The sequence below is a fragment of the Variovorax sp. PDC80 genome, assembly GCF_900115375.1.
GTDB lineage: Bacteria > Pseudomonadota > Gammaproteobacteria > Burkholderiales > Burkholderiaceae_C > Variovorax.
Window position 1 is genome coordinate 731158 of sequence record NZ_FOWG01000001.1, and the last position, 56679, is coordinate 787836.

The 56679-nt window shown below is 70.2% G+C and carries 51 protein-coding genes (2 of these 51 cut by a window edge); 26 read left to right on the plus strand and 25 right to left on the minus strand.

What is annotated here, in order from left to right; translation table 11 throughout:
- The 4 genes from BM109_RS03250 to xdhC form a co-directional block, all read right to left on the minus strand.
- Positions 1-1105, minus strand: the 5' portion of a protein-coding gene (locus BM109_RS03250) for an NAD-dependent succinate-semialdehyde dehydrogenase (protein ID WP_093340488.1). Its footprint begins 341 nt before the window's first position; only the first 1105 of its 1446 coding nucleotides appear in the window; its start codon is at positions 1103-1105; its stop codon lies beyond the left edge, outside the window.
- A gap of 267 nt (positions 1106-1372) precedes the next feature.
- A complete protein-coding gene (locus BM109_RS03255) occupies positions 1373-2728 on the minus strand; it encodes a glycerate kinase type-2 family protein (protein WP_093340490.1) in 1356 nt (451 codons plus the stop codon).
- 64 nt (positions 2729-2792) lie between these two features.
- Positions 2793-4001 (minus strand): urate hydroxylase PuuD, encoded by a 1209-nt coding sequence (locus BM109_RS03260; RefSeq protein ID WP_093340492.1) that lies wholly within the window; start codon positions 3999-4001, stop codon positions 2793-2795.
- Between the two features lie 238 nt (positions 4002-4239).
- Positions 4240-5046: a xanthine dehydrogenase accessory protein XdhC gene (gene xdhC / locus BM109_RS03265; protein WP_093340494.1), complete on the minus strand. Its 807-nt coding sequence runs from the start codon at positions 5044-5046 to the stop codon at positions 4240-4242.
- 53 nt (positions 5047-5099) lie between these two features.
- Here xdhC and BM109_RS03270 point away from each other — a divergent pair, with 53 nt between their 5' ends.
- Positions 5100-5600 (plus strand): hypothetical protein, encoded by a 501-nt coding sequence (locus BM109_RS03270; protein WP_093340496.1) that lies wholly within the window; start codon positions 5100-5102, stop codon positions 5598-5600.
- Positions 5601-5662: 62 nt separating this feature from the next.
- On the opposite strand, the gene uraH is transcribed toward BM109_RS03270, so the two are convergent.
- Entirely contained in the window at positions 5663-6013 is a 351-nt protein-coding gene (uraH, locus tag BM109_RS03275; RefSeq protein ID WP_093340498.1) for a hydroxyisourate hydrolase, read from the minus strand.
- A gap of 84 nt (positions 6014-6097) precedes the next feature.
- Here uraH and BM109_RS03280 point away from each other — a divergent pair, with 84 nt between their 5' ends.
- The 4 genes from BM109_RS03280 to BM109_RS03295 are packed head-to-tail and all read left to right on the plus strand — an operon-like array spanning position 6098 to position 10789.
- Positions 6098-6772, plus strand: a complete 675-nt coding sequence (locus BM109_RS03280; protein ID WP_057596531.1) for a GntR family transcriptional regulator — start codon at positions 6098-6100, stop codon at positions 6770-6772.
- Between the two features lie 11 nt (positions 6773-6783).
- Entirely contained in the window at positions 6784-7743 is a 960-nt protein-coding gene (gene puuE, locus BM109_RS03285; RefSeq protein WP_093340500.1) for an allantoinase PuuE, read from the plus strand.
- A gap of 23 nt (positions 7744-7766) precedes the next feature.
- The gene (uraD, locus tag BM109_RS03290) at positions 7767-9548 is read left to right on the plus strand and encodes a 2-oxo-4-hydroxy-4-carboxy-5-ureidoimidazoline decarboxylase (protein WP_093340501.1); all 1782 of its coding nucleotides are present in this window, start codon (positions 7767-7769) and stop codon (positions 9546-9548) included.
- A gap of 5 nt (positions 9549-9553) precedes the next feature.
- On the plus strand, positions 9554-10789 hold the full coding sequence (locus BM109_RS03295) for a M20 family metallopeptidase (protein WP_093340503.1): 1236 nt from the start codon (positions 9554-9556) through the stop codon (positions 10787-10789).
- A gap of 75 nt (positions 10790-10864) precedes the next feature.
- Here the strand turns inward: BM109_RS03295 and BM109_RS03300 are convergent, their stop codons facing one another.
- The 4 genes from BM109_RS03300 to BM109_RS03315 form a co-directional block, all read right to left on the minus strand.
- Positions 10865-11668: a helix-turn-helix transcriptional regulator gene (locus BM109_RS03300; protein ID WP_177239231.1), complete on the minus strand. Its 804-nt coding sequence runs from the start codon at positions 11666-11668 to the stop codon at positions 10865-10867.
- Positions 11669-11726: 58 nt separating this feature from the next.
- Entirely contained in the window at positions 11727-12503 is a 777-nt protein-coding gene (locus tag BM109_RS03305; protein ID WP_093340507.1) for an acetoacetate decarboxylase family protein, read from the minus strand.
- A gap of 97 nt (positions 12504-12600) precedes the next feature.
- On the minus strand, positions 12601-13851 hold the full coding sequence (locus BM109_RS03310) for an aminotransferase class V-fold PLP-dependent enzyme (RefSeq protein ID WP_093340508.1): 1251 nt from the start codon (positions 13849-13851) through the stop codon (positions 12601-12603).
- Positions 13852-13919: 68 nt separating this feature from the next.
- Positions 13920-14822 carry an amino acid ABC transporter substrate-binding protein gene (locus BM109_RS03315; RefSeq protein WP_093340510.1) on the minus strand — a complete coding sequence of 301 codons (903 nt, stop codon included), beginning with the start codon at positions 14820-14822 and terminating at the stop codon, positions 13920-13922.
- Between the two features lie 156 nt (positions 14823-14978).
- Here BM109_RS03315 and BM109_RS03320 point away from each other — a divergent pair, with 156 nt between their 5' ends.
- From BM109_RS03320 to BM109_RS03355, 8 genes are all read left to right on the plus strand, one after another.
- A complete protein-coding gene (locus BM109_RS03320; protein WP_093341238.1) occupies positions 14979-15899 on the plus strand; it encodes a LysR family transcriptional regulator in 921 nt (306 codons plus the stop codon).
- Positions 15900-16080: 181 nt separating this feature from the next.
- Positions 16081-17766 carry a CehA/McbA family metallohydrolase domain-containing protein gene (locus BM109_RS03325; protein ID WP_093340512.1) on the plus strand — a complete coding sequence of 562 codons (1686 nt, stop codon included), beginning with the start codon at positions 16081-16083 and terminating at the stop codon, positions 17764-17766.
- 252 nt (positions 17767-18018) lie between these two features.
- Positions 18019-19512, plus strand: coding sequence for an NCS1 family nucleobase:cation symporter-1 (locus BM109_RS03330; RefSeq protein ID WP_093340514.1), 1494 nt, complete (start codon positions 18019-18021; stop codon positions 19510-19512).
- A gap of 28 nt (positions 19513-19540) precedes the next feature.
- On the plus strand, positions 19541-20281 hold the full coding sequence (locus BM109_RS03335; protein WP_057591522.1) for an aspartate/glutamate racemase family protein: 741 nt from the start codon (positions 19541-19543) through the stop codon (positions 20279-20281).
- 46 nt (positions 20282-20327) lie between these two features.
- Positions 20328-21095 (plus strand): GntR family transcriptional regulator, encoded by a 768-nt coding sequence (locus BM109_RS03340; protein ID WP_093340516.1) that lies wholly within the window; start codon positions 20328-20330, stop codon positions 21093-21095.
- An 11-nt stretch (positions 21096-21106) separates the two neighbouring features.
- Complete coding sequence (locus BM109_RS03345; protein ID WP_093340518.1) at positions 21107-21649, plus strand: helix-turn-helix domain-containing protein; 543 nt, start codon at positions 21107-21109, stop codon at positions 21647-21649.
- Between the two features lie 101 nt (positions 21650-21750).
- Complete coding sequence (locus BM109_RS03350) at positions 21751-22743, plus strand: NAD-dependent epimerase/dehydratase family protein (RefSeq protein ID WP_093340520.1); 993 nt, start codon at positions 21751-21753, stop codon at positions 22741-22743.
- Between the two features lie 172 nt (positions 22744-22915).
- Positions 22916-24403 (plus strand): nucleobase:cation symporter-2 family protein, encoded by a 1488-nt coding sequence (locus BM109_RS03355; protein ID WP_093340522.1) that lies wholly within the window; start codon positions 22916-22918, stop codon positions 24401-24403.
- A gap of 68 nt (positions 24404-24471) precedes the next feature.
- Here BM109_RS03355 and BM109_RS03360 read toward each other — a convergent pair whose 3' ends face one another.
- From BM109_RS03360 to BM109_RS03380, 5 genes are all read right to left on the minus strand, one after another.
- Positions 24472-25260: an ABC transporter permease gene (locus BM109_RS03360; protein ID WP_093340524.1), complete on the minus strand. Its 789-nt coding sequence runs from the start codon at positions 25258-25260 to the stop codon at positions 24472-24474.
- A gap of 2 nt (positions 25261-25262) precedes the next feature.
- Entirely contained in the window at positions 25263-26030 is a 768-nt protein-coding gene (locus BM109_RS03365) for an ABC transporter ATP-binding protein (protein WP_093340525.1), read from the minus strand.
- A 25-nt stretch (positions 26031-26055) separates the two neighbouring features.
- The gene (locus BM109_RS03370) at positions 26056-27057 is read right to left on the minus strand and encodes an ABC transporter substrate-binding protein (RefSeq protein WP_256222316.1); all 1002 of its coding nucleotides are present in this window, start codon (positions 27055-27057) and stop codon (positions 26056-26058) included.
- Between the two features lie 66 nt (positions 27058-27123).
- A complete protein-coding gene (locus BM109_RS03375; protein WP_093340529.1) occupies positions 27124-28848 on the minus strand; it encodes a hydantoinase B/oxoprolinase family protein in 1725 nt (574 codons plus the stop codon).
- Positions 28845-30965, minus strand: a complete 2121-nt coding sequence (locus BM109_RS03380) for a hydantoinase/oxoprolinase family protein (protein ID WP_093340531.1) — start codon at positions 30963-30965, stop codon at positions 28845-28847. Before BM109_RS03380 ends, BM109_RS03375 begins: the two co-directional genes overlap by 4 nt.
- Before the next feature lie 189 nt (positions 30966-31154).
- Between BM109_RS03380 and BM109_RS03385 the strand changes: the two genes are divergently transcribed.
- Positions 31155-31817: a TetR/AcrR family transcriptional regulator gene (locus BM109_RS03385; protein ID WP_093340533.1), complete on the plus strand. Its 663-nt coding sequence runs from the start codon at positions 31155-31157 to the stop codon at positions 31815-31817.
- Between the two features lie 27 nt (positions 31818-31844).
- Here BM109_RS03385 and BM109_RS03390 read toward each other — a convergent pair whose 3' ends face one another.
- From BM109_RS03390 to BM109_RS03435, 10 genes are all read right to left on the minus strand, one after another.
- Positions 31845-32714 carry an aldo/keto reductase gene (locus BM109_RS03390; RefSeq protein ID WP_093340535.1) on the minus strand — a complete coding sequence of 290 codons (870 nt, stop codon included), beginning with the start codon at positions 32712-32714 and terminating at the stop codon, positions 31845-31847.
- Positions 32715-32752: 38 nt separating this feature from the next.
- Complete coding sequence (locus tag BM109_RS03395) at positions 32753-34123, minus strand: sigma-54-dependent transcriptional regulator (protein ID WP_093340537.1); 1371 nt, start codon at positions 34121-34123, stop codon at positions 32753-32755.
- Complete coding sequence (locus BM109_RS03400) at positions 34120-35895, minus strand: sensor histidine kinase (RefSeq protein ID WP_256222318.1); 1776 nt, start codon at positions 35893-35895, stop codon at positions 34120-34122. Before BM109_RS03400 ends, BM109_RS03395 begins: the two co-directional genes overlap by 4 nt.
- A 138-nt stretch (positions 35896-36033) precedes the next feature.
- Positions 36034-37383 carry a dicarboxylate/amino acid:cation symporter gene (locus tag BM109_RS03405; protein WP_057591534.1) on the minus strand — a complete coding sequence of 450 codons (1350 nt, stop codon included), beginning with the start codon at positions 37381-37383 and terminating at the stop codon, positions 36034-36036.
- Positions 37384-37772: 389 nt separating this feature from the next.
- Positions 37773-38732, minus strand: a complete 960-nt coding sequence (locus tag BM109_RS03410; protein ID WP_093340541.1) for an NAD(P)H-dependent flavin oxidoreductase — start codon at positions 38730-38732, stop codon at positions 37773-37775.
- On the minus strand, positions 38729-39739 hold the full coding sequence (locus BM109_RS03415) for an NAD(P)H-dependent flavin oxidoreductase (RefSeq protein ID WP_093340543.1): 1011 nt from the start codon (positions 39737-39739) through the stop codon (positions 38729-38731). Before BM109_RS03415 ends, BM109_RS03410 begins: the two co-directional genes overlap by 4 nt.
- Positions 39740-39745: 6 nt before the next feature.
- Positions 39746-40852, minus strand: a complete 1107-nt coding sequence (locus BM109_RS03420; protein WP_093340545.1) for a CaiB/BaiF CoA transferase family protein — start codon at positions 40850-40852, stop codon at positions 39746-39748.
- Entirely contained in the window at positions 40849-42984 is a 2136-nt protein-coding gene (locus BM109_RS03425; protein WP_093340547.1) for an acetate--CoA ligase family protein, read from the minus strand. Before BM109_RS03425 ends, BM109_RS03420 begins: the two co-directional genes overlap by 4 nt.
- Before the next feature lie 13 nt (positions 42985-42997).
- The gene (locus BM109_RS03430) at positions 42998-44149 is read right to left on the minus strand and encodes an acyl-CoA dehydrogenase family protein (protein ID WP_093340548.1); all 1152 of its coding nucleotides are present in this window, start codon (positions 44147-44149) and stop codon (positions 42998-43000) included.
- 60 nt (positions 44150-44209) lie between these two features.
- On the minus strand, positions 44210-44974 hold the full coding sequence (locus BM109_RS03435; protein ID WP_093340550.1) for an IclR family transcriptional regulator: 765 nt from the start codon (positions 44972-44974) through the stop codon (positions 44210-44212).
- A 196-nt stretch (positions 44975-45170) separates the two neighbouring features.
- Between BM109_RS03435 and BM109_RS03440 the strand changes: the two genes are divergently transcribed.
- The 9 genes from BM109_RS03440 to BM109_RS03480 all read left to right on the plus strand — a co-directional run bounded on the left by BM109_RS03440 (position 45171) and on the right by BM109_RS03480 (position 52818).
- On the plus strand, positions 45171-46157 hold the full coding sequence (locus BM109_RS03440) for a Bug family tripartite tricarboxylate transporter substrate binding protein (RefSeq protein WP_093340552.1): 987 nt from the start codon (positions 45171-45173) through the stop codon (positions 46155-46157).
- A gap of 38 nt (positions 46158-46195) precedes the next feature.
- Positions 46196-46630: a Zn-ribbon domain-containing OB-fold protein gene (locus BM109_RS03445; protein ID WP_093340553.1), complete on the plus strand. Its 435-nt coding sequence runs from the start codon at positions 46196-46198 to the stop codon at positions 46628-46630.
- On the plus strand, positions 46627-47790 hold the full coding sequence (locus tag BM109_RS03450; protein ID WP_093340555.1) for a thiolase family protein: 1164 nt from the start codon (positions 46627-46629) through the stop codon (positions 47788-47790). The genes BM109_RS03445 and BM109_RS03450 overlap by 4 nt, the downstream gene beginning before the upstream one ends.
- A 29-nt stretch (positions 47791-47819) precedes the next feature.
- Positions 47820-48626, plus strand: coding sequence for an enoyl-CoA hydratase/isomerase family protein (locus BM109_RS03455; protein ID WP_093340556.1), 807 nt, complete (start codon positions 47820-47822; stop codon positions 48624-48626).
- Positions 48627-48676: 50 nt separating this feature from the next.
- Entirely contained in the window at positions 48677-49492 is an 816-nt protein-coding gene (locus BM109_RS03460) for an SDR family NAD(P)-dependent oxidoreductase (RefSeq protein ID WP_093340558.1), read from the plus strand.
- Between the two features lie 91 nt (positions 49493-49583).
- Complete coding sequence (locus BM109_RS03465) at positions 49584-50765, plus strand: GGDEF domain-containing protein (RefSeq protein WP_093340559.1); 1182 nt, start codon at positions 49584-49586, stop codon at positions 50763-50765.
- A gap of 90 nt (positions 50766-50855) precedes the next feature.
- Positions 50856-51164 (plus strand): hypothetical protein, encoded by a 309-nt coding sequence (locus BM109_RS03470; protein ID WP_177239233.1) that lies wholly within the window; start codon positions 50856-50858, stop codon positions 51162-51164.
- 32 nt (positions 51165-51196) lie between these two features.
- Positions 51197-52123, plus strand: a complete 927-nt coding sequence (locus BM109_RS03475) for a non-homologous end joining protein Ku (RefSeq protein WP_093340561.1) — start codon at positions 51197-51199, stop codon at positions 52121-52123.
- A gap of 47 nt (positions 52124-52170) precedes the next feature.
- Positions 52171-52818: a hypothetical protein gene (locus BM109_RS03480; protein ID WP_093340562.1), complete on the plus strand. Its 648-nt coding sequence runs from the start codon at positions 52171-52173 to the stop codon at positions 52816-52818.
- 12 nt (positions 52819-52830) lie between these two features.
- Here BM109_RS03480 and BM109_RS03485 read toward each other — a convergent pair whose 3' ends face one another.
- Positions 52831-53196, minus strand: a complete 366-nt coding sequence (locus BM109_RS03485; protein WP_256222320.1) for a hypothetical protein — start codon at positions 53194-53196, stop codon at positions 52831-52833.
- Between the two features lie 165 nt (positions 53197-53361).
- On the opposite strand from BM109_RS03485, the gene BM109_RS03490 reads away from it, so the two are divergent.
- The 3 genes from BM109_RS03490 to BM109_RS03500 all read left to right on the plus strand — a co-directional run.
- A complete protein-coding gene (locus BM109_RS03490; RefSeq protein ID WP_177239234.1) occupies positions 53362-53988 on the plus strand; it encodes a response regulator in 627 nt (208 codons plus the stop codon).
- 17 nt (positions 53989-54005) lie between these two features.
- Positions 54006-55802, plus strand: coding sequence for an ATP-binding response regulator (locus BM109_RS03495; protein ID WP_093340567.1), 1797 nt, complete (start codon positions 54006-54008; stop codon positions 55800-55802).
- 338 nt (positions 55803-56140) lie between these two features.
- Positions 56141-56679: the 5' end (the start) of a CehA/McbA family metallohydrolase gene (locus BM109_RS03500; RefSeq protein ID WP_093340568.1), read on the plus strand. It continues 1990 nt past the right edge of the window; 539 of the gene's 2529 nt are visible here — the first part of the coding sequence; the start codon lies at positions 56141-56143; its stop codon lies beyond the right edge, outside the window.

The window sequence follows — 56679 nt, forward strand, 5'->3', positions numbered from 1 at the left end:
TCGGGGCGAAGAAGTTGCCGGCATCGCCGACGCGCTCGCCGCCGGTGGCGATGGTCGCGCCCTTCTTGCGGGCGTCGTCGAGCACATGCGCCATGGCCGTGAGGCGGCGCGCATTGGCCAGCGGGCCCAGGGTGGTGCCTTCGGTCAGGCCGTCGCCGAGCTTCAGGCCTTCGGCGTGCTTGACCATGGCCTTGGCGAATTCCTCGCGGATGCTGTTGTGCACCAGGAAGCGGGTCGGCGAGATGCAGACCTGGCCCGCGTTGCGGAACTTGGCTGCACCGGCGGCCTTGGCGGCCAGCGCGACGTCGGCGTCCTCGGCCACGATCACCGGGGCGTGGCCGCCCAGTTCCATGGTCACGCGCTTCATGTGCTGGCCGGCCAGGCCGGCGAGCTGCTTGCCGACCGGGGTCGAGCCGGTGAAGGTGACCTTGCGGATGATCGGGTGCGGGATCAGGTAGGCCGAGATCTCGGCCGGGTTGCCGAACACCAGGCCGACGGTGCCGGGGGGGATGCCGGCGTCGACGAAGGCCTGCAGCAGGGCGGCGGGCGACGCGGGGGTTTCCTCGGGCGCCTTCACGAGGAAGGAGCAGCCGGTGGCCAGCGCGGCGCCGAGCTTGCGCACGACCTGGTTGATCGGGAAGTTCCAGGGCGTGAAGGCGGCCACGGGGCCCACGGGCTCCTTGATGACCAGCTGCTGCGCCGCGAGGTTGCGCGAGGGCACGATGCGGCCGTAGACGCGGCGGCCTTCGTCGGCGAACCATTCGATGATGTCGGCGGCGGCCAGGGTCTCGCCCTTGGCTTCGGCCAGCGGCTTGCCCTGTTCCTGCGTCAGCAGCTTGGCGATGTCGCCGGCGCGTTCGCGGATCAGGCCGGCGGCGCGGCGCATGACGGCGGCGCGCTCATGGGCCGGGGTGTTGCGCCAGGCGTCGAAGCCGCGCTGGGCGGCGGCCAGGGCGCGGTCGAGGTCGGGGATGCCGGCATGCGCGACCTTGCCGATGACCTGGCCCGTGGCCGGGTTCACCACGTCGAGGGTCTTGCGGCTGGCGGCGTCCACCCATTCGTTGTCGATCAGCAGGCGGGTGTCGGTATAGGAGGAGGCGGTCATGGCGAGCTTTTCCTTCGGCAGGGGATGGGAGTGGAAACGGGGAGTTCGGATGGCGGCACGGCGCCCCGAAAGGCGCGTGCGGCTGGGCGGCAGCGGGCTGCCGGGGCGCATAGGTTAACCCGAGTCGGGGATGCGCGCAGGACGGTGCCGCTCCTTCCCCCGCTGGGGGAAGGCCGGGATGGGGGCACGCGGCGCTCGAACGGCCGCGCACGGTGGCGAGGCCCGAAGCCCCCACCCCGCCCTCCCCCAGCGGGGGAGGGAGAAGCTTCAGAGCACCAGCAGCGCCCGGAAGTCGTTGACGTTGGTGTGCGTCGGCCCGGTCACGAACAGGTCGCCGATGGCATCGAAGTAGCCGTAGGCGTCGTTGCGGTCGAGGTGGTCCGAGAGCTTGCGGCCCGCGTTGGTGGCGCGCGCCAGGGTGTCGGGCGTGACGTAGGCGCCGGCGTTGTCCTCCACGCCGTCGATGCCGTCGGTGTCGGCCGCCAGTGCCCACACGTCGGCCTGGCCCAGCAGCGCGCCCGCGAGGCCCATGCAGAACTCGCCCGCGCGTCCGCCCCGGCCCTTGGCCTGGCCGGGCTGGCGCGGCCGGATGGTGACGGTGGTCTCGCCGCCCGAGAGGATCACGCAGGGCTTGGCGAACGGCGCGCCGCGCTGGGCCACGGCGCGCGCGAGCGCGGCATGCACCTTGCCGACCTCGCGCGATTCGCCTTCCATCTCGTCGCTGAGGATGTGGGCCTCGATGCCGGCCGCGCGCGCGGCCGCGGCGGCCGCCTCGAGCGACTGCTGCGGCGCCGCGATCATGTGGGTCTCGTGGCCCTGAAACACGGCGTCGCCGGGCTTGGGGGTTTCGAGCGCGCCGCTCTCGAGCTGCGCGCGCACCGGCGCCGGCACCTCGATGCGGTAGCGGTCGAGGATGGCCAGCGCGTCGGCGCAGGTGGTGGCGTCGGGCACGGTGGGGCCGCTGGCGATCACGGCCGGGTCGTCGCCGGGCACGTCGCTGATGGTGAGCGTGACCACGCGCGCCGGCGCGCAGGCCGCCGCGAGCCGGCCGCCCTTGATGCGCGAGAGGTGCTTGCGCACGCAGTTCATCTCGCCGATGTGGGCGCCGCTGTCGAGCAGCTGCTTGTTGATGCGCTGCTTGTCGGCCAGCGTCAGGCCCTCGGCCGGAAGCACCAGCAGCGAGGAGCCGCCGCCCGAGATCAGGCACAGCACGAGGTCGTCGGCGGTCAGCCCTTCGGTCAGCGCGAGGATGCGCTCGGCCGCCTGCTGGCCGGCCGCGTCGGGCACGGGATGCGCGGCCTCGACGATCTCGATGCGGCTGGGCAGCCCCTCGGGCCGCGGCGGGATGTGGTCGTAGCGCGTGACGACCAGGCCCGACAGCGGCGCGTCGGCCGGCCACAGCGCCTCGAGCGCCTGCACCATCGAACCGCCGGCCTTGCCGGCACCAAGCACCAGCGTGCGGCCCTTGGGCGGCTTGGGCAGGTGCGCGCCCAGGGTCGACAGCGGCAGCGCGCGGTCGACCGCGACGCGGTAGAGGTGTTCGAGGAAGGCGCGTGGCGCCTGGCGGGGATCGGGAGCGGTCGCGTCTTGCAGCGAGGGGGGCGTCGAGGTCTTGGCGGTCATGGGTGGCGTTGTCTCCGGGGCCTGCATTTTGCGGCGAACCCGAGTCCGCCCTCTTGACCGCGGTCTAGTTCGTCTTGGCTCCGCCCTGGAACCAGCGGCCGATCAGGGCGCGCTCCTCGTCGGTGATCGAGGTGGCGTTGTTCATCGGCATGATCTTCGTCACCACCACCTGCTGGTAGATGGCCTGGGCGTGGGCACTCACCTGCTCGGGCGAGTCGACGCGCACGTTCTTCATCTGCACGCTGGCGCCGTGGCACATGTAGCAGCGCTGCTCGAGCACCTTCTGCACGTCCTGGTAGGCCACGGCCGGCGCGCTCGGCGCGGCGGCGGCCACGGGGGCGGCGGGCTCGGGCTTCATCCAGACGATGGTGAGGCCCAGCACGGCCACGCCGACCATCGCATAGGGCAGCGGGTTGCGCGCGTTGCCGAGCTTGAAGCGGTGGCGCACCACGAAGAACTGCCGGATCGCCGCGCCGCCGAGCATGATCAGCAGCAGCACGATCCAGTTGTACTTGTGGGTGTAGGTGAAGCTGTAGTGGTTGCTCAGCATCGCGAACAGCACCGGCAGCGTGAAGTAGGTGTTGTGCACGCTGCGCTGCTTGCCGCGCTGGCCGTGCACCGGGTCGACCGGGCGGCCTTCGCGCAGGGCCTGCACGTTCTTGCGCTGGCCCGGGATGATCCAGAAGAACACGTTGCCGCTCATGGTCGTGGCCATCATGGCGCCGACCAGCAGGAAGGCCGCGCGGCCCGCGAACCACTGGCAGGCCAGCCAGGCCGCGAAGGCCACGAAGATCGCCACCAGCACGCCGACGATGGTGTCGCCGTTCTTGCGCCGGCCGAACAGCTGGCAGATGCTGTCGTAGACCATCCAGAACACGACCAGGAAGGCCAGCGCCACGGCGATCGCCGCGCCCGGCTGCCAGTCCATCTTCGACTTGTCGATCAGGTAGGTGCTGGCGTTCCAGAGGTACGACATGGTGAAGAGCGCGAAGCCCGTGAGCCATGTGGAGTAGCTCTCCCAGTACGACCAGTGCAGGTGGTCGGGCAGCTTCTTGGGCGCCAGCAGGTACTTCTGCATGTTGTAGAAGCCGCCGCCGTGCACGGCCCACTGCTCGCCGCCGACGCCCTTGTCGAGCGATTCGGGGTCCTGCGGCTTCTCGAGGCTGTTGTCCAGCATCACGAAGTAGAAGGAGGCGCCGATCCAGGCGATGGCGGTGATGACGTGGACCCAGCGCAGCAGCAGGTTGGCCCAGTCGAGGTAGTAGCTTTCCATGAGGTGCTCTCTCAATCCGCTCGGCGCGGGGGAACGCCGGGCGCGGATGTCTTCGTCCTGCTCACCACTGCGGGCGCTGTAAGCAGAGAAAGTGCCGCGAACGCAGGCTCCGGGTGGGCCTCGCTCCGCTGCGGCAGATACTTGTGGACTGAAAGTGTATACAGTTTTGGCGAGGGGCGGCGTGGTTTTTTGCGGCGCCGGTGCCGGGAAAACCCTGTTCGTGCACCGAAGCGCCGGCTCAGCCCAGCGATTGCAACAACTGTGCCGCCACCGCGACCGCGATCACCTCGGGCTCCTTGCCCGTGATGCCCGGCACGCCGATCGGGCAGGTGATGCGCGCCAGCTCGGCCGCCGTGAAGCCGCGCGCCTCGAGCCGGTGGCTGAAGGTGGCCCACTTGGTCTTGCTGCCGATCAGGCCGATGTAGGGCAGGTCGTCGCGCTCGCGCAGGCGGCGCAGGCAGGCGATCACGATGTCGAGGTCCTCGGCATGGCTGAAGCTCATGATCAGCACACGGCTGCCGGGCGCGAGCGAAGCCACCGCGTCCTGCACCGGCTCGGAATGCTCGGTCTCGACCTGGGCCGGCAGTTCTTCGGGGAACACGCCGTCGCGGCTGTCGATCCAGCGCACCGAGAACGGCAGGCCCGCGAGCAGCCGCGCGAGCGCCGCGCCCACGTGGCCGCCGCCGAACAGCGCCACCGGCCTCAGGTGCTCGACCAGCGCGCGCCGCAGCTCGGGGATGTCGGTGGCCGAGACGCGCCGGAACGACAGGAACACCACGCCGCCGCAGCACTGCCCGAGGCTCGGGCCCAGCGGATAGCGCTGGATGCCGTCGATGGCGCGGCTGCCGGCCAGCAGCTCGCGCGCTTCCTGCGTGGCCTGGAACTCGAGCTGGCCGCCGCCGATGGTGGCCGTGAGGCCCTCGGCCCAGACCGCCATCCAGGTGCCGGCCTCGCGCGGCGCCGAGCCCTGCGTGGATTCGACGCGCACCAGCACCGCGTCTTCGTCGCGAAGACGGGCCAGCAGTTGGTCGACCGCGCCGTTCATGAGGGATACCTTCGGTTGCGGGCGAGTGAGGGAGTCACGGTATAAACCCGGCGATGAATTTTCAGCCCACGACGCGCCGCCTCGCCCTGGCGGTGTCTTTCCTTGCCGCGCTCTGGCTCGCCGGGTGCGGCACCACCGGTTCGGTGCCCGGTCAACTGAGCAAGGCCACGGCCGAACCCGGCGCCAGCGGCCGGCCGGCGCCGCGCGCATCGAATGCCACCAGCGCGCGCGACTACCGGCGCGACGCCGCGCGCCATGTCTATGACCTCAACAACGGCCGCATCTATGGCGGGCAGCTGCCGCCGGTGCTCTATGCGGTCGGCACGCTGCAGGTCAGCCTCGACGGCAGCGGCCGCGTGGTCTCGCTGCACTGGCTGCGTGCGCCCCAGCATGCGCCCGAGGTCATCGCCGAGATCGAGCGCACCGTGCTGCAGGCCGCGCCCTTCCCGGCCGCGTCGCGGCTCGGGCCGGTGGTGTGGACCGACACCTGGCTCTGGGACAAGAGCGGGCGCTTCCAGCTCGACACGCTGACCGAAGGGCAGCTGCAGCAGTAGCGCCCCCGCCGCTCCCCGGACGCGGAGCGGCGAAAAGCCTCCGACAGTCACGCTGTCGGCGTTCACGACCCCCGGTAGGTCGAATAGCTCCACGGGCTCACCAGGAGCGGCACGTGGTAGTGCTGGTCGGCATGCGCCACGCCGAAGTCCAGCGACACCTTGTTGAGGAAGTTCGGCTCGGGCAGCGCCACGCCGCGCGCCTTGAAGTACCCCGCCACGTCGAACACCAGCCGGTAGGTGCCGGTCTTCAGCGTGCTGTTGTCGTAGAGCGGGCCGTCGCTGCGGCCGTCCGCATTCAGCGTGAAGCGCCGCACCAGCGTGGCGGCGTCGCCCTCGGTGGTGAAGAGCGCGACCTCCATGCCGGCCGCGGGGCCGCCATGCATCGTGTCCAGTACGTGGGTGCTCAGGCCCATGGGAGTTTCCTTCGGTCGGTCAGGTGAGAGTGCGGGATATTCCGGTGGACAAAAGTGTATACAGTTGTCGGCTTTCGGTCTATCATGAAAAACATGGAGTCCTCCACCACCCGTTCGATCGTCGATGCGCTCACCCGCGCGATCGTCGACCACCGGCTTCAGCCCGGCACCAAGCTGGCCGAGCAGAAGCTGGCGGACCATTTCGGCGTGTCGCGCACGCTGGTGCGCCAGGCGCTGTTCCAGCTCGCGCAGAACAAGCTGATCCGGCTCGAGCCCGCGCGCGGCGCCTTCGTGGCGGCACCGGCGGTCGACGAGGCCAAGCAGGTGTTCGCGGTGCGCCGCATGCTCGAGGCCGAGATGACGCGCGAGTTCGTGCGCACCGTCACGCCGGCCAAGATCAAGGCGCTCAAGGAGCACGTGGCGCTCGAGAAATCGGCCGTGTCGGGCGAGGACGTCTCGGGCCGCACCGAGCTGCTCGGCGACTTCCACGTGCGCATGGCCGAGCTCATGGGCAACCAGGTGCTGGCGCAGATCCTCGGCGAGCTGATCTCGCGCTGCGCCCTCATCACGCTCATGTACCAGAGCACCAGCGCGGCCGAGCATTCGAACGACGAGCACGCCGACATCGTCAAGGCGCTGGCCGCGCGCGACGAGGAGCGCGCCGTGCGCCTGATGACCGAGCACCTGCAGCACGTCGAGGCCAACCTGGTGTTCGACCGCAAGGTGCCCACCAGCGACATCTCCCTCGCATTGTCCTGACCCCTTCCACCATGACCGTCTACGACACCACCCTGCCCTACCCGCGCGACCTCGTCGGCTACGGCCGCAACCCGCCCCACGCGCAGTGGCCCGGCAACGCGCGCATCGCGGTGCAGTTCGTCCTCAACTACGAGGAAGGCGGCGAGAACGCCACGCTGCACGGCGACGCCGGCTCGGAACAGTTCCTCTCGGAGATGTTCAATCCCGCGAGCTACCCCGACCGCCACATCAGCATGGAAGGCATCTACGAGTACGGCTCGCGCGTGGGCGTGTGGCGCCTCTTGCGCGAATTCGAGAAGCGCGGCCTGCCGCTCACGGTGTTCGGCGTCGGCATGGCGCTCGAGCGCCATCCCGAGCTCACGGCGGCCTTCAAGGAACTGGGCCACGAGATCGCCTGCCACGGCTGGCGCTGGATCCACTACCAGAACCTCGACGAGGCCACCGAGCGCGAACACATGCGCCTGGGCATGGAGGCGATCGAGAAGCTCACGGGCGAGCGCGCCCTCGGTTGGTACACCGGCCGCGACAGCCCGCGCACGCGCCGCCTGGTGGCCGACTACGGCGGCTTCGAGTACGACAGCGACTACTACGGCGACGACCTGCCGTTCTGGATGAAGGTGCGCAAGACCGACGGCAGCACCGTGCCGCAGCTCATCGTGCCCTACACGCTCGACTGCAACGACATGCGCTTCGCGCTGCCGCAGGGCTACTCGCACGCCGATCCCTTCTTCCAGTACATGAAGGACAGCTTCGACGCGCTCTACGCCGAGGGCGACGAGGCGCCGAAGATGATGAGCATCGGCATGCACTGCCGCCTGCTCGGGCGCCCGGGCCGCATCGTGGCGCTGCAGCGCTTTCTCGATCACATCGCCAGCCACGAGCGGGTGTGGGTCTGCCGCCGCGTCGACATCGCGCGGCACTGGAAGAAGACCCATCCGTTCGAAGCCTCTTCCCAAGCCTCGCAAGCTTGATCCGTACGGAGGACACACACGCCATGAGCCTGACCATCGAACAACTGAACGCCGCGGGCGCCGACGAAGCCGTCGCGCTGCTCGACGGCACCTACGAGCACTCGCCGTGGATCGCGCGCCAGGCGCTGGCGGCGCGCCCGTTCCGTTCGCTGCAGCACCTGAAGTACGCGCTCGCGCAGGCCGTGAACACGGCCACCAAGGAGGAGCGCCTGGCCCTGATCCGCGCCCACCCCGAGCTCGCGGGCAAGGCGATGGTCAGCAAGACGCTGACCGCCGAGTCGACCAACGAGCAGGGCAAGGCCGGCCTCACCGACTGCACGCCCGAGGAGTTCGCGAAGATCCAGCGGCTCAACGCCGACTACAACGCGAAGTTCGGCTTCCCCTTCATCCTCGCGGTGCGCGGCCCGCGCGGCACGGGCCTGTCCAAGCGCGAGATCATCGACACCTTCGAGCGCCGCGCCTACAACCATCCCGATTTCGAGCTCGCCGAGGCGCTGCGCAACATCCACCGCATCGCCGAGATCCGCCTGAACGACAAGTTCGGCACCGAGCCGGCGCTCGGCAACCACGTGTGGGACTGGCAGGAGGCGCTCGCGGTGCACAGCGACCCGGGCTTCGCCGAGAAGGGCCAGCTCACCGTGACCTACCTGACCGACGCGCACCGCGCCTGCGCGGCGCAGATCGCGCGCGAGATGCGCGAGGCCGGCTTCGACTCGGTGGAGATCGACGCGGTCGGCAACGTGGTGGGCCGCTACGAGGGCGCGACGCCCGATGCGAAGACGCTGCTCACGGGCTCGCACTACGACACGGTGCGCAACGGCGGCAAGTACGACGGCCGGCTCGGCATCTTCGTGCCCATGGCCTGCGTGCGCGAACTCAAGCGCCAGAACCGCCGCCTGCCCTTCGCCTTCGAGGTGGTGGGCTTCGCCGAGGAGGAAGGCCAGCGCTACAAGGCCACCTTCCTCGGGTCGGGCGCGCTGATCGGCCACTTCAACCCGGCCTGGCTCGACCAGAAGGACGCCGACGGCATCACCATGCGCGAGGCGCGCGCCCATGCGGGCCTGCGCGAAGAAGACATCGCCAAGGCGCAGCGCGATCCCTCGAAATACCTGGGCTTCGTCGAGGTGCACATCGAGCAGGGCCCGGTGCTCAACGAGCTCGACATCCCGCTGGGCATCGTGACCTCGATCAACGGCAGCGTGCGCTACGTGGGCGAGGTGATCGGCATGGCCAGCCATGCGGGCACCACGCCGATGGACCGCCGCCGCGACGCGGCCGCGGCCGTGGCCGAACTGATCCTCTACACCGAGCAGCGCGCCGCCAAGGATGGCGACTCGGTCGGCACCGTGGGCATGCTCGAGGTGCCGAGCGGCTCGATCAACGTGGTGCCCGGGCGCTGCAAGTTCAGCCTCGACCTGCGCGCGCCCAACGACGCGCAGCGCGATGCGCTCGCCGACGACGTGGTGAAGGCGCTGCAGGACATCTGCGAACGCCGCGGCGTGCGCCACACGCTCGAGGAGACCATGCGTGCCTCGGCCGCGCCGAGCGCGCCCGAATGGCAGCAGCGCTGGGAACGCGCGGTCGATTCGCTCGGCGTTCCGCTGTTCCGCATGCCCAGCGGCGCCGGCCACGACGCGATGAAGCTGCACGAGGTGATGCCGCAGGCCATGCTGTTCGTGCGCGGCATCAACTCCGGCATCAGCCACAACCCGCTCGAATCGAGCACCAACGACGACATGGAGCTGGCGGTGCAAGCCTTCCAGCATCTGCTCGACAACCTGAACGGCGCGCCGAGCGCCGCCTGAACCCCATGACCGACTACGCAAAGCTCGACGCCTGGATCGACGCCCACTTCGACGAGGAAGTGAAGTTCCTGCAGCAACTGGTGCAGGTGCCCACGGACACCCCGCCCGGCAACAACGCGCCGCATGCCGAGCGCACCGCCGAACTGCTCGAGGGCTTCGGCCTCGTGGCAGAGAAGCACGCCGTGCCCGCGCAGGACGTGAAGGACTACGGCCTCGAATCGATCACCAACCTGATCGTGCGCCGCAGGTACGGCAAGGACGGCGACGGCGGCCGCACCGTGGCGCTCAACGCGCACGGCGACGTGGTGCCGCCCGGCGAGGGCTGGACTCACGACCCCTACGGCGGCGAGATCGCCGACGGCTCGCTCTACGGCCGCGCGGCCGCCGTGAGCAAGAGCGACTTCGCGAGCTTCACCTTCGCGCTGCGCGCGCTCGAAGCGGTCGCGAAGCCGACCAGGGGCGGCGTCGAACTGCACTTCACCTACGACGAGGAATTCGGCGGCATCCTCGGCCCGGGCTGGCTGCTGAAGAACGGCCTCACCAAGCCCGACCTGATGATCGCCGCGGGCTTCAGCTACGAGGTGGTCACGGCCCACAACGGCTGCCTGCAGATGGAAGTGACGGTGCACGGCAAGATGGCGCATGCCGCCATCCCCTCCACCGGCATCGACGCGCTGCAGGGCGCGGTGAAGATCCTCGAGGCGCTCTACGCGCAGAACACGCTCTACCAGCAGGTCAGCTCGCAGGTCGAGGGCATCACGCACCCCTACCTCAACGTCGGCCGCATCGAGGGCGGCACCAACACCAACGTGGTGCCCGGCAAGGTCGTGTTCAAGCTCGACCGCCGCATGATCCCCGAGGAGAACCCGGTCGAGGTCGAGGCCTCGATCCGCCAGGTCATCGCCGACGCGGCGGCCTCGTTCCCGGGCATCACGGTCGAGATCAAGCGTTTGCTGCTGGCCAATTCGATGAAGCCGCTGGCGGGCAACAAGCCGCTGGTCGAGGCGATCCAGAAGCATGGCGGCGAGCTGTTCGGCGAGCCGATCAAGGCCATGGGCACGCCGCTGTACACCGACGTTCGCCTCTATGGCGAGGCCGGCATTCCGGGCGTGATCTATGGCGCCGGCCCGCGCACCGTGCTCGAGTCGCATGCCAAGCGCAGCGACGAGCGCGTGGTGCTCGAGGACCTGCGGCGCGCGACCAAGGTGATCGCGCGCACGCTGAGCGACCTGCTGGCCTGAGCCACTCCTACCCGTTCGGGCTGAGCCTGTCGAAGCCCTGCGCAAGGCTTCGACAAGCTCAGCCCGAACGGTTTTCTACGCACCGATCCGATACCGCCCCGGCGCCACCCCGAAGCAGCGCCGGAACCAGCGCGAGAAGTGCGCCTGGTCGGCGAAGCCGCATTCGGCCGCCACGTCCTTCGGCGCCACGCCCTCGCGCAGCAGCGCCTTGGCGCGGCCGATGCGCGCATGCCGCGCGTAGTGCGCGGGCGTCATGCCCACGGCCTCGCGGAAGGCACGCTGGAAGTGCTCGCGCGACACGCCCATGCGGCGCGCGAGCGCGGCCGGGTCGATGCGGCAGGCATCCTCCTCGGCGAGCAGCGCGCAGATCTCCGCCACGCGCGCATCGGGCGCCAGCGGCTGCAGCGGCACGCGCTCGGGGCCGGTCTGCGCACGCAGGATGCGCTCGACCAGGTGGGCGATGCCCGCACCATCCCCCGCCGTGGCGGCGGCAGCCAGGGCCTCTGCCAGTGCGGCGTCGGGCAGCACCTTGCGCTGCAAGGCACCGCGCCAGTCCGCGGGCCAACCCAGCCGCGCCGCGACCCAGCCATGCGGCACATAGAGCATCACCATGCGAAAGCTGCGCCGGCTCACGCCCGCGGTGTGCAGCATGTAGGGCGCCATCAGCACCAATTCGCCCGCGTGGGCCACGAGCGCCTCGCCATCGCAGGTGAACTCGCAGTGGCCCTCGAGGATGGCGCCCACGCTCCATTCGGGATGCCAGTGCGGCGCGAAGCGGGCGCGCGGCTCGGCCGCGAACAGCGCCTCCACGCGCAGGCCCTCGCCCGAGGGCAGCACGACCAGGCGGGAAGACAAGGGCGGCGCGGCGACGGCGGTCATCGCGCGAGGGTAGCGCAGCAGCGCCCTCGACACGATCGCCGCGGGCATCGGCGTCGACCTAGGCGGCGAAGGCACCGCGCACCGTGAGCCCCATCCAGCCGGCCGTGGCCTGGGTGGCGCGCACCTCGCCGAGCAGCGAAAGCTCCTCCACCGGATGGTCGTGGAAGCGCAGGGTGGCGCTGCCCGCGCTCCAGCCCGACTCCACGCGGTCGACGATGTCGGCGCGCAGGTGGCGCGGCACCGGCGCCTCCCGCGGCCGCGTCAGGTCGGGCCAGCCGATCGCGCCGATGGTCGGCGCGCGCAGGAAACCCAACCGTTCGCCGGGCTCGCCGTTCAGGGTGACGCTGGCATCGACCAGCCGGCGCTCCTTCACGCTGAGGCTGGCGCCGAGCCGGCCGCCTTGGCCCAGCGAGGCGGCCGCCGGATGAGCGATCGGCAGGCTGCGCGTGACCCAGGTCTGGCCGATCTTCTTGGGCCAGCCCTGCAGCCAGCCGCGCAGCAGCGAGATGTCCTGGTCGACGTAGATGAAGGGGCAGCAGAAGCGCTGTTCGCCCGGAGGGCCTTCGATCTCGAGCACCACGATGGTCTCGCGGTACTGCGCATAGACGGGATCGAGCAGCTCCGCGCCATCGGCGCCGCAGAACTGCCAGTCGGCGAAATGCACGCAGCCCTGGCCGGTGGTCCGGCCGAGCCCGGCGGGCAGCAGCGCGGCGGCGCGTTCGGCCTCGAAGGCGAAGGCCACGTTGACCAGCCAGCCGGCGTAGTGCCAGGGCGGCGCCTGCACGAGCGCGCTGCGGCCGGAGGCGGTGAAGGGGGGCGAGAACGGGGTGGGCATCGGGAGGCGGTTCACGAAAGTGGAAGACCGCCGCACGATAGGACGCCCGCGCGCGGGCGTCTTGTACGCCAGTGATCCCGCCGCGGCGCCCCTTGCCTCAGTCCGCCGTCGCGAACGCCCGCGCGATCTCCTGCGTCACCTGAAGGAAGCGCGCCATTTCCGCCATCGAGTTGCAGTGCAGCGGCGAGACGCGCACCGTGCCCTCGAGCCCGAAGGAATCGAGCATGCGCTTCGAGTAGATGCTCGCGGCCGTGCGCTCGTAGACCGTGACGCCGCGCAGCCCGTACTCGTGCACGGCGCGCGTGCAGTCCAGGCCGTCGAAGCCGATGCCCAGGATCAGGTCGCGCCGGCTCAGGTCCGGGTGGTCGAGGAACACGCGCACGCCCGGCATGGCGCGCAGGCCCGGCTGGCCGTCCACGCCCTCGAGCAGCGCCGCAAGCAGCGCGCGTTCGTGCAGCTCGATGTGCGCGATGCCGGCCGCGAACAGCTCGCGCCGCCCGGTGGCCTCGCTGAAGTGGCCGCCGAGCCAGCAGACGTAGTCGACGATCTCGCTGACCACCGCGAACTGCCAGGGCGCCACGCTGCCGAGGTCCCAGTGTCCGGCCTTCTTGCCCGCGAGCTTGTGGTGCGGCAGGGCCGCGGCGCGCTCCGACATCCAGGCGATGCCCGAGCCGCGGCAGCCGAAGAACTTGTAGGGCGCGAGGTTGATCCCGTCCACCGGCGTCTTGCGCAGATCGATCAGCCCGTGCGGCGCATGCTGCACCGCGTCCACGACGATGTAGAGATCGGGCTTGACCTCGCGCGCGCGCCGCACGATGGCCTCGATGTCGAGCTTCGCACCCGAGATGTTCGAGGCGTAGATCACGTTGAGCAGGCAGGTGTTGGCGTCGACCAGCCGCACGATCTCGTCGACGTCGATGCCGCCGGTCTCGGGGTTGCTGCGCGCCACGCGCAATTCGCGGCCGGTGCGCTCGGCATAGAGCGCCATCGCGTCGTAGGCCGAAGGATGCTCGAGCACGGTGGTCACCATGTTCGTGCCGCCCACGTTCTCGGCCACCGCGCGCACCATGTCGAACATGGCGCCCGAGGCGGTGAGCGCCGCGAAGATGCTGCCGCCCTCGGCGTTGAGGATGGTGCGCACGTCGTCCCAGCCGCGCGCCTGCACGGCCTGCAGCTCGAGCGCGGTCTCGTGGATGCGCTCGGTGTTGTCGGGCACCGCGTCGATGGCCGCGAAGCGCTCGATGGCGGCCTTGAGCCGGAACGAGCCGCCCGCGTTGTCGAAGTACAGGCGCTCGCGCCCGTGGTGGTCGCGCTCCACGAGCAGGAAGCGCTCGCGCACCTCGCGCATCAGCGCGTCGGAGAAGGCCAGGCCGCGCGGATGCCGCGCGCCGTTCGCAGAAGAAGAAGCGCTCACGCTCACACGCCCTTGTTGTTCGGGTTCTTGTAGGTCTCGCGCACCGCGTCCGACATCGGGAAGTCGAGGCTCACGTTGCGCGGCGGGATCGGTTGCGTGAACCAGCGCGCGTAGAGCTTGTCGATCTCGCCCGACTTCATGAGGCCGGCCACGGTCTGGTCGACGATCGCCTTGAACTCGGGATCGTCCTTGCGCAGCATGATCCCGTAGGGCTCCTGGCGCAGCGACTCCTTCAGCAGCTTGTAGTCGCCCGCGTTGGGCTGGTTGGCGATCAGGCCGGCGAGCTGCACGTCGTCGAGCACGTAGGCCGCGGCGCGGTCGCTCGCGAGCAGCAGGAAGGCATCGGCCGTGTCCTTGCCCGCGATCTCCTGCACGTCGATGCCGTTCTTGCGCGCGCCGCGCAGCAGCTGGATCGAGGTGCTGCCGGCCACGGTGGCCACGGTCTTGCCCTGCAGGTCGGCGAAGCTGTTGATGCCCGAGTTCTTCTTGACCGCCGCCGTGATGTTGGTGACGAAATGGCTGGGCGCGAAGTCCACCTGCTGCTGGCGCTGCGTGGTGTTGGTGGTGGTCGCGCAGTCGAGGTCCACCGTGCCGTTCTGCAGCAGCGGGATGCGGTTGGTGGAGTTCAGCAGCGTGTAGCGCACGTCGAGCTTGGGCAGGTTCAGCTTGGCCTTCACCGCCTCGACGATCTTCAGGCAGATCTCGTTGGTGAAGCCGATCGGCGCCGCGTCGGCGCTGGTCTTGTACGAGAACGGGATCTGGGTGTCGCGGCTGCCGATCTGGATGGTGCCGCTGTCCTTGATCTTGCGCAGCGTGCCGCTGTCCTGGGCGGCGGCGACGCCGCAGGCCAGCACGAGGGCGATGCCGAGCGCGGCGGGGCGTGCGAAGGCGCGTGGGAAATGCATGGTGAAGTCCTTGGCCGTGTGGGTTGAATACGAAAGTGGTGGGCGCAACCGGTTCGGAGCGCATCTTCGGCGCGGCTTCAAGTTTCCAAAAGCGATTTTTATTCATCGAAAAAGATCGCTTAAAGTGTTCTTTCGCCCAAGGAACGCAGCGCCATGATGACCTTCAAGCAGCTCGAGGCCCTCTACTGGATCGCCCGCCTGGGCGGCTTCGCGCAGGCCGCCAACCAGCTCCACACCTCGCAGTCGGCGGTGTCGAAGCGGGTGCACGAGCTCGAGGCGCTGTTCGACACCGAGCTGTTCGACCGCAGCCAGCGCAGCGCGCGGCTCACCGAGAAGGGCGAGGAGATGTACGTGCTCGCGCAGAAGCTGCTGGCGCAGCGCGACGCGGCGGTCGAGCAGTTCGGCAAGCCCGGCGTGGTGGAGCGCCGGCTGCGCATCGGCGTGACCGAGCTCACGGCCATGACCTGGCTGCCGCGGCTGGTGCGGCTGATCCAGCAGCACTACCCGAAGGTGATCCTCGAGCCCGACGTCGACGACAGCCTGCAGCTGCGCGACAAGCTGCTGGCCGACGAGCTCGACCTGGTGTTCCTGCCCGACAGCTTCGCCGACGCGCGCATGGCGAGCAAGGCGATCGGCGAGGTGAAGAGCGCCTGGATGTGCAAGCCCGGCGTGGTGCCCACCGACGCGCCGCTGCGGCTGCACGAGCTGGCGCGCCAGCGCATGCTGGTGCAGGGCGGCAACTCGGGCACGGGCCGCGCCTACGACGCCTGGATGAAGGAACAGGGCGTGCAGCCGGCCGACACCATCGTGGTGAGCAACCTGATCGCGCTGGTCGGCCTCACGGTGTCGGGCCTGGGCGTGAGCTACCTGCCGCGCGAATGCCTGCGGCCGATGGTGGCCGCCGGCATGCTGGCCGAGATCGAGGTGGCGCCGGCGCTGCCGGTGGTGCGCTACGTGGCGATGCACAAGGGCGAGCACCGCAGCGCGCTGACCTCGTCGATCGTGATGCTCGCGCAGTCCTGCTGCGACTTCACGCGCATGTTCCAGGCGCAGGCCGACGACGCGATGACAGGCTGATGTCGGGGGCCGCGCGCCGCTCGTGACAGCGGCGTGACTTTCATTCGGCTTTCACGCACGCGTCACGACGGGCACCGAGACTCCAGCGCGTTCCTGGCGCACCCGCGCCTCGTTCGTCCCCGAGCGCCGCGGCCTTGCCGCGGCGGCCTCGTGTCCCTTCCGCGTTCCTGTTCCCGTCTTCATGAAATCCCTGTCTTCCCTCCCCGGCCTGCCGCTGTCGCGCCTCGCCTTCTCGCTCGTGCTCGGCACGGCCCTGCTCGCCGGCTGCGGCGGCGGCTCCGACAGCGCCGTGGTGTTCGGCGGCCTGCCCGCCGCGCCCGCCCCGGCACCCGCGCCCCCGGCCCCGCCGCCCGCGCCGGCCGCCGAAGCCGGCCGCTGGACCGTCGGCGACCTGCACGTCCACACCTGGCAGTCCGACGACACGCAGCAGATCTCCACGCTCGACCAGGTGCTGGCCAAGGCCTTCGACCGCTTCGGCCTCGACTGGGTCGCGATCTCGGACCACCTGCGCCTCTCGTCCTACGACAACGACGGCCGCACCCTGCCCGCGCAGATCCCGTTCTCCGAAGGCATGGCCAAGTACCAGGTGCCGCGCATCAAGGCGCTGCAGGCCAGCGGCAAGTACGCCGACAAGACCATCTTCGCCTCGGCCGAATGGGACATGCCCGCGCACGACCACGGCAACGTCGGCATCCTGACCGACAGCCCGATGTCGGATGCCGCGCTCAAGGCCGTGAGCCAGTTCGAGTACCTGTTCACCAACCGCGACGCCGCGCTGTTCCCGGCCGCCGACGTGGCCGCCTGGGGACCGAAGGCCGGCACCGCCTACAACACCCACGCCGAGACGATGCAGGCCGTGGCCTGGCTCAAGAAGAACTATCCGACCACCAGCTACCTGCAGATCAACCATCCCTCGCGCAACCCCGGCAAGTACACGATCGCGCAGCTGCGCGAGATGAACGACCTCGCGCCCGACATCGTGTTCTCGCTCGAGGGCATGGTCGGCAACCAGATGGAGCCCGACCGCGGCGGCTACAACAGCGCCTACATCGACGCCAACCTGCCCTCGCGCACCTACGGCGGCGTCGACCACCTCGTGGCCAAGCTCGGCGGCACCTGGGACGCGCTGCTGTCGGAAGGCCGCCGGATCTGGAACGTGGCCGATTCCGACTACCACTTCACCACCTCGCGCGGCCTCTACAGCAGCGGCTACGCGCCCGGCGAGTACGCCAAGAACCACCTGTTCGGCGACATCAAGGATCCGAAGTCGCTGCTCGCGGCGATGCGCGCGGGCCGGCTGTTCGCGGTCAACGGCGACCTGATCGACGCGCTCGATTTCCAGGTCAAGAGCAGCAAGGGTGCCGGCCGCATGGGCACCGAGCTCGCGGCCGCCGCGGGCGAGGAGCTGCAGATCACGGTGCGCTTCAGGAGCCCCGAGCGCAACAACTTCGAATACCAGCTCGGCAGCGGCCTCTATGCCAACGTGAAGCCCGTGGTCGACCACATCGACCTGATCGCGGGCGACGTGACCGGCCGCGAGCAACCCGGCACGCCCGGCTACGACCGCGCGACCAGCCCGTCGACGCGCGTCGTCAAGCGCTTCACGCGCGCCGACTGGAAGCTCGATGCCGAGGGCTACTACGCCGCCAGCTTCACGGTGAAGGCCGGCGCCAACCAGTACTTCCGGCTGCGCGGCACCAACCTGGGCACCGACGTGCCCGGCGAGACCGCCAACGGCGAGCCGCTGCCCGATGCGCGCACCGAGGGCAACGACAACGTGGCGCGCTTCAACGCGATCAATGCGCGCAACTACGCCGACCTCTGGTTCTATTCGAACCCGGTGTTCGTGAAGGTGGCGGCGAAGTAGGCCCGGCCCGTCTTCCCCCTTCCTTTTTGCGCGAGAGCGCCGTGGCCCCTGGGCCCGGCGCTCTTTTTCTTGCAGCAGCGGTCCGCGCCCGCCCGCCCGCGTCTCAGGGAATCTACGGATATATGAATATCTGGATGATCTTGATTGTGCTCAGTTTTTGTATACAAATAACGAACTCAAAAACGGGCGCACAAATTGCGTCGCAAGCCGGTCCTCCAACGCAACCCAAATCGAAGAGACGAGGTACAGACCATGAGCACAGCCGTCAGCCAGACGCCCGCCGGGGCCAGCGCAGCCAGCGCCCCGGCGCATGCCGAATCGAATGCCCTCATCAAGCCCGGCTACGACCCGCGCCTGACCAACGAGGACCTCGCGCCGCTCAAGAAGCAGACCTGGGGGCAGTACAACATCTTCGCGTTCTGGATGTCCGACGTGCACAGCGTGGGCGGCTACATCACGGCCGGCAGCCTGTTCGCGCTCGGCCTGTCGAGCTGGCAGGTGCTGGTGTCGCTGCTGGTGGGCATCGTGATCGTGCAGATCTTCTGCAACCTGGTCGCCAAGCCCAGCCAGGTGACCGGCACGCCCTACCCCGTGATGTGCCGCGCCTCCTTCGGGGTGCTCGGCGCCAACATCCCGGCCATCATCCGCGGCCTGATCGCGGTGGCCTGGTACGGCGTGCAAACCTACCTCGCCTCGGCCGCCTTCATGGTGCTGGCGCTGCACATGTTCCCCAACCTCGCGCCCTACGCCGACCTGGCGCAGCACGGCTTCGTCGGCCTGTCGACGCTGGGCTGGGTCGCCTTCATGGTGATGTGGGTGCTGCAGGCCTTCGTGTTCTGGCACGGCATGGACGCGATCCGCAAGTTCATCGACTGGGCCGGTCCGGCGGTCTACGTGGTGATGGCCATCCTGTGCGGCTGGCTGGTGTGGAAAGCCGGCTGGAAGAACATCGACCTGAACCTCGGCGGCATCAAGTTCCAGGGCTGGGACGCGCTGCCGGTGATGCTGTCGGCCATCGCGCTGGTGGTCAGCTACTTCAGCGGCCCGATGCTCAACTTCGGCGACTTCTCGCGCTACGGCAAGAGCTTCGACGCGGTGAAGAAGGGCAACTTCTGGGGTCTGCCGATCAACTTCGTGTTCTTCTCGCTGCTGACCGTGATCACCACCGCCGCCACGCTGCCGGTGTTCGGCGAACTCATCACCGACCCGGTGCACACCGTGGGCAAGATCGACAGCACCACCGCCGTGGTGCTGGGCGCGCTGACCTTCATGATCGCCACCATCGGCATCAACATCGTCGCCAACTTCGTCTCGCCGGCCTTCGACTTCTCGAACGTGGCGCCGCAGCACATCAGCTGGCGCACCGGCGGCATGATCGCCGCCGTGGGCTCGGTGTTCCTCACGCCGTGGAACCTCTACAACAGCCCCGAAGTCATCCACTACACGCTCGACGTGCTGGGCTCGTTCATCGGCCCGCTGTTCGGCATCCTCATCGCCGACTACTACCTGGTGCGCAAGCAGCAGATCGACGTGGATGCGCTCTACAGCATGAGCACGCAGGGCAAGTACTGGTACAGCGGCGGCTACAACCCGAAGGCGATCCAGGCGCTGATCCCCTCGGCGCTGGTGCCGATCCTGTGCGTGATGGTGCCGACCCTGCGCGGCGCGGCCAACTACGCCTGGTTCATCGGCATGGCGCTGGGCTTCGTGATCTACGCGCTGCTGAACCGCAACACCAAGACCTGAACACACCGCAAGAGAAAGGGAGCGCACCGTGCGCATCAAGATCATCAACCCCAACACCACCTGGAGCATGACCGAGAAGATCGGTGCCTGCGCCCGCGCGGTGGCGCACGCAGGCACCGAGATCGTGGCCGTGAGCCCGGCCATGGGCCCGGTGTCCATCGAGAGCCACTACGACGAGGCGCTGGCCGTGCCCGGCCTGCTGCAGGAAATCGCGGCCGGCGAGCGCGACGGCATCGACGGCTACGTGATCGCCTGCTTCGGCGACCCGGGCCTGAAGGCCGCGCGCGAGCTCGCGCGCGGGCCGGTGGTGGGCATCGCCGAGGCCGCGATGCACCTGGCCAGCATGGTCGGCAGCCGCTTCAGCGTGGTCACCACCTTGGGGCGCACCATCGGCCAGGCCTGGCACCTGGCGGAGATCTACGGCATGGAGCGCTTCTGCGCCAACGTGCGCGCCTGCGAGCTGCCGGTGCTCGAGCTCGAGGAGCCGGGCTCGCGCGCGCGCGAACGCATCGTCGAGGAATGCCGGCGCGCGCTCGAGGAGGACGGCTCCGACTGCATCGTGCTCGGCTGCGCCGGCATGACCGACCTGTGCGAGCACATCGGCGAGCTGCTCGGCGTGCCGGTGATCGACGGCGTGGCCGCGGGCACGCAGCTGATCGAATCGCTGGTGCGGCTCAAGCTGCGCACCAGCAAGCGCGGCGAGCTCGCGCGGCCGCTGCCCAAGACCATGGTCGGCGCGCTCGAAGGCTTCACCCTCGCGAGGCCATAGCGGCATGTGCGCCCGGCACCGGCTTTCGCCAAGCGACAATCCACCGATGCCCCGCGCACGTTCCACCCCCGCTCCTTCCCTCGCCGCGCCGGTTGCGTCCGGCGACGGCCCGGCCGCCGCCAGCGAGAAGGCGGACAAGGCCAGCTCCATCGAGAGCATCGCCCAGGACATCGCCACCGCCATCGTCGAGAAGCGCCTGCCGCCCGGCACCTGGCTGCGCGAGGAGGCGCTGGGCCGCGTCTATTCGGTGAGCCGCACCAAGGTGCGCGCGGCGCTGCTGATGCTGTCGAAGGACAAGCTGATCGAGATCATTCCCGACAAGGGCGCCTTCGTCTGCCAGCCCACGGTGGAGGAAGCGCGCGAGGTGTTCGCGGTGCGCCGCATCCTCGAGCGCGAGGTGGTGCGGCTGTTCATCGCCAACGCGCGGCCGCGCGACTACCAGGCGCTCGACCAACACATCCGCTTCGAGCGCAACGCGCTGCGCCAGACCACCACCATGGGAACGGTGCGCGAGAAGCTGCTGGGCGACTTCCACGTCGCGCTGGCCGAGGCCACCGGCAACCACACGCTGGCCGAGCTGGTGCGCGAGCTGGTCGCGCGCAGCTCGCTGATCGCGATGCTCTACCACTCGTCGAACGACCCGCACTGCTCGTCCGACGAGCATGCCGACTTCCTGCGCATCTGCCGCACCGGCGACGTCGAAGCCGCCGTGAACTGCATGATCGAACACCTCGACCGCATCGAGGCCAGCCTCGAGCTCGGCACCGGCAAGCCCGACCGCCAGCTCGACCTGGTGAAGGCGCTGCTGGCCTGAGGAACGCGCGCATGGCGGCCAGCGACACCGGTCTCGCGCTCAGGCGCCTGCGGCTGCTGCGCGGCTTCAAGCAGAGCCATTTCGCGCAGCTCATGGGCGTGCACCAGGCCACCGTGTCGCGCTGGGAGCGCGGCGACCTGCCGCTGTCGAAGGCGCAGCAGGCGGCCGCGCACCGGCTGCTGGCCGCGGCGCGCGATCCGCGCCAGGACGCGGCGCTCAAGCGGCTGGTGGAGTCGTCCTCGCGCAAGGTGCACCTGATCTGCGACCGCACGCACCGGCTGCTCGCGGCCTCGCCCGCGCGCCAGTCCGAATGGCGCGCCGACCCGGCCGAGTTCATCGGCCGCTCGCTGATCGGCTATGCCTCGCAGGAGATCCTCGCGGCCGAGGCCACGCTCGCGGACCGCGGCTGGCACGAGGGCGAGCTGGCCACGCTCGAGATCGCGACCGCCGGCACGCTCGACCCCGTGATCCCGATCCTGCCGGGCCGGGTGCTGTGGGAGCGCATCGCGCTGGCCGACGGCAGCGCGGGACGGCTGGTCACCACCATCGCCTGAGGGCGGACCGCCCCACGCATAACTTATGCGTGGACGGCGCGCGCGGCCTCGCGCTAGCCTCGCGGTTTCGAGAATCCCATCGCAGGAAGGAAACCGTTCCCATGACCACCCTGGTCACCGGCAGCGCCGGCCATCTCGGCGAAGCACTGATGCGCCATCTGCGCGCGCACCCCGCCCCGCTGGGCGAAGCTCGCGGCATCGACCTGCTCGCCTCGCCCTTCACCGACCGCACCGGCTCCATCGCCGACCGCGCCTTCGTGCGCGAGTGCATGCGCGGCGTGCGCACGGTGCTGCACACCGCCACCCTGCACAAGCCGCACGTGGGCACGCATGCGAAGCAGGACTTCGTCGAGACCAACATCGCGGGCACGCTCGCGCTGCTCGAGGAGGCGGTCGCGGCCGGCGTGCAGGCCTTCGTGTTCACGAGCACCACCAGCAGCTTCGGCTCGGCGCTCACGCCGGCCGCGGGCGAGCCCGCCGCCTGGATCACGGAAGACGTGACGCCGATCCCGAAGAACATCTACGGCGCGACCAAGACCGCGGCCGAGGACCTGTGCCAGCTGTTCCATCGCGAGCACGGCCTCCATGCGGTCGTGCTGCGCACCTCGCGCTTCTTCCCCGAGGACGACGACGATCCGCGCGCGCGCGAACGCCACTCGCTCGAGAACGCGCAGGCCAACGAACTGCTGCACCGCCGCGCCGACATCGCGGACATCGTCGATGCGCACCTGTGCGCGGCACGGCGCGCACCGGCACTGGGCTTCGGCCGCTACATCGTCTCGGCCACCACGCCCTTCGCGCGCGACGAGCTCGCGCTGCTGCGCAGCGATGCGCCGGCCGTGCTGCGCCGGCATTTCCCCGACTGCGAGGCGCTCTACGAACGGCGCGGCTGGACGCTGCCCGCGCAGCTCGACCGCGTGTACGTGAACGAACGCGCTCGGCGCGACCTGGGCTGGGCGCCGAAGCACGACTTCGCGCAGGTGCTGCAAAGCCTGCGCGAGGGCCGCGACTTCCGCAGCGACCTGGCGCACGCCGTGGGCAGCAAGGGCTACCACGCGCAGCGCTTCGAGGACGGCCCCTACCCCGTGGCCTGAACCCGCCGCGGCACGGCCTCCGGCCCACCCGGGCCCTCCGGGTTTTCCTCAGTCCGGATTGCCGCATAAATTGTATACAGTTTCGCGTACACCAGATGCGGTGGACGCGCCCGACGACTGCGCGCCGCACCTCTCCCTGTCTTTCTCTCATTGCCGCAGCAGGAGATTCACGATGACGGCCGACTCCCTTTCCTCAGTCCATCCGGTGGACCAGCGCCTGCCCACCGGCAAGCTCACCGCCCTGGGCCTGCAGCACGTGCTGGTCATGTACGCGGGCGCGGTCGCGGTCCCGCTGATCGTGGGCCGTGCGCTCAAGCTCTCGCCCGACGAGGTCGCGCTGCTGATCTCGGCCGACCTGTTCTGCTGCGGCATCGCCACGCTGATCCAGGCGCTCGGCGCCACGCAGTGGTTCGGCATCAAGCTGCCCGTGATGATGGGCGTGACCTTCGCCTCGGTGGCGCCCATGGTGGCCATCGCCAATGCCAACCCGGGCCAGAACGGCGCGCAGCTGCTGTTCGGCGCCATCATCGGCGCGGGCATCGTCTCGATACTGATCGCGCCCTTCGTGAGCCGCATGCTGCGCTTCTTCCCGCCGGTGGTCACCGGCACCATCATCGCGGTGATCGGCATCAGCCTGATGCGCGTGGGCATCAACTGGATCTTCGGCAATCCCGTGGGCCCGACGGCGCCCGCGCTGGTCGATCCGGTCTACGCCAAGTGGCTCGCCGAAGTCACCTCGCCCGGCAGCTCCATCCCCGCGGTGCCCAAGGGCTTCGCGATCATGCCCACCGTGCCCAACCCCAAGTACGCCGACCTCTCGGGCCTGGGCGTGGCCGCGCTGGTGCTGGTGTCGATCCTGCTGATCGTGAAGTACGCCAAGGGCTTCGTCGCCAACATCTCGGTGCTGCTGGGCATCGTCATCGGCGCGGTCGTGGCCTCGCTCACCGGCCTCATGACCTACGAGAAGGTCGGCAAGGCCGCGTGGTTCGACATCGTGCTGCCCTTCCATTTCGGCATGCCGCAGTTCGACCCGATCCTGATCCTCACGATGACGCTGATCATGGTGGTGGTGATGATCGAGTCGACCGGCATGTTCCTCGCGCTCGGCGAGATGACCGAGCGCAAGATCTCGCAGCAGGACCTCGCCAAGGGCCTGCGCACCGACGGCCTGGGCACGCTGATCGGCGGCATCTTCAACACCTTCCCCTACACCAGCTTCTCGCAGAACGTGGGCCTGGTCGCCGTCACCGGCATCAAGAGCCGCTATGTCTGCGTGGCCGGCGGCGTGATCCTGATCGTGCTGGGCCTGCTGCCGAAGATGGCGGCGCTGGTGGAGTCGCTGCCCACCGTGGTGCTCGGCGGCGCGGGCCTCGTGATGTTCGGCATGGTGGCCGCCACCGGCATCCGCATCCTCTCGGGCGTGGACTTCAAGCACAACCGCCACAACGCGATGATCGTCGCGGTCTCGATCGGTGTCGGCATGATTCCGCTGATCGCGCCCAACTTCAAGCAGTGGATGCCGCATGCGATCCACTCGCTGATCGAGTCGGGCATCCTGCTGGCGTCGATCGCGGCGGTGCTGCTGAACCTGTTCCTCAACGGCGCGAAGCACGACGAGCAGGCGGTGATCGCGGCGGCCAAGCATGCGGATGCGCACTGAGCCGCTGCACGCCACAACGAACGAAGGGGCCGACGGCCCCTTTTTTCATGCAGCGCGCACGGCCTCTGCTAGACCGCGTGCGCCGGCACGCCGCGCTGCGAGGCATGCCAGCCGAGCAACCGTTCCTCGGCCAGCTCGATCCCCTTGAACAGCAGCACGCCGAGCACGCACAGCAGCGCGAGCGCGACGAACACGGTGGAGGTGTCGAAGCTGCCCTGCGCCACCAGGATCACGTGGCCCAGCCCCGATTCGCCGGCCACGAACTCGCCGACGATGGTGCCCACCAGCGCGAAGGACACGCCGACCTTCATGCCCGCGAACAGGCTGGGCAGCGCATTGGGAAAGCGGATCTTCCACAGGATGCGCCCGCGCGTGGCCTTGTTGACCCGCGCCATGTCGAGCATGTCGGGGTCGGTGGAACGCAGCCCCAGCACGCAGTCGATCAGGATCGGGAAGATCGCGATCAGCATCGCGATCGCCACCTTGGGCAGCGCGCCGGTGCCCATCCAGATCACGAACAGCGGCGCGAGCGCCACCTTGGGCACGGCATTGAGCGCCACCAGCAGCGAGTAGAGCGTGCGGTCGAGGAAGCGCGAATAGACGATGCCGATGGCCGCGGCCACGCCGAGCACCACGGCCAGCACGAAGCCGTACATCGTGGTGAGCAAGGTGTCGAGCGTTTCGCGCAGCAGGTAGCCGGGCTGCGCGAGGAACTGCCCGATGATCTTCGAGGGCGCGGGCAGCAGGAAGTCGCGGATGCCGAGCAGGCGTACGCACGCCTCCCAGGCCACGAGCAGCACGGCGAGCGTGAGCAGGGCCTGGCGGCTGCGCTCGGTGTGGTTCCAGAGTGTCTTCATGGTCAGTAGGCGCCCAGTTCGCGGAAGGTTTCCTTGATGCGCGACACGTAGGCCGCGAACTCGCGCGTCTCGCGCACGTCGAGGCCGCGCGGCCGCTCGAGCTCGATCGGCAGGATGTCGGCGATGCGCCCCGGGCCGCGCGCCATCATCACCACGCGCCCGCCGAGGTACACGGCCTCGGTGATCGAATGGGTGATGAAGATCACCGTCTTGCCGGTCGCCATCCAGGTGCGCTGCAGCTCCGCGTTGAGCGCATCGCGCGTGAAGGGATCGAGCGCGCCGAAGGGCTCGTCCATCAGCAGCAGCTGCGGATCGAGCAGCAGCGCGCGGCAGATCGACACACGCTGGCGCATGCCGCCCGAAAGCTCGCGCGGATAGCGGTCCATGAAGTCGGCCAGGCCGAACAGGGCCAGCAGTTCGCGCGCGCGCGACGCATGCCGCGCACGCTCGAGGCCATGGAACTCGGCGGCCGCCAGCACGTTGTCGAGGATGCTGCGCCATTCCAGCAGCAGGTCGCGCTGGAACACCACGCCCATGTTGTCGGGCGGCTCGGTGATCGGCACGCCGTCGAGCGCGAGCCGGCCGCTGGTGATCGGCTCGAGCCCGGCGATGCAGCGCATCAGCGTGCTCTTGCCGCAGCCGCTCGGGCCCACGATCGAGACGAACTCGCCGCGCGCGACGCCGAGGTTCACGTCCTGCAGCGCGGTGATCGGCTTGCGGCCGGACTGGTAGACCTTGTGAAGGCCGTCGATCGACAGGAAATCGGCCACGTGGTGGGCTCCGCGCGCGGGCGCTTCAGACGGAAAGGAGCGCATTGGTGTAGTAGTCGGAGGGTTTGCGGCCCGGCTTGATCTGGCCGGTCTGTTCCATCGAGCGGATCGCCGCGGCCCAGTCGGCGTCGGACTGCTGGCCGATCGGCAGGTTCTTGTCGCCCGGGCTCTGGAAGAACGGGCGGTAGGCCACGAGCTGCCCCTTGAGCACCTCGGGGTCGAGCCGCGCATTGGGCCGCTGCGCCACGATGGCGGCCACCGCCTCGTCGATGTGGTTGTCGTGGATGTACTGCCAGGCGCGCAGCTGCACGCGCGTGAACTTCGCGATCGCGGCCTGCTTCGACTCGATCGCCTTGGGCGTCGTGGCCAGCCCGTAGCTCGGGAAGCTGATGCCGCTGTCGGCCAGCAGCAGCGCGCTGGCCTTGCGGGTCTTCAGCACCATCGGCTGGCCGAACGGGGCCTGCGACATGAAGCCGTCGCTGTTGCCCGAGGCATAGGTCGAGATCATCGCGCTGGGCGTGACCATCACCAGCTCGATGCTGCTCTTGCTCATGCCGTTGGCCTTGAGGAAGGGCTCGATGAACGGCGCCCACGGGCTGGTCGTGAAGCACACGATCTTCTTGCCCGCGAGCTCCTTCGGCGACTTCACGCCCTGCGCCGCGTCGGTCATGACGGCGAGGTCGCCGGTGCGCGCGAAGCCGGCGATCGAGACCAGCTCGAGCCCGTTCTCCTTCGCCACCGCCATGGTGCCGAGCGCCACCTGGCCGACGTCGACCTGCCCCGCCGCGAGCAGCTGCAGCGTCGAGATGGTGCCGGTGCCGTCCTGCACCTCGACTTCGAGGCCCTCGTCCTTGAACCAGCCCTTCTGCTGGGCCAGGTGCACCGCGCCGTGCATGCCCCAGGGCGAGAAGTCCATGCGCACGCGCAGCTTGGCGGCCCCCTGCGCCTGCGCCGTTCGCAGGCCGAGGGACAGCGCCGGGAGCGCGGCCATCGCCGCGAGGCCTTGGGTCAACGTACGTCTTTTCATCGCTTACCTCTGCTTCTTCGTCATGGGGTGGTGGGGGAATCGCTGGGACAGGGGGCGGGCGGCGCTTCAGTCCGCCGTGCCGGCGCGCAGTGCCTGGGTTTGCTCGGCATCGAGTCGGCCGCTGGCCGGATCGACCACCGCGCGGTAGTGCTGGCGCACGAAGTCGGCCGAGAGCTTGTGGTCCCAGACGTCGCGTTCGATCTCTTGCGCGGGGCGCAGCAGCGGATCGCCGAAGCCACCGCCACCGGGTTGCGTGTGCGTCACCACGCTGCCTCTTGCAATGCGCATGCCAACCTTGCTCGCGAGCTCGGTGGTCTCGCCCGCGTGCTGCAGCCGGTTCGAGGCCGACTTCGCGGGCAGGCCGCCCTGCAGGCCATAGGGCTGGAACTTCATGCGGTCGGCGCGCAGCTGCAGCAGCACGTCGTCGGCCAGCACGCGGTAGCTGCGCCGGATGCCGAGGCCGCCGCGGTAGCGGCCGGCGCCGCAGGAATCGGGCTCGAGCTCGTAGGCCTCGACGCGCACCGGATGCTGCGCCTCCAGCGTTTCCACCGGCGTGTTCGAGAGGTTCTGCGAGGCATTGGTGATCGCCTCGATGCCGTCGGAACCGGGGCGGCCGCCCCAGGCGCCGCAGATCATGTCGACGATGATGTAGCTGCTGCCGTCGTCCTTCTTGCCCGAGAGGCAGACCACGGTGTTGCCGCCCTCGCCCGCGGCGGGAATGCGGTCGGGCACCACCTGGGCCAGCGCGCCGAGCATCGCGTCGAACACGCGGTAGCCGGTGAGCGCGCGCGCCGCGACCGCGGCCGGCTCGATCGGGTTGAGCACGGTGCCCTCGGGCACGTGCACCTCGATGCAGCGGAACACGCCGGCGTTGTTCGGCACGTCGCCCTTCAATGCGCAGCGCACGCTGAGGTAGGTGCAGGACTTGGTGTACGACAGCGTCGAGTTGATCGCCGCGCGCACCTGCGGCGAGGAGCCGGTGTAGTCGACGCTGACGCGGTCCTCGTGCACCGTGAGCGCGACGCGGATCGGGATCGGCTCGGGCGAGAGGCCGTCGTCGTCGATGAAGTCCTCGAAGTGGAAGGTGCCCTTGGGCCAGCGGCGGATCTCCTCGCGCGTGAGCCGTTCGGCGTAGTCGAGCAGTTCGGCGAAGTAGCGCCGCGCGTCGTCGCGGCCATAGCGGTCGAACAGCGCCGTGAGCTCGCGCACGCCCACCTGCGAGGCCGCGTACTGCGCGCGCAGGTCGCCGAGCACGCGGTCGGGCACGCGCACGTTCTGCGCGATCACGCGTTCCATGATGTCGTTGACCACGCCGCGTTCGTAGAGCTTGACCACCGGGATGCGCAGGCCTTCCTGGTAGACCTCGGTCGAGTCGCTGGCGTTCGAGCCGGGCACGCGGCCGCCCACGTCGGTGTGGTGGCAGATGACGACGCAGAAGCCCTCGAGCTCCTCGCGGTAGAAGAAGGGCACGAACATGAAGATGTCCGGCAGGTGCATGCCGCCCTGGTAGGGGTCGTTGACGATCACCGCGTCGCCCGGCGCGAGCGCATCGCCGTAGCGCTTGCGCACCTCGGCCATGGCCTCGGGGATGGCGCCCAGGTGCAGCGCGATGGTCTTGGCCTGCGCGATCATCTGGCCGTGGCGGTCGCAGATCGCGGCCGAGTAGTCCATCACGTCCTTGACGATCTCCGAGCGCGCGGTGCGCAGCACGGTGTAGGCCACTTCGTCGACGATGGAATCCATCGCGTTCTTGACCACCGCGAAGGTGATCGGGTCGATGGCGCGGTTCATGCCGGGATCTCCTGGAGGTCGATGACGATGTTGCCGATGGCATCGGCGCGCGCGCTGCAGTGCGGCGGCACGACGATGGTGGTGTCGTAGGACTCGACGATCAGCGGCCCCTGCACCGGCGCGGCACCGAGGCTGGCGCGCGGGACCACGGGCGTCGAAGCGGGCGCCTCGCCGGGCGCGAAGCTCACGAGGCGTTCGCCCTGCGTGCCCTGCAGTGCGGTCGCGTCGACGCGGCACTTGGCGAAGTCGAGCCGGAAGTCGCTGCGGCCATGGGCGCTGACGCGCAGGTTGACCAGCTCGAGCGGCTCATCGCTGCTGTAGCCGAAGGTCTGCTGGTAGAGCGCATGGAAGTCGCGCGCCAGTTGCTCGAGCACGGCCGTGTCGAGCGTGCCCGCGGGCAGCGCCACCGTGAGTTCCGAGCTCTGGCCGAGGTAGCGCAGGTCGGCGAAGCGCTCCACGCGCACCGCGTCGGCCGCGTAGCCTTCGGAGGCCAGCACCGTGAAGCCCTGGTCGGCGAGCACCGCGGTGGCGCGCGCCAGCGCGGCCGGTTCGCAATCGGCCAGCGGGCGCAGCACCGCCTTCACGAAGTTGTGCTCGGCGTCGGCCGAGAGCATGCCGGCCGAGCAGAAGACACCGGCCATGATCGGCGCGATCACGCGGCGGATGCCGAGCAGCCGCGCCACCGCCACCGCATGCAGCGGGCCGCCGCCACCGAAGGCGATCATCGACATGTCGCGCGGATCGCGGCCGCGCTCCACCGTCACCGCGCGGATCGCGCGCGCCATGTTCACGTTGGCGACCTGGCGGATGCCGTGTGCCGCGGCGAGGCGGTCGAGCTTCAGCGGCCCGGCCACGTGCGCATCGATCGCCCGCGCCGACAGCTCGGGCGAGACCGGCAGGCTGCCGCCCGCGAGCGCTTGGGGATTGAGGTAGCCGAGCACCATGTTGGCGTCGGTCACGGTCGGGCGCTCGTTGCCGTTGCCATAGCAGGCCGGGCCCGGCGAAGCGCCGGCCGATTCGGGCCCGACGCACAGCAGGCCGCCGCCGTCGATCCAGGCGATCGAGCCGCCGCCCGCGCCCACCTCGGCGATGTCGATCGCGGGCACCTTGAGCACGTAGCCACCGCCCTTGACGAAGCGGCTCGGCGCGCTGATGCCGTCGCGGAACTCGTACTCGTTGGTCAGCGAGGGCTGGCCGCCAACGATGACCGAGGCCTTGGCGGTGGTGCCGCCCATGTCGAAGACGATCAGGTCGTCGTCGCCGCCCATCGCGCCGATGCGCGCGGCGCCGGCCACGCCGCCCGCCGGGCCCGAGGCCACGGCGAACACCGGCTTCTCGGTCGCGGAGGCGATGCCCATCATGCCGCCGTTGGAGGCCATCACCTGCAGCGAGGCATCGACGCCCATGTCGCGCAGGTCCTTCTTCAGGCGCGCGAGGTAGGTCTTCATCGCGGGCAGGATGTAGGCGTTGACCACCGTCGTGCTGGTGCGCTCGTACTCCTTGATCTCGGGCAGCACCTCGCACGACACGCTCAGCAGCAGCTCGGGAAAGCGCGCCTGCAACGCGGCCTTGGCCTGGAGCTCGTGCGCCGGGTTGATGTAGCTGTTGAGGAAGCACAGCGCGACCGCGTTCACGCCGTCGGCCACCAGCTCGCCGGCCTGTTCGAGCAGGTGCTCGACGTCGAGCGGCACGACCACCTCGCCGCGCGAGCCCATGCGCTCGCGCACGCCACGGCGCCAGCGGCGCGTGGCCAGCGGCTGCGGCTTCTGCCAGCCGAGGTCGAACATGGTGGGCGTGCGGATGCGGCCGATCTCCAGCACGTCGCGGAAGCCCTCGGTGGTGAGCACGCCGGTGTTGGCGCCGACCTTCTGCAGGATGGTGTTCGACGCGGTGGTGGTGCCGTGCACGATCTCGGCGATGTCGCCCGGTGCGATGCCGGCCTGGTCGATCAGTGCGCGCAGGCCGTTGACGATGGCCTTGCCGAGGTCCTCCGGCGTGGTGGACGTCTTGTTGACGAAGAGCCGGCCGTCTGGCATCGCGAGCACGATATCGGTGAAGGTTCCTCCGATATCGCATCCGACGCGCACGCCTTTGCTTCGCTGTGGTGCAGAACCCATTGTGATGCTCCGTTCTAGCGGGGTTGGACGATAATGGGACCGGCCTTAACTAACTAACTAGCTAGTACCATTGAGGGCGAAATATAGGAGCCGTGACCGCACGATGTCAACCTTTGTTTTGCATCTTTTTCGCGCCCGCGCCGGAAGTAGACTCGCGGCCTCGGTGGTGCCTCGCCGACATCAGGACCCATGACACACGACACAAAGACGCCCAAGCCGCGGCAGCGCAATGCCGTGGCAACGCGAGACCGGATCTTGAAGATCGCGAGCAAGGAGTTCGCCGCGCACGGCTACGACGGCGCGCGCATCGACGCGATCGTGGCCCGCTGCAAGATCAGCAAGAACCTCGTCTATCACTACTTCGACAGCAAGGAGGCGCTGTTCATCGAGGTGATGGAGCGCGCCTACGGCGCGATGCGCGAGCGCCAGAACGAACTCGCGCTCACGGGCGAGGACCCGGTGCGCGACATGCGCGAGCTGGTCGAGAAGACGGTGCAGCACTTCATCGACCAGCCCGAGTTCCACCAGCTGCTGTCGACCGAGAACCTGCACAAGGCGGTGCACATCCGCAAGTCGAAGGTGATCTCTGAGATGTTCAACCCGCTGCGCACCGCGCTGTCGACCATCCTCGAATCGGGCAAGCAGAAAGGCGTGTTCCGCCGCGATGCCGACTGGGTCGACCTCTACGTCTCGATCTCGGGCCTGGGCTCGTACTTCATCACCAACCGCTACACGCTCTCGTACGTGCTCGACGTCGACCTCGGCGCCTCGGACCGCCAGCAGTCGCGGCTCAGGCACGCCTCGGACATGGTGATCAGCTACCTCTGCGACCGCAGCGGCGACGCGGCCTAGCCGCTTCGGCCGCTTCGGCCGCTTCGATCAGATCATCGCGAGCGCCGTCTTGCGCTTCGGCGGCGGATGCAGCCGGTCGAGCTTCGCGAGCACGCCGGCGTCGAGCTTCAACGAGGCCGCCGCGAAGTTCTGCTTCAGATGCGCGCTGCCCACCGCCTTCGGAATCGCCGCCACGCCCGGCCGCGCGATGACCGCCGCAAGCGCGAGCTGGGCCGCGCTCACGCCCAGGTCCGCCGCGAGCTCACCGAGCCCCTCGTCGTCGGCCAGCGCGCCCTGGTCGATCGGGCTGTAGGCCATCAGCGGGATGCCGCGTTCGCGCTGCCAGGGCAGCAGGCTGAACTCGGGACCGCGCTCGCCGAGCGACAGGTAGACCTGGTTCCCCGCGCACGAGGGACCGCCCTGCCCCAGCGGCGCCAGCTCCTCCATGTCGTCGGTGTCGAAGTTGCTCACGCCCCAGCGCGCGATGCGCCCGCGCGCCACCAGCGCCTGCAGGGCATCGACGGTCTCGGCCAGCGGATGGCTGCCGCGCCAGTGCAGCAGGTAGAGGTCGATGGCATCGAGGCCCAGGCGCTTCAGGCTGCGCTCGCAGGCCTCGGGCGTGCCGCGCCGGCTCGCGTTGTGCGGATAGACCTTGCTGACGATGAAGAGCTCGTCGCGCCGCACCTCGTTGGCACGCAGCGCCTCGGCCACGGCCTGGCCCACCACGGTCTCGGCGCCACCCTCGCCGTACATCTCGGCGGTGTCGATCAGCCGGTAGCCGAGCGCGATGGCCTCGCGCACCGCGGCCACCTCGGCCTGGCGGCGGCCCGCGGCCTCGCCCATGCGCCAGGTGCCCAGCCCGAGCACGGGCATCTCGTTGCCGTTGCCGGCGCCTTGGGGAAAGGAGAGTGTTCGCATCGGGCCATGCTAGCGCCGCCCGAATGCCTGCACGCGAGTTACTTGAATTCCTCGGCCGCGATGCCGAGCTTGCGCAGCTTGTCGAACAGGGTCTGGCGCGCGATGCCCAGCGCGCCCGCGGTGGCCGGCTGGTCGCCCTGGTGCTGGCGCAGCGCCTCGACGATGACGGCGCGCTCGAAGGCCTCCACCTGCTGCGGCAGGGCCTGCGGCAGCACCTCCTCCTCGCTCGTGCGCAGCAAGGTGAGCCGCTCGCCGAGCAGGCCCAGCACGAAGCGGTCGGCCACGTTGCGCAGCTCGCGCACGTTGCCGGGCCAGGCATAGGCCATCAGGTCGGCGAGCTGCGCATGGCTGGGCACCGGCGCGGGCCGGTCGTACTTCTTCGCGGCCTGCAGCGTGAAGTGCTCGAACAGCAGCGGGATGTCCTCGCGCCGCTCGCGCAGCGGCGGCAGCTCGATGAACGCCACGCCGATGCGGTAGTAGAGGTCGGCGCGGAATTTCTGCCGGTCGCTCAGCGCCTTCAGGTCCTCCTTGCTCGCGGCCACCACGCGGCAGTCGAAGGGGATCGGCTTGTTCGAGCCGATGCGCTCGATGCTGCGCTCCTGCAGCGCGCGCAGCAGCTTGATCTGCACCGCCATCGGCATGCTCTCGATCTCGTCGAGGAACAGGGTGCCGCCGCTCGCGTACTCGAACTTGCCCACGCGCGTGCGGTTGGCGCTGGTGAAGGCGCCGGCCTCGTGGCCGAACAGCTCGCTCTCGGCCAGCGCCTCGGGCAGGCCGCCGCAGTTCAGCGGCACGAAGTGCTCGCGCCGGCGCTCGCTGTGGTCGTGCAGGCAGCGCGCCACCATCTCCTTGCCGGTGCCGGTCTCGCCGTAGATCAGCACGTCGGCCGAGGTGCCGGCCAGGGTCATCACGTTGCGCCGCACCCGCTGCATCTGGGCCGAGCGGCCGATCAGCACCGACTGGATGCCGTTCCAGTTGTCGAGCGCCTCGCGCAGGCTGCGCACCTGCAGCGCCAGCTGCCGCCGCTCGATCGCATGCCGCACGATGGCCACCAGCCGCTCGGTGGTGAAGGGCTTCTCGATGAAGTCGTAGGCGCCGTCGCGCATCGCCGCCACCGCCATCGCGATGTGGCCATGGCCCGTGACCAGGATCACCGGCAGCTCGGGATCGATGCCGCGCACCTCCACCAGCCACTCGGTGCCGCTCATGCGCGGCAGCCGCACGTCGCACACCACCACCGCGGGCACGCCGAAGGCGATGTGCGGCCGCACCCGCTCCACGCTCGCGAAGGCCTCGACCTCGAAGCCCGCCAGGCCCAGCATCTGCGCGGTGCTCAGGCGCACGTCGTCGTCGTCTTCGACGAGCAGCACGCGGATGGCGGAGGCTTCGTTGGCGGGCGGTGGTGTCATGGGTGGGCGTGGGGGCTGGCGGCCGGCAGGTCGACGACGAAGTATGCCCCGCCGCCCTCCCGGTTGTCCGCCCGCAGGCCGCCGTTCATGGCGCGCACGAGTTGCGCGCACAGCACGAGGCCCAGCCCCAGCCCCGAACCCGCGGGCTTGGTGGTGACGAAGGGCTCGAACAGCTTCGGCGCCACGTCGTCGCGGATGCCGGGGCCGGTGTCGCTCACGGTCAGCACCGCGCGGCCGTCCTCGCTCAGCCGGCCCTGCAGGCGCAGCACGCGCTGCGGCATGTGCTCCATGGCCTCTATCGCGTTGCGCATGAGGTTCACCAGCACGCTGCCGAGCGCGGCCTCGTCGGCCATCACGGCGAGCTGCGGCGGCTCGATGTCGACCTCGACCTGGACGCCGTGCTTCTGCTCGGCGCCGGCGACGATCACGCGCGCATCGTCGATCGCGGCGGCCAGCGCCACCGGCGAGGGCCCGAGCTGGTTCTTGTGCGAGAAGGTCTTGAGCTGCGCGGTCAGCCGCGCGAGCCGGTCGACCATGTCGCGGATGCGCTTCAGGTTGCCGCGCACCTCGTCGTGGCGTTCGTGGTCGAGCAGGATGGCCGCGCTCTCCGACAGCGTGCGCATCGCGGTCAGCGGCTGGTTGAGCTCGTGCGCGAGGCCGGCCGACATCTGGCCCAGCGCGGCCATCTTGCCGGCCTGCACCAGCTCGTCCTGCGCGGCGCGCAGCTGCGCGGTGCGCGCCGCCACCATCGACTCGAGGCCATCGTGCGCGGCCTGCAGCGCGGCCTGGTTGGCGAGCTTCTGGCGCTCGGCGCGGCGGCGCTGCCACAGGGTCACGCCCAAGAGCAGCAGCGCGACCATGCCGAGCCCGGCGGTCACCGCGGCATTGCGCGCGGCCACGCGCAGCGGCGCCATGTCGTCGAGCGTGAGCAGCTGCCACGGCGCGTTGCGCAGGGTGCGGCTGGCGACGAGCCGGTCGGTGCCCTCCACGCGGATCAGCTGCACGCCCGGCGCCAGCGCCTCCAGCCGCTGCCAGCGCAGCGGCGCGAGCGCGGCCTCGCCATAGGGCCGCGAGCGCAGCACCTCGGCGCGCTGCAGCGCGTCGAGCGGCAGCAGCGGCCGGAACTTGAGGTCGTCGCGCGTGGCGAGGATCACCACGCCGCGCTGGTCGACCACCATCACGTCGCCCGGCAGCTTGCGCCACGCGGCCTCGTTGTCCTCGAGGTTGATCTTCACCGTGACCACGCCGGGCACGGCCGGCTCGCGGCGCAGCGCGTACGAGAGGTAGTAGCCGGGCCGGCGGCTCGTGATGCCCACGCCGTAGAAGCGGCCGCGCCCCTGGGCCAGTGCATCGATCATGTAGGGCCGGAACTCGTAGTGCTGGCCCAGCGTGGTGCCGGGCCGGTCCCAGTCGGAGGCCGCGAGCGAGGTGCCGCCGGCGTCGAGCACGTACAGCATCTCGGCGCGCGCGGTGGCGTTCACGCCCGCGAGGTAGCGGTTGGCGGCGTCGCGCAGCGAGGCGTCGGCCGGCGCGTTCAGCAGCGCGGGCACCACCGGCGTCATCTCGAGCAGCGCGGGCAGGTAGTCGAAGCGCGTGAGCTCGGCGTCGAGCCCGGTGGCGACCATGTCGAGCCGGTGCTCGGCGGCTTCGCGCAAGCGCGCCAGGCCGGCCTGCGTGGAAAGGTGGTGGCCGACCAGGGCGGACAGCGCCACCAGCACGAGCGCGGCGCACCAGCGCACCACCGCGCGCCGGGTGCGGGGACGGAAGGTCACGGTGGAAGTCTCCATGGAAGGGCGCGCCGCTGTGGTTCGGTTCTCGTGGCGCAGGTTAATGCAGATCGTGGTCCGCAAGGCAGGACGCCCGCGCGAGGCGGGCGTCCGAAGAAAGACCGGCGCGAACGCCGGCCCCGATCAGCGCCCGCTGCCCGCGGGCATGTGCGCTTCCTTGGCGTCGAGCACGAGCTCGGGCTCGTCGGCCTCGGCGCCGCTGCCCTGGTTCAGCTGGCTGGTCAGGCGCTCGGTGTCGAGATCGCCGGTCCACTTCGCGACCACCATGGTGGCCACGCCGTTGCCGATCAGGTTGGTCAGCGCGCGCGCTTCCGACATGAAGCGGTCGATGCCCAGGATCAGCGCCAGGCCCGCCACCGGCACGTGGCCCACGGCCGACAGCGTGGCCGCCAGCACGATGAAGCCGCTGCCGGTCACGCCGGCCGCGCCCTTCGAGGTCAAGAGCAGCACCAGCAGCAGCGTGATCTGCTGGGTGATCGACATCGGCGTGTTGGTGGCCTGGGCGATGAACACCGCGGCCATGGTCAGGTAGATCGAGGTGCCGTCGAGGTTGAACGAGTAGCCGGTGGGAATCACCAGGCCGACCACCGACTTCTTGGCGCCGAGGTTCTCCATCTTGGCCATCATGCGCGGCAGCGCGGCCTCGCTCGAGGAGGTGCCCAGCACGATCAGCAGCTCTTCCTTGATGTACTTGATGAACTTCCAGATGCTGAAGCCGTGCGCGCGCGCGATCGCGCCGAGCACCACGAAGATGAAGAACAGGCAGGTGGCGTAGAAGGTCGCCATCAGCGCGCCGAGCTGCACCAGCGAGCCCACGCCGTACTTGCCGATGGTGAAGGCCATCGCGCCGAAGGCACCGATCGGGGCCACCTTCATGATGTAGCCGACGATGGTGAACAGCACGTGCGAGAACTTCTCGATGAAGTCGAACACCAGCGTGCCGCGGCCGCCGAAGCGGTGCAGCGCGAAGCCGAACATCACGGCGAACAGCAGCACCTGCAGGATCTCGCCCTTGGCGAAGGCATCGACCACGGTGGTCGGGATCACGTTGAGCAGGAACTCGGTGGTCGAGGCCATCTTGCCCGGGCCGGTGTAGGCCGCGATCGACTTGGCGTCGAGCTGGCTCGGGTCCACGTTCATGCCGTGGCCGGGCTGCACGATGTTGATGATGACCAGGCCGACGATCAGCGCGATGGTGCTGACGATCTCGAAGTACAGCAGCGCGAGGCCGCCGGTCTTGCCGACCTTCTTCATGTCCTCCATGCCGGCGATGCCGACCACCACCGTGCAGAAGATGATCGGCGCGATGATCATCTTGATCAGCTTGATGAAGCCGTCGCCCAGCGGCTTCATCGCGGCGCCGGTGTCGGGATAGAAGTGGCCGAGCAGCACGCCGATGACGATGGCGGTGATGACCTGGAAGTACAGCGATCTGTAGAAGGGCTTGGGGGCGGATGCGGATACGTGGTCCACGGGAAATCTCCTTGAGGCCGGGGGCCGGCCGGGGCTGAACACTTGGATGGAAAGGGGGTGCGCCCGACGGGCGCGGTCGGACGGGGTCAGCGCGCCGGCGCGCCGCCGCGCGGGGCGGGGCGTGCTGGCGAAGGGGGTCGCAAGGCCGGTCGGCTGAGGGTCATGGTTGTCTCCTGGGCTCGTTGTCGCCGGCTGCGCCTTCGGAACAGGCGGCGCCGGCAGTGGAGAACACAGAGCAACGCACATGCCAGTAAAAATGGCACGCGAACCCGACTCAAGTCTTTGATTTCATTGAAGAAAATCAGGAGCCGGGAAGGCCCCGCGCCGCGCATCCGGACGCGGCCCGCGCAGGCCGTCCGGCGTTTCGGACGCGCCTTTCAGGGAAAACCCTAGGCCGATGCGGACGCGTCGAATTCCGCGCGCAGCCCGCGCACCACCTGCTCGACCGTGGCCAGCCCGGCCACGCCGCCGACCGAATGCCCGGCGCTCCACAGGTCGGCCCAGCGCTGGATCACGGCGCCCTCGGAGCCGCCGCCGAAGCGCTGGCGCGCCTCCTGCACCGACACCGTCTCGTCGAGCGTCGCCGGATCGAGCCCCGCGTTCAGCACCGAGGGCCGCAGGAAGTTGGCTGGCAGGCCGGTGAAGGCGCGCGTGGTCATCACGTCGTCGAGCGAGCTCGCGGCCAGCATCTTCTTGTAGGGCGCCGAGGCCAGGCTCTCCTCGGTGGCGATGAAGCGCGTGCCCATCGAGCCCAGGTCGCAGCCGAGCACGGTGGCCGCGCGCAGCGCCACGCCGTCGGGCAGGCCGCCGGCCAGCACCAGCGGGCCATCGAAGAAGGCGCGCACCGCGCGCACGAAGGCGAAGGGATTGGCCCAGCCGGTGTGGCCGCCGGCGCCCGCGGTCAGCAGCACCAGGCCGTCGGCGCCGGCCTCGATGGCGCGCTCGGCATGGTGCACCGAGGCCACGTCGGCCAGCACCAGGCAGCCGCCGTCGTGCAGCGCGGGAATCACCGCTGCGGGCGAGCCCACGCTGGTGATCACGAGTTCGGCCCGATGCCGCACGATCAGCTCGACCTCGGCGCGCACGCGTGCCGGGTCGCGCCGCATGATCAGGTTGGGGCACCAGGGCGCATGCGCGGTGCCGGCATCGCGCGCCGCGGCCGCCTCGTCGTTGAGCCGCGCCATCCAGCCCGCGAAGGCCTCGAGCGATTCCGCATTGGCGGTCGGGAAGGCACCGACCACGCCGGCGCGGCAGGCGGCCGACACCAGTTCGATGCCCGACACGCGCAGCATGGGCGCGGCGATCGCGGGCACCGCCAGGCGGTCGAGGAAGGGCAGGCGCTGCGTCATGAGGGCTCCGGTGCGGGGGACACGAGGGAAGGCAGGCGCGCGAGCGAGGCCCGTGCCTGCGCCAGCAGCTCGGCCACGATGGCCGCCAGCGGCTCGATGCGCCGCGCGAAGGCGATCGAAGGCCCGAGCGACACCATGCCGCGCTGCCAGTCGCCCTGCGCGTAGCAGTGGTCGCGCGTCGCGCGGCCGTCGATCAGCGTGCCGAAGGCGGCGTGGTCGGCCGCGCCCGCGCGCTCGATCGCCTCGACCTCGCGCGCGGTCTCATTGCGCAGCACGCGCCAGGTGTTGCCCAGCGAGTGCAGCAGCCGCACGGTGGACTGCTCGTCGCAGTCGAGCAGGTGCCGCTTGTAGGCCGGATGGGTGGCGACCTCCTCGGCCACCAGGAAGCGGCTGCCGATCAGCACGCCGTCGAGGCCCTGCGCGAGCACGGCCGCGAGCTGGCGCCCATGGCCGATGCCGCCGGCCAGCACCACGGGCACGCGCAGCTGCTCGGCCGCGAGCGCGCCCAGCAGCATGGTCGGCAGCTCGTTGGCGCCCGGATGGCCGCCCTCCTCCATGCCGACCAGCGCCACCGCATCGGCGCCCGCGCGCTCGGCCGCGAGCGCATGGCGCAGGCCCGGCGCCTTGTGGAGCACCACCGCGCCGGCCGCGTGCAGGGTGCCGATCAGTTCGCCGGGTGCATAGCCCGCGGTCTCGAAATGGCGCACGCCGTGCGCGAGCGCGATCTCCATCCAGCGCCGCACCGCCGTGTTGGCCTCGGGCCGCTTCGAGAGCGTGAGGTTCACGCCGAAGGGCCGCCCGCGCGTGAGTTCGCGGCATTGCACGAGCGCGGCCGCGAAGGCCGTGTCGTCGGCGAAGGAGCGCGGCGTGACGAAGCCCATGCAGCCGGCATTGACCAGCGCGGCCACGTAGCGCGCATCCGACAGCCACATCAGCCCGCCGCCCAGGATCGGATGGTCGATGCCGAACAGCTCGGTGATGCGGGTGCAAAAGAGCGGTGCCGTCATGGCCGCTCAGCCGCGCGAGCTGTCGAGCCGCGGCGCGCCGCCGAGCCCGCCGGGTACGACGCCCGCCATCGGCACCGGATAGCGCACGAGCGCGAGCGTGGCATCGCCTTCGAACTTGCCGCGCTGCGCGAACTGCGGCAGCGCCGCGAGCGCGGCCGGCTCCACCACCGGCGCCACCGGCACGTCGTGCCGCTGCAGCAGCGCAAAGGCGTCGTCGGCATCGAGTGCGGCCAGCGCCTCGGCCAGCCGCGCATTGATCGCCGGCGCCACCTTCTTGCGCGCGCCATGCGAGCGGAAGGCCGCGTCGCCATAGGGCGAGAGATCGAGCGCCTCGCACAGGCGGGCCCAGAAGTGGTCCTCGAGCGCGGCCACCGACAGGTGCCTGCCGTCGCGGCAGAGGAAGGCGCCGTAGGCCGCCTTCACCAGCGTGGCCTCGCGCTGCGCGGCCAGGTCCGCATCGCCCGACGAGCGCCAGGCGCCGAGGCGCGGATTCATCCAATGCAGCGCGCAGTCGGCCAGCGCCACGTCGAGGTGCTGGCCCTGGCCCGTGTGCTGGCGCTGCAGCAGCGCGGCCAGGGTGGACGACAGCGCATACATCGCGCCGCAGAGGTCGGCCACCGGCAGGCCGAAGCTCTGCGCCGGGCCGCCGCCGGGCACGCCCGAGACCGCGAGCACGCCGGCCGCGCCGAGGTAGTTGATGTCGTGTCCCGGCAGGTCGGCCCACGGCCCCTGCTGGCCATAGCCGCTGAGCGACACATAGACCAGCCGCGGAAACTCCGCGCGCAGGCTCTCGGCATCGAGCCCCAGCCGCGCCATCACGCCGGGCCGGTACGACTCCACCACCACGTCGGCCGTGGCGATCAGCGCGCGCACCTCGGCGCGCTGCGCCTCGTCCTTCAGATCGACCAAGAGGCTCTGCTTGCCGCGGTTCACGGCCTCGAACACGCCCGGCCCCATGCGCCGCACGTTGTCGCCATGCGGCGGGCGCTCGATCTTGATCACGCGCGCGCCGAGCTCCGCGAGGTTCTGCGTGAAGAAGGGGCCGGGCAGCAGCTCGCTGAAGTCGACCACCACGATGCCGGCCAGCGGCGGCGTTGCGAGGTCCCGCGTCATGCCGGCACGCGCTCGATGATCACGGCGTCGAGCGGCAGCGCGCCCTCGCCCACCGCGCCCACCCAGACCGGGTTGAGGTCCATCTCCTCGATGCGGTCGGCATTCGCCACCACGAAGTCCGACACGCGCAGCAGCAGTGCCTCGAGCGCCGCGAGGTCGGCCTTGGGCCGGCCGCGCGCGCCGTCGAGCAGCGCGAAGCTGCGGATCTCGCGCACCATCGCCGCCGCGTCGCGCGGGCCGATCGGCAGCATGCGCCGCGTCACGTCGCGCAGCACCTCGACGTAGATGCCGCCGAGGCCGAAGGTCATGACATGGCCGAACACCGGGTCGCGCGTGACGCCCACCATGAGTTCGGTGCCGCCGCGCGGTGCCATCTTCTCGATCAGCAGGCCGTCGACCGTGGCCTCGGGATGGTGCTTCGCGGCCGCGGCCATGATCTCGCGCCAGGCCTCGGCGACCTGGGGCGCGTCCTGCAGTCCCACCTTCACGCCGCCGATGTCGGACTTGTGGACGATCTGCGCGCTCGCGATCTTCGCGACCACGGGGTAGCCCATGTCCTCGGCCAGCGCATGCGCCTCCGGCGCCGATCGCGCCAGGCCCTGCGGCAGCAGCGCGATGCCGGCTTCCTTCAACTGCGCCTTGGCCTGCGATTCCGACAGGCTGCGCGTGGCGAATCCGCCCTCGGGCGCGCGCGTCGGCAGCACCGGCCGCGCCTCGGGGTTCGACGGATTCGCGCGCTTCCAGCGCCCGTACTCGACCCAGCGCGCGATCGCCGCGATCGCCTTGTTGACCGAGCGCGGCGGCGCGAAGCCGGCCGCCACCAGCTTGCGATAGCCCTCGCCGAGCCGGTCGCTCATCCAGATCGGCACGATCGGCGAGGCGCTGTCCTTCTGCGCATTGATGATGTTGTCGGCCATGCGCGTGGTGGTCTCGCCGTAGTCGAGCGCGATCGGCACGATGGTCAGGCCCGTGTGCGGATCGTTCGCCACGCAGCCCAGCGTGGTCTCGACCACGGTCTTGTCGCTGAGCACCATCGCCGTGGTGTCGACGGGGTTGCCGATGGCCGCGTAGTCGGGCAGCTTGGCGCGCAGCACCGCCGTGGTCTCGGGCGCGAAGCTGGCCAAGGTGAGGCCGGCGGCGCCCACCGCGTCGGCGGTGAGCGCCGCCGTGCCGCCCGAGGAGCAGTAGATGCCCAGCGCCTCCTGCGCCCCCGGCATGGCGCGCGCGAACAGCCAGGCGGTGTCGACCAGCTCGTCGATGTCGTCGACCTCGATCACGCCGAACTGGCGGAACACCGCGCTGTTGACCTCGGCCGAGCCCGTGAGCGAGGCGGTGTGCGACTGCGCGGCCTTGCGCCCGTACTCGGAGCGGCCCACCTTGAGCCCGATCACGGGCTTGCCGTTGGCCGCGCAGCGCTGCACCGCGGCAGCGAACTTGGCGCCGTCCTTGATGCCCTCGAGCAGCGTGACCACCACCTTGATGTCGGGTGCGTCGGCCATGTAGTGGATGAAGTCGGCCACCTGCAGGTCGACCTCGTTGCCGGTCGAGGCCCACAGGCCGATGCCGATGCCGCGCTCCATCGCCTGCATCACGTTGCGGCCCAGGCCGCCGCCCTGCGTGGCCAGGCCGATCGGGCCCTTCGTGAGGTCGTGCGGGAACGAGGGCGAGAAGGTCAGTCCCAGCCGATGGTTGACGTTGGTCAGCCCCGGGCAGTTGGGGCCGTACAGCCGCAGGCCGCCGCGCGCGGCGATCTCCTTCATGCGCTGCTGCTCGCGCTCGCCTTCCTCGCCGGCCTCGCCGAAGCCCGAACTCAGGATCACGGCGAAGCCCACGCCGCGCGCCGTGCATTCCTCGATCACGGCCAGCACACCGCTCGCGGGCACGGCGACCACGGCCACGTCGGGCGTGGCGGGCAGCGCGGCCACGCTGGGCCAGCACCGGCGGCCGCGAAGCTCGGCCTTGGTGGGATTGACGAGGTAGACCTCGCCGTCGAATTCGGAGTGTTCGATCAGGTTGGTCAACGTGCGCTCGCCGATGCTGCCTTCGCGCTCGGAGGCGCCGACCAGCGCGATGGAGCGCGGGCGGATCAGCCGCGCGATGTCGACCGGGCGCGTGTCCTGGGTGCCTTGCATTGCGGTGCTCCCCTCAGGCGATCGCGGACATGCCGAGGATCTCGCGCCCGACGATCAGCGTCTGGACCTCGGTCGTGCCCTCGGGAATGGTGCCGCCGCGGGTGTCGCGGAAGATGCGCTCGATCGGGTAGTCGGTGGAATAGCCGAGCCCGCCATGCACCTGCAGCGCCATGCTCGCGACCTCGTGCGCAGCCTCGGTGGCATAGAGCTTGGCGATCGAGCAGGCCATGCGCGCGTCGTCGGCATTGGCGTCGAGCGCCGCCGCCGCGCGCAGCGCCAGCGCGCGCGCCGCCTCCACGCGCACCGTCATGTCGACGATGAGCTTCTGCACCAGCTGGAAGCTGCCGATCGGCTTGCCGAACTGGGTGCGCGTGCGCGCATAGTCGATCGACAGCTCGAGCGCCGCACGCGCGGCGCCGACCGCGCCCATCGCGATGTTCACGCGCGCGCCGTCCAGCCCCACCAGCATGCGCTTGAGCGCGCTGCCCTCCTCGCCCAGCAGGTTCTCGCGCGGCACCTTCACGTTGTCGAAGCTCAGCTCGGCGGTGCCGGTGCTGCGCAGCACCATGGTGTCGACGCGGCGCGCCTCGAAGGGCGAGACCTCGCGCTCCACGAGGAAGGTCGACAGCTGCCCCTGGCAGTCGGGGCTGAAGGTGCGCGCCACCACGATGCCGAAGTCGGCGAAGGCGCCGTTGGTGATCCACAGCTTGCGGCCGTTGAGCACGTAGTGGTCGCCCTGCAGGTCGGCGCGGGTCTGGATCTGCGCGATGTTCGAGCCGGTGCCGGGCTCGCTGATGGCGGTGAAGACGCGGCGCTCGCTCGCCAGCAGCGGCTCGAGAAACCGCTTCTTCTGTGCCACCGTGCCCTCGCTCGCGATCTTGTGGATCGGCCCGTTCGTGATGTTGAGCATGGTGCGCAGCGACAGCCAGGTGTGGCCCGCCTCTTCCATCAGCATGGCCCAGGTCATCTGGTCCAGGCCCATGCCGCCATCGGACTCGGGCAGGCGGCCGCCGATGTAGCCGAACTGCGCGAGCTGCTTCAGGATCTCGAACGGGAAGGTCTTCTCCACGTCGTGCTTCGCCACCAGGGGCGCCACCTCGCTCTTCATGAAGCGCCGGATGCTGTCGCGCAGCAGTTCCTGGTCGGCGTCGGGGGTGAAATTCATCGAGATGTCTCCTGTGGCGTTGGATGGAAAGGGACGCACGCCGGGCGCCCGGCCCTCGGTCTACGAGGCGCCGGGCTCCCGGGCGTTGCGGGGACGGAAGACCAGCGCCTGCACTTCCTGCAGGGCGGCCAGGAAAGGTTCGCGCTGCTGGCGCAGGCGATCGGTGGGGCCGGCGACCGAGAGCGCGATCGGCTCGCCGCCCACGTAGCCGGCGACGGCCAGGGCCGAGAGCCCGTCGCCGCCTTCGTTCTCGACCCAGATCCAGCCCTGCTCGCGCGCGCGCGCCACCTGCGCCTCGAGCGCGGCGAGGTCGGTGATGGTTCCCTCGGCGAGCTGGCGCAGCGGCTTCAGGCGCAGCTGGCGCGCCGCCTCCTCGGGCGTGCCGAGCGCCAGCGCCGCCTTGCCGAGCGCCGAGACGTGCAGGCTCAGCTTGTCGCCGGGGTTCTGCATGTAGCGCAGCGGATGGCGGCCCTCGAAGAAGGCCAGCACCTTGACCACGCCGCCCTCGACGCGGCCGACCAGCCCGGTCTCGCCGGTCTTGTCGCGCAGCAGCTCGGCGGCTTCCGAGGCCACGGCATAGAGCGGGTCGCTGGCCGAGATCTCTTTGGCCACGGCCAGCAGCCGGGCGGTTGGATAGAAGCGCCGGCTGCGCGCGGTGCGCAGCAGGTAGCCGAGCTCGTGCAGCGTGTGCAGCAGGTCCGAGCAGCTGCTCTCGGGCAGGTCCATGAGCCGCGCCAGGTCGGAATTGGAGAGCTCGCGCTTTTCGCGCGCGAACAGCTCGAGCAGCGCCATGGTGCGGGCGGCGGCGGGGACGAGTGTGGGCATATTTCCTCCGATATTTCGTAGAGACCCACGAATATTAACGAAGGGACGGTCTAGAACTTCCATTGGTGACGGGCAGTTTCTTCCGATACGGGTTTTCCGGCATCGGCGGATTTCCTCTTGTTTTTCTACGAATGGTCGAAGTATATTGCGATTACTCGTAGATAAACGAGACCCAAAACAAACCCGGAGACAAGGCATGCAGAAGTTCTGGAAGACAGCATTCGTGGGGCTGGCGGCCGTGTCCGCCCTGCTCGGCGGCACCGCCCGGGCGGCCGGCGAGGCCTGGCCCACCAAGCCCATCACCTTCGTGGTGCCGTTCACGCCGGGCGGCATCACCGACAACACCTCGCGCGTGCTCGCGAAGATCGTGGGCGACAAGCTGGGGCAGCCGGTGGTGGTCGACAACCGGCCCGGCGCGGGCGGCTCGATCGGCGTGGAGGCAGCCTCGCGTCAGGCGCCCGACGGCTACACCCTGATCTACGGCACCCAGGGCACGCAGGCGGCCAACCTCGCGCTCTACAAGAACATCCGCTACGACCCGGTGAAGGACTTCGTGCCGGTGCACGCCATGTCCGAGACGCCGCTGATCCTGGTGATCAACCCGAACCGGCCGTTCAAGACCGTGCCCGAACTGATCGCCTACGCCAAGGCCAACCCCGGCAAGCTCAACTTCGGCTCGGCCGGCCCGGGCACCGGCACGCACCTGACGGCCGAGCTGTTCCAGGTCGCCACCGGCACCAAGATGACCCACGTGCCCTACAAGGGCAGCAGCCCGGCGCTGACCGACCTGATGGCCGGCAACCTCGACCTGATGTTCGACTACCCGGTGGTGGTCATGCCCTTCGTGCAGGCCGGCAAGCTCAAGCCGCTCGCCATGACCGGCCGCGCGCGGCTGTCGGTGATGCCCGAGGTGCCCACCGTGGGCGAGCTCGGCTTCCCGCGCGCCGAGTCCTCGGCCTGGAGCGCGGTCTTCGTGCCCGCGAAGACGCCGCCCGAGGTCGTGAAGAAGCTAGGCGATGCGATCGCGCTGGCCATCGTCGACCCCGAGATGCTGCAGGTCACCGAGAAGTTCGGCAGCGTGCCGCTCAAGGACCTGCGCGACGCGAAGCTCGGCGAGTTCGTCAAGACCGAGATGGTGCGCTGGCGCGAGGTGGTGCAGCAATCGGGCGCCCGCATCGACTGACCCCACGCCTCTTCCTTCCCTCCGCGACTCTTTCCTCCATGACCCCAGACCTGACCACGCTCCAGCCCCTGCGGCCCACGCTCTACCGGCTCGCGGCCGACGGCCGCTCGCTCGACTTCCTGTTCGCCCAGTGCCCGCAATGCCGGCAATTGAGCTTTCCGGCCAACGCGCCGGGCTGCATGCACTGCGGCCACGCCATCGATGCCTCGGCGCAGGTGGCAAAGCCCGGCGGTGGCACCTTGCTCGAGTACGTGACCCTGCACGTGCCGATGGTGCCGGGCCTGAGCGCGCCCAGCATCGCGGGCGACATCCGCATCGCCGAGCAGGTGGTGGAGGAAGGCGTGATCGGCGTGGCCGACGAAAGCCTGCTCGCGCCGGGCATGGCGTTGCGCGCGGTGGCGGTGCCGCTGCCCTCGGGCGAGCACTACGGCTGCCACTTCGTGCCGGCGGATGCGCAAGGAGCGGCGGCATGAGCAGCAGCAACTGGCTGGCCGGCAACGGCGGCGTCTACGTGGTCGGCATCGGCCTGCACCCTTACCAGTTCCCGAGCGACACGCCCTACACCCACCTGGGCCTCACGGCCGTGCGCGCCGCGCTGGCCGATGCCGGCCTGGCCTGGCAGCAGGTGCAGGCCGCCTACGTGGGCACCACCTCGATCGGCATGGCCGCGGGCCGCGTGATGCTGCGCCACCTGGGCGCGACCGGGCTCGCGGTGACGCAGGTCGAGAACGCCTCGGCCTCGGGCTCCTTCGCCTTCCGCCAGGCCTGCATGGAAGTGGCGCACGGCATCAGCGACGTGGTGCTCGCGATGGGCGTGGACAAGCATGGCGACGGCCGCCGCGCGGCCAACAAGGACGGGCTCGAACGCCTGAGCGACACCGCCACCATCCCGGCCGTGAAGTTCGCGCTGATGGCGCGCAGCTACCTGCGCGAGCACGGTGGCGGCATGGCGTCGATGGCGAAGGTAGCCGTCAAGAACCACGGCAACGCCGCGCTCAACCCCTACGCGCAGTTCCGCAAGCCGCGCACGCTCGAGCAGGTGCTGGCCTCGCCCAAGGTGGCGGGCGACCTCACGGTGCAGCAGTGCTGCCCGCGCGGCGAAGGCGCCGCCGCGGTGCTGCTGGTGTCGGGCCAGGCGCTGGCGCGGCTCGGGCTGGATCCTGCGCGCTGCGTGCGCGTGCACGCCTCGGCCGCCAGCAGCGAGCGCGACGAGACCCGCTACGGCGACGGCCCGATCGAGCTGGTGCGCGACAGCGCGCGCGCCGCGCTCGAGCAGGCCGGCATCGGCGCCACCGAGCTCGACCTGCTCGAGCTGCACGACGCCTTCTCGGTCGAGGAACTGCTCTACAGCGAGGCCGTGGGCGTGTGCCAGCCGGGCGAAGGCGCGGCCTACCTCGAGCGCGGCGACTCGCGCATCGGCGGGCGCTGTGCCATCAATGCCTCGGGCGGGCTGATCGGCATGGGCCATCCGCTCGGGCCCACGGGCATCGGCCAGGTCGCCGAGATCGTGCGCCAGATCCGCGGCGAGGCCGAGGGCCGCCAGCACCCGGCCGCGCGCTGGGGCATGGCCCACATGATCGGCCTCGGGTCGGTGGCGATCGCGCACGTGCTCGGCGGCACGGCGCGCGGCTGAAGAACAGACGACACAGGAAGAAGCTCCCCATGAACCCGAACACCCCTGCCCTCGAAACCCTGCTGTACGAAGTGCGCGGCAACGTCGCCGTGGTCACGCTGAACCGGCCCGATCGCATGAACACGCTCGGCGGCTCGATGAAGCCCGACCTCGCGCGCGCCTTCTTCGACTACGCGCGCGCCGACGAGCGCGTGCGCGCCGTCCTCGTCACCGGCAGCGGCGAGCGCGCCTTCTGCGCCGGCGCCGACATCAAGGAACGCGCGGGCCACGCCACCCTCGGCACCGACTACTTCGTGACACAGAAGGCCACGCACGACCTGTTCCGCAACATCGAGGAGTTCGAGAAGCCGGTGATCGCCGCCATCAACGGCGTGGCGCTCGGCGGCGGGCTCGAGATCGCGCTGTGCGCCGATATCCGCCTGGCCTCGCAGGCCGCGCGCTTCGGCCTGCCCGAAATCAAGCTCGGCGTGATTCCCGCGGCCGGCGGCACGCAGCGGCTGCCGCGGCTGATCGGCGAGGCGCGCGCCAAGGAGCTGATCCTCACGGCCGACCTGGTCGACGCCGACACCGCGCTGCGCTACGGCATCGTGAGCCGCGTGCTGCCGCAAGCCGAGCTGATGCCCGCCGCGCTCGAGATGGCCCAGCGCATCGCCGAGCATCCGCCGCTGGCGGTGCGCTTCGCCAAGCGCGCCATCAACCGCGGCATGCAGACCGACCTCGACTCGGGCCTCGAGTACGAGCGCTACGCGGCCGCCATGATCATCGACAGCGAGGACCGCAAGGAAGGCATGCGCGCCTTCGTCGAGAAGCGCAAGCCGGTGTTCACCGGCCGCTGAGCCCTTCCCTCCATTCTTCCCCATCCCCTACAAGACAAGGAACGCATCCCATGAAACTCGGATTGGAAGGCCAGGTCGCGCTGGTCACCGGCGGCGGCCAGGGCGTCGGCCGCCAGATCTGCATCGAGCTCGCGGCCGAGGGCGCGCGCGTCATCGTCAACGACCTGTTCGCCGACCGTGCCGAAGCGGTGGCGGCCGAGATCGCGGCCGCCGGCGGCCAGGCGATCGCGGCGCCGGCCGACATCACGCGCGCCGACCAGGTCGAGGCCATGGTCGCCAAGGGTACGGCGCACTTCGACGCGCCGGTCAGCGTGCTGGTCAACAACGCCGGCATCATTCCCGAGCGGCGCGAGAAGGGCGGGCGCACGCCGCCCTTCCTCGACATGCCCATCGAGGACTGGGCCAAGATCGTCAACCTCAACGTCTACGGCACCATGCACTGCTGCCGCACCGTGCTGCCGGGCATGGTGGCGCGCAAGGGCGGGCGCATCGTCAACATCATCTCGGAGGCCGGGCGCATCGGCGAGGCCAACATGGCGGTGTACTCGGGCGCCAAGGCCGCGATCGCCGGCTTCGGCAAGGCGCTGGCGCGCGAGCACGGCCGGCACGCGATCACCGTCAATTCGGTCGCGCTGGGCGCGGTCTCGCACGCCGGCATCAAGGACGGCCCGCTGCGCGTGGACGCCACGGTCGAGAACGACGAACGGCTGCCGAAGATGCTCAACGTCTACCCGATCGCCAAGGGCGTGGGCCGGCTCTCGCGGCCCGAGGACGTCTCGGGCGTGGTGGCCTTCCTGGCCTCGGACCGGGCGCTGTTCGTCACCGGCCAGACGCTGGGCGCCTCGGGCGGTTTCGCGATGTTGTGAGCGCGCGTTCCTGAAGATCGGGCCGCGCCCAGGGTTCTCCCGCAGCCCCGCGCCGGCACGGGCTGCGCGCGGCAATGCAGAATCCGGTCCCATGGCTGCGCTGCCTTCCGTCCTCGACCCCCGTTCCGTCATCATGCTGGCGGGGCTGATGGGCGTCGTGATGTCGGTGGTGGTGTTCTTCATGCGCCGCAGCTACCCGGCCACCATCCAGGGCCTGCGCGAGTGGGCCTGGGCGCCGCTGGTGGCCTTCGTCAGCACCCTGCTGTTCGCCGCGCGCGACGTGCTGCCCGACTTCCTCACCATCGTGGTCGCGAACGTGGTGCTGTTCGAGGCCTGCCTCCTCTACTACGCCGGCAGCCAGCGCTTCCTGCACGGCCGCAGCGACACCGCCGGCTGGCACGGCCTGACCGTGCTGATGGCCTGCGCGCTGTTCTGGTTCAGCGAATTCAAGCCCGACTACGAGATCCGGCTGGTGATCGTCACGGCGCTGGTCGCCGCCCTGTTCTTCAACCACGCGCTGCTCTACATCCGCAACCGCGGCCGCGTGCTCGGCATGCGGCTGATGATCGTGCTGCTGCTGCTGCAGGCGCTGGTGGCCCTGGCGCGGCTGGTGTCGGCGCTGCTGGGCATGGCCGGCGTCGGCCTGATGGACGCGACCCTGCTGCAGTCGATCTACATCTCGATGTACTCCTTCACCGTGCTGCTGCTGTCGATCGCCGCCATCCTGATGGCGACCGACCGCATGCATTCGGAGTTCGAGTTCCTCGCCACCCACGATCCGCTGACCGGCGTGCTCAACCGGCGCGCGCTGCTCGACGCCTGCCAGGCCCAGCTGGCCGCGGCCGGGCGCGACGGCGGCTCGAAGACGCGGCGCATGGCGCTGCTGATGATCGACGTCGACCACTTCAAGTCGATCAACGACCGCTTCGGCCACCAGACCGGCGACGCCGTGCTGCGCGAGGCCGTCGGCCGCATGCAGCGTGCCATCGGCGGCCACGGCCTGCTCGGGCGCTATGGCGGCGAGGAGTTCGTCGTGATGCTGCCCGAGGCCTCGCCCGCCGAGGCCACCGAACTGGCGGCGCGCGTCAAGGCCAGCGCCGGCGAGGCCTTCCCTCCCGACTCGCCGCTGGCCGCCGTGGGCGCCTTCACCGTGAGCATCGGCGTGGCGCCGCAGCAGCCGGGCGCCGACATCGACGACATGCTCGGCCAGGCCGACGAGGCGCTGTACCGCGCCAAGTCGCTGGGGCGCGATCGCGTGGTGCTGGCCGGCTGAGCGCGGCCGCATCGGCTGCGCCCTCCTTCCGACGCCATCAGCCGCCGGCTTCCTACGCCCGACAGCAGCTCGGCTGCGCATCGTGGTGCCATGTCCCTGCTCCCGCTTCGCCGTCTGGCGGTGTTCGTCGAGGCGCCCGATGACGGCCGCTTCGAATGGGTGCTGGGCGAGCTCGACGCCGACGACCACGTGCAGACGATCGCCCGTGCGCGCCGCGGCGTCGACAGCTACCAGCGCGCGATGGCGGCCGGCCTGCTGAAGCTGCAGCAGCAGGTCGAGGACCTCGACGCGGGGCCGAGGGAACAGACCCCGGCCGACGAGGACGAGGACGACAGCGCCGAGGCCTCGGCCCGGCCCGCGCCGCGCGGCACGGCCTTCGGCTTCGGCCGGCCTTCCTGAACCGCCCCCACCACCCATCACGAGGACCCACCATGGCCACCGGCACCCGAACCCTCTGGAAAGGCGCGATCACCTTCGGCCTGGTCCACATCCCCGTCGGCCTGCACACCGCGAGCACCGAGCAGGGCGTGGACTTCGACTGGCTCGACAAGCGCAGCATGGACCCGGTGGGCTACAAGCGCATCAACAAGCGCACCGGCCGCGAGATCGACCGCGACAACATCGTCAAGGGCGTCGAGTACGAGGACGGCAAGTACGTGATCGTCTCGCCGGCCGAGATCGAAGCCGCCTTTCCGCGCACCACGCAGACCATCGAGATCGAGCGCTTCATCGATGCCAACGACATTCCCTTCGTCTACCTCGAGCGGCCCTACTACGTGGCGCCGATCAACAAGGGCCAGAAGGTCTACGCGCTGCTGCGCGAGGTGCTCGTGAAGACCGGCAAGGTCGGGCTCGCGAAGGTGGTGATCTCGACCAAGCAGCACCTGGCCGTGCTCGTGCCCTCGGGCAAGGCGCTGGTGCTGAACCTGATGCGCTGGGGCGACGAAGTGAAGTCGCTCGAGGGTCTGGAGCTGCCGCCCGAGGGCGTGAAGAGCGCGAGGATCACGCCGGCCGAGATGAAGATGGCCGAGCAGCTGGTCAAGGACATGTCGGGCGCCTGGGACCCCGAGGACTTCCAGGACGAGTTCAAGCACGCGGTGATGAAGATCGTGCAGAAGAAGGTCAAGGCCGGCGACACCGAGACGGTGATCGAGCCCGAGGAAGAGGCACCGGGCCCGGGCGCGAAGGTGATCGACCTGACCGAGCTGCTGACGCGCAGCCTCAAGGGCGCGAAGGCGGGGGCCGCCGCGAAGAAGGGCGCGCGCGCGGCGCCCAAGGCGGGGAAGACGGCCGCGAAGAAGACGGCGCGTGCGAAGGCGGCGCCGGCCAGGAAATCGGACGAGCGCAAGGCGGCCTGACGGGCGCGAGGGGGACAATCGGGCCCTCGTCCGAGAAGCCCGCTCCCATGTCGCCCACCCCGTACCTGTTCCTTTCCCTCTCGACCTCGCCAGCCTCGGACCGGCCGGACACGCATGCGCGCTGCCTCAATGCCGCGGGCCGCTGGGCGGTGCACGGCACGGCGGACGCGCCGCTGCTCGCCTGGCACGCGGACCAGGCCGACGAAGCGCGCGCCGCCGCCGAGCGCGCGGCCCGGGCCCAGGGCCGGCGGGTCGAGGTGCTGTCGCGCGGCGATGCCACCTGGGAGGAAGGGCGCGAGATCCGCCTGTTCAGCGAAGCCGCGGCATCGGCGCTGCTCGGTGCGGCCGCCCCGAGCGAAGCCAGGGCCCGCCGCCTGCGCGTGGAGACCGACAAGCTCGAGGCCTTCTGCCTGGTGGTGCGCCAGGCCTCGGCCGCGACCGACCATGAGGCATTCATGCGCATCAGCCGCGCCGCGGGCAAGGCGCTGCAGGTGCGCTTCGGCGGCGGATCGGTCTCGTCGGCCTCCACCTGGCTGGCCGGCCCCAAGGGCCAGGAAGCGCTGCAACACGTGCTGGCCGGCGAAGCCGAACTGGCCGGGCGGCTCACGCTGCGCGAGATCGCCGAGACCGTCGCGCTGGCCCAGCAGACCGAACGCCTGCGCCTGGAAGCCGAGCACCCGGGCACGCTGCACTGAGCCTCGCGGCGCTCAGCGCGTCGGCTCCGACGCCGAAGACAGCCGCCGTATCTGCGCCTTCGCGATCGCCCGCCGCGCGAGCGAGCGCGAATTGCCCATGAACCATTCGTAGGTCGCGATGGCGGCCAGGGTCTCGCCGCGTTCCTCGAGCTCGATGGCCTCCGCCATGCAGCGCGCGAACAGCAGGATGGCATCGCGCTCGCGCGCCGGCGCGGCCAGCGAGCGGAGCCGGAGCTCGGGCTGCACGAGGTGGATCTGCCGCTGCACCTCCATCACCTCGATCAGCGCACGGCCTATTCTTTCGATGTTGTCGGACAGGGGTTGGAGCCGGGTCTTGTGGGCGTCGTCCGCCGCCTGGTCCAGCAGGTGCGAAGCCACTCGCAGCAATTGATGAAGGCGCTTGAGCGTCATCTGCCGACCATAGTTTTTCCGCGCCCGCCGCACATCCCCTCATGCGAGGGGCCAACGCGCCGCCAGCCCCCTCGATGGTGTAAAAACGCGGCCGCGCAGCCAGCACCGGCCCCGCGCAGGGAGAGGCACAAGATGAAGATTCTTGTCGTGGACGACCACGCACTGTTCCGTGCGGGTCTGCGTCTGCTGCTCGCCGGCATGGAAAGCCGCGCGGCCGTCTACGAGGCCGCCACCCTCGGCGAGGCGACCGCGCTCGCCGCCGAGCATCCCGATCTCTCCGTCTGCCTGCTCGACCTCACGCTCGCGCGCGAACGCGGCCTCGATGCGCTCACGGCCTTCAAGGCGGCCGCGCCCGATGTCGCCGTGGTGATCGTCTCGGCCACCAGCGATCTCGCGACCGTGCATGCCTGCATCGATGCCGGCGCCATGAGCTTCGTGCCCAAGAGCATGCCGCCCGCGACCCTGACGCAGGCGCTGCAACGGGTGCTGGCCGGCCAGATCCATCTGCCCGAGGAAGTGCTGAGCACCGTCGCGGTGGCACCCCGGCGCCCGGCGCTGAGCCCGCGCGAGCTCGACGTGCTGCGCGGCCTGGCCCGGGCCCTGCCGACCAAGACGATCGCGCGCGAGCTGCGGCTGTCCGAATACACCGTCAAGGAATACATACGCGGGCTGTTCGAGGCGCTCGACGTCCACAACCGGACCGAGGCCGTGATCACCGCGGGGCGGCTCGGCCTGCTGGACCTGCCGCGTCCTTCCTGAACCGCGGCGGGGACAGCGTGCCAGCCCTCCCCGACCCCGCGGCAGAGGCCTCGTTCCAGCGCGAACTGCTGCGGGAGTTCGTCGAGCTGCATGCACGCGTCACCCTGCGCATTCCGCTGGTTCAGGCCCTGCTGGTCGGTGGCTCGGCCTTCGTGCTGCTGCCGCAGGTGCCGCTCGTCGAGTTCGCGCTGTGGGCCGTCGCGGTGCTGTGCATGGAGGGCGCGCGCGCCGCCCATGCCTGGCATCTGCTGCGGCGGCTCTCCCGCCTCGACCTGCGCAAGGCCCTGCGCCAGCAGGTCGCCCTGGGCTTCCTGGCCGGCGCCGAGGCCGGCGTGATGCTGCCGCTGTTCAAGACCGACCTCAGCGCGCTGAACCAGACCTTCCTGACCTTCATCCTGGTCGCGCTGCCGGCCATCGGGGTCGCGGTCTCGATCTCCTCGCGCCTGCTCGCCGGCGTCTACGCAGCCGCCATCCTCGTGCCCACCTCCACCGCCTGGGTGTTGCTGCATCCCGAGCACCTGCAGGCCACCACCGCGATGACCATGGCCTACATGCTCGCGCTGCTGTTCGCAGCCAACGAGAACGAGAAGCTGCTCACGCGCTCGGTGGCGATCCGGCGCGAGCGCGACGAGATGGTGCGCCACCTCGAGCGCAGCAATGAAGAGGTCCAGGCGGCGGTCACGCGCGCGGAGGCCGCGGCGCTGGCGCGCACGCGCGTGCTCGCGGCCGCGAGCCACGACCTGCGCCAGCCGCTGCACGCGCTGTCGGTCTACAGCGCGATCCTGGCCGCGAGCCCCACGCCGGCCACGCTGGACGAGGTCGCCGCGCACATCGACCAGCTGGTGCGTTCGCTCGGTGCGCTGCTGCACGGGCTGCTCGACCTGTCGCAGCTCTCCTCGGGCCACTACGTGCCGGTGCGGCAGCGCTTCGCGCTCGACGCGGTGATCGCGAGCGTCTGCGCCGAATTCGAGGCGGCCGCGGCGACCAAGGGGCTGTACTTCACGCGCGAGCTGCGGCCCGTCACGCTCGAGAGCGACCCCACCGCGGTGCTGCGCATCGCGCGCAACCTGATCGACAACGCCATCAAGTACACCGAGCGCGGCGGCCTGCGCGTGCGGCTGCGGCACGACGGCCTGTGCGCCATCCTGGTGGTGGAGGACAGCGGCAGGGGCATCGCCCCCGCGGAGCACGACCGCATCTTCGAGGAGTTCTACCAGCTCGGCAACGCGGGCCGCGACCGCAGCCAGGGCGTGGGCCTGGGGCTGGCGATCGTCGAGCGGCTGGTCGTGCTGATCGGCGCGCGCATCTCGCTGCGCTCGCGGCTCGGCGCCGGCAGCCGCTTCGAGGTGCGCATGCCCGGCGTGCACGAGACGCCGCCGCCCGTGGCCGCGGCCGTGCTGCCACCGCCGGCCGCCGCGCTCGAGGCCACGACCGGCGGCCGGCCGACGGTCTACCTGGTCGACGACGAACCCGACATCGTGCGCGGCATGACGACCCTGCTGCAGGCCTGGCAGCTCGAGGTGCGCGCCGCCCTCGATGCCGCCGGCACGGCGGCGCTGTTCGACGCCGGCGGCTGCCCCGACCTGCTGATCGCGGACCTGCGGCTGCGCGGCAACGAGCACGGGCCGGCGCTGGTCGCGCGGCTGCGCGAACTGCATGGCGAGTTTCCGGTGGTCTTCATCACGGGCGAGACCTCGTCCGAGGCCTTGCGCGAGGCGCGCGCCACGCGCTGGCCGCTGCTGCACAAGCCCGTGGATGCGCAGACCTTGCGCGCGACGATCGAGTCGCTGCTGGCACCGTCGGCCCGGACTTGAGTTTTATTTATCTGAGTTGAAAATTAGACTGAATATTTTTCATGTCGATGTAACGAACAAACACCATCCTTTGGTTTTCATTTCGACGGAACTCTTCCCGCAGCGCAGCCCTGCCTTGCGGAACCCGTCTTCTTTTCCAGAGGTTCACGGTGTTCACGACGCCCCAGTCTTTTTCCAAACGCTTCCTCGCGGTGGCCTGCGCAGTCTTTCTCGCCTCGTGCGGGGGCGGCTCGGGCAACAGCGGATTCGCTTTTCTTCCTCCGCCCGCCGACCAGGGTTCGGGGGGCTCCGGCGGCCCCGGCACGCCTGAGGACCCGAACGCGCGCCACGCCGCGGCCGTGAGCCTCCAGGGCGACGGCCACGGCGACGTGGAGTCGCTCGACACCGCGCTCGCCTGCGACACCCAGTGCAGCGCCGACTACGCCCAGGGCACGAGCGTCAAGCTCATCGCCACCGCCGCGCGCGGCTCGGTCTTCGACGGCTGGCAAGGCGCCTGCGAAGGCACCGAGGTCTGCGAACTGAAGATGGACGAGGCCCGCAACGTGGTGGCGAAGTTCTCGCTGGCCGCGAACGCCGCGCCCACCGGCACCTGGTTCAAGGGCGACACCCACGTGCACGACGACCACTCGGACGACGGCAGCGCGCCGCGCCAGCTCAACAAGGACAAGGCCAAGGGCAACCTCTCGCTGGCCGACCAGATCGGCCAGGCCGGCCGCACCGGCCTGGACTTCGTGCCCTTCACCGACCACCGCACCTACGACCAGCACTACGACCCGCTGTGGGAATCGTCGTCGCTGCTGCTGATCCGCGGCGAGGAAGCCAACGGCAAGCCGCACGCCATCGCGCTCGGCGGCGTGGATTCGGTCGAGCAGGGGGC

Coding starts and splice junctions, on each gene's coding strand:
- BM109_RS03355 (WP_093340522.1), top strand. CDS start 22,916: ATGACGGCCGACTCCCTTTCCTCAGTCCATCCGGTGGACCAGCGCCTG.
- BM109_RS03380 (WP_093340531.1), bottom strand. CDS start 30,965: ATGGGTTCTGCACCACAGCGAAGCAAAGGCGTGCGCGTCGGATGCGAT.
- BM109_RS03370 (WP_256222316.1), bottom strand. CDS start 27,057: ATGAAAAGACGTACGTTGACCCAAGGCCTCGCGGCGATGGCCGCGCTC.
- xdhC (WP_093340494.1), bottom strand. CDS start 5,046: ATGAACGGCGCGGTCGACCAACTGCTGGCCCGTCTTCGCGACGAAGAC.
- BM109_RS03410 (WP_093340541.1), bottom strand. CDS start 38,732: ATGACGCAGCGCCTGCCCTTCCTCGACCGCCTGGCGGTGCCCGCGATC.
- BM109_RS03430 (WP_093340548.1), bottom strand. CDS start 44,149: ATGAATTTCACCCCCGACGCCGACCAGGAACTGCTGCGCGACAGCATC.
- BM109_RS03470 (WP_177239233.1), top strand. CDS start 50,856: ATGTCCCTGCTCCCGCTTCGCCGTCTGGCGGTGTTCGTCGAGGCGCCC.
- BM109_RS03340 (WP_093340516.1), top strand. CDS start 20,328: ATGCCCCGCGCACGTTCCACCCCCGCTCCTTCCCTCGCCGCGCCGGTT.
- BM109_RS03450 (WP_093340555.1), top strand. CDS start 46,627: ATGAGCAGCAGCAACTGGCTGGCCGGCAACGGCGGCGTCTACGTGGTC.
- BM109_RS03350 (WP_093340520.1), top strand. CDS start 21,751: ATGACCACCCTGGTCACCGGCAGCGCCGGCCATCTCGGCGAAGCACTG.
- BM109_RS03425 (WP_093340547.1), bottom strand. CDS start 42,984: ATGCAAGGCACCCAGGACACGCGCCCGGTCGACATCGCGCGGCTGATC.
- BM109_RS03490 (WP_177239234.1), top strand. CDS start 53,362: ATGAAGATTCTTGTCGTGGACGACCACGCACTGTTCCGTGCGGGTCTG.
- BM109_RS03390 (WP_093340535.1), bottom strand. CDS start 32,714: ATGCGAACACTCTCCTTTCCCCAAGGCGCCGGCAACGGCAACGAGATG.
- BM109_RS03435 (WP_093340550.1), bottom strand. CDS start 44,974: ATGCCCACACTCGTCCCCGCCGCCGCCCGCACCATGGCGCTGCTCGAG.
- BM109_RS03320 (WP_093341238.1), top strand. CDS start 14,979: ATGACCTTCAAGCAGCTCGAGGCCCTCTACTGGATCGCCCGCCTGGGC.
- BM109_RS03395 (WP_093340537.1), bottom strand. CDS start 34,123: ATGACACCACCGCCCGCCAACGAAGCCTCCGCCATCCGCGTGCTGCTC.
- BM109_RS03420 (WP_093340545.1), bottom strand. CDS start 40,852: ATGACGCGGGACCTCGCAACGCCGCCGCTGGCCGGCATCGTGGTGGTC.
- BM109_RS03345 (WP_093340518.1), top strand. CDS start 21,107: ATGGCGGCCAGCGACACCGGTCTCGCGCTCAGGCGCCTGCGGCTGCTG.
- BM109_RS03385 (WP_093340533.1), top strand. CDS start 31,155: ATGACACACGACACAAAGACGCCCAAGCCGCGGCAGCGCAATGCCGTG.
- BM109_RS03440 (WP_093340552.1), top strand. CDS start 45,171: ATGCAGAAGTTCTGGAAGACAGCATTCGTGGGGCTGGCGGCCGTGTCC.
- BM109_RS03475 (WP_093340561.1), top strand. CDS start 51,197: ATGGCCACCGGCACCCGAACCCTCTGGAAAGGCGCGATCACCTTCGGC.
- BM109_RS03445 (WP_093340553.1), top strand. CDS start 46,196: ATGACCCCAGACCTGACCACGCTCCAGCCCCTGCGGCCCACGCTCTAC.
- BM109_RS03300 (WP_177239231.1), bottom strand. CDS start 11,668: ATGACCGCCGTCGCCGCGCCGCCCTTGTCTTCCCGCCTGGTCGTGCTG.
- BM109_RS03280 (WP_057596531.1), top strand. CDS start 6,098: ATGAAAAACATGGAGTCCTCCACCACCCGTTCGATCGTCGATGCGCTC.
- BM109_RS03325 (WP_093340512.1), top strand. CDS start 16,081: ATGAAATCCCTGTCTTCCCTCCCCGGCCTGCCGCTGTCGCGCCTCGCC.
- BM109_RS03255 (WP_093340490.1), bottom strand. CDS start 2,728: ATGACCGCCAAGACCTCGACGCCCCCCTCGCTGCAAGACGCGACCGCT.
- uraD (WP_093340501.1), top strand. CDS start 7,767: ATGAGCCTGACCATCGAACAACTGAACGCCGCGGGCGCCGACGAAGCC.
- BM109_RS03310 (WP_093340508.1), bottom strand. CDS start 13,851: ATGCGCGAGGTGCGCGAGCGCTTCCTGCTCGTGGAGCGCGACCACCAC.
- BM109_RS03415 (WP_093340543.1), bottom strand. CDS start 39,739: ATGACGGCACCGCTCTTTTGCACCCGCATCACCGAGCTGTTCGGCATC.
- BM109_RS03465 (WP_093340559.1), top strand. CDS start 49,584: ATGGCTGCGCTGCCTTCCGTCCTCGACCCCCGTTCCGTCATCATGCTG.
- BM109_RS03315 (WP_093340510.1), bottom strand. CDS start 14,822: ATGCATTTCCCACGCGCCTTCGCACGCCCCGCCGCGCTCGGCATCGCC.
- BM109_RS03330 (WP_093340514.1), top strand. CDS start 18,019: ATGAGCACAGCCGTCAGCCAGACGCCCGCCGGGGCCAGCGCAGCCAGC.
- BM109_RS03270 (WP_093340496.1), top strand. CDS start 5,100: ATGAATTTTCAGCCCACGACGCGCCGCCTCGCCCTGGCGGTGTCTTTC.
- uraH (WP_093340498.1), bottom strand. CDS start 6,013: ATGGGCCTGAGCACCCACGTACTGGACACGATGCATGGCGGCCCCGCG.
- BM109_RS03480 (WP_093340562.1), top strand. CDS start 52,171: ATGTCGCCCACCCCGTACCTGTTCCTTTCCCTCTCGACCTCGCCAGCC.
- BM109_RS03375 (WP_093340529.1), bottom strand. CDS start 28,848: ATGAACCGCGCCATCGACCCGATCACCTTCGCGGTGGTCAAGAACGCG.
- BM109_RS03260 (WP_093340492.1), bottom strand. CDS start 4,001: ATGGAAAGCTACTACCTCGACTGGGCCAACCTGCTGCTGCGCTGGGTC.
- BM109_RS03305 (WP_093340507.1), bottom strand. CDS start 12,503: ATGCCCACCCCGTTCTCGCCCCCCTTCACCGCCTCCGGCCGCAGCGCG.
- puuE (WP_093340500.1), top strand. CDS start 6,784: ATGACCGTCTACGACACCACCCTGCCCTACCCGCGCGACCTCGTCGGC.
- BM109_RS03455 (WP_093340556.1), top strand. CDS start 47,820: ATGAACCCGAACACCCCTGCCCTCGAAACCCTGCTGTACGAAGTGCGC.
- BM109_RS03295 (WP_093340503.1), top strand. CDS start 9,554: ATGACCGACTACGCAAAGCTCGACGCCTGGATCGACGCCCACTTCGAC.
- BM109_RS03460 (WP_093340558.1), top strand. CDS start 48,677: ATGAAACTCGGATTGGAAGGCCAGGTCGCGCTGGTCACCGGCGGCGGC.
- BM109_RS03360 (WP_093340524.1), bottom strand. CDS start 25,260: ATGAAGACACTCTGGAACCACACCGAGCGCAGCCGCCAGGCCCTGCTC.